The sequence below is a fragment of the Methyloglobulus sp. genome (assembly GCF_964779595.1).
Genome location: NZ_CBAROL010000014.1, coordinates 1 through 55,926 on the forward strand (window position 1 = coordinate 1; position 55,926 = coordinate 55,926).

General features: G+C 45.0%; 65 protein-coding genes (1 of these 65 only partly in view). 37 read left to right on the forward strand and 28 right to left on the reverse strand.

Translation table 11 applies throughout. The features are described from left to right. The 4 genes from AC1YY3_RS06910 to AC1YY3_RS06925 all read left to right on the forward strand — a co-directional run. Positions 1 to 660 (forward strand): tetratricopeptide repeat protein (locus AC1YY3_RS06910; protein WP_482194382.1); only part of this gene is annotated, 660 nt, incomplete at its 5' end. 20 nt (positions 661 to 680) lie between these two features. Continuing rightward, on the forward strand, positions 681 to 1,517 hold the full coding sequence (locus AC1YY3_RS06915; protein WP_482194383.1) for a tetratricopeptide repeat protein: 837 nt from the start codon (positions 681 to 683) through the stop codon (positions 1,515 to 1,517). Then, the gene (locus AC1YY3_RS06920; RefSeq protein WP_482194389.1) at positions 1,510 to 2,520 is read left to right on the forward strand and encodes a TonB-dependent receptor; all 1,011 of its coding nucleotides are present in this window, start codon (positions 1,510 to 1,512) and stop codon (positions 2,518 to 2,520) included. Before AC1YY3_RS06915 ends, AC1YY3_RS06920 begins: the two co-directional genes overlap by 8 nt. A gap of 24 nt (positions 2,521 to 2,544) precedes the next feature. Then, positions 2,545 to 2,838: a hypothetical protein gene (locus AC1YY3_RS06925; protein WP_481824786.1), complete on the forward strand. Its 294-nt coding sequence runs from the start codon at positions 2,545 to 2,547 to the stop codon at positions 2,836 to 2,838. A gap of 317 nt (positions 2,839 to 3,155) precedes the next feature. Here the strand turns inward: AC1YY3_RS06925 and AC1YY3_RS06930 are convergent, their stop codons facing one another. Genes AC1YY3_RS06930 through moaD form a run of 4 tightly spaced genes read right to left on the reverse strand, consistent with a single transcriptional unit; the run spans position 3,156 to position 4,891 of the window. Further along, positions 3,156 to 3,998 (reverse strand): DUF2797 domain-containing protein, encoded by an 843-nt coding sequence (locus AC1YY3_RS06930; RefSeq protein ID WP_481824785.1) that lies wholly within the window; start codon positions 3,996 to 3,998, stop codon positions 3,156 to 3,158. Beyond that, a complete protein-coding gene (locus AC1YY3_RS06935) occupies positions 3,983 to 4,210 on the reverse strand; it encodes a hypothetical protein (protein ID WP_481824784.1) in 228 nt (75 codons plus the stop codon). The genes AC1YY3_RS06930 and AC1YY3_RS06935 overlap by 16 nt, the downstream gene beginning before the upstream one ends. Beyond that, a complete protein-coding gene (locus AC1YY3_RS06940) occupies positions 4,207 to 4,656 on the reverse strand; it encodes a molybdenum cofactor biosynthesis protein MoaE (RefSeq protein ID WP_481824783.1) in 450 nt (149 codons plus the stop codon). The genes AC1YY3_RS06935 and AC1YY3_RS06940 overlap by 4 nt, the downstream gene beginning before the upstream one ends. A gap of 1 nt (position 4,657) precedes the next feature. After that, a complete protein-coding gene (gene moaD / locus AC1YY3_RS06945; RefSeq protein ID WP_481824782.1) occupies positions 4,658 to 4,891 on the reverse strand; it encodes a molybdopterin converting factor subunit 1 in 234 nt (77 codons plus the stop codon). A gap of 77 nt (positions 4,892 to 4,968) precedes the next feature. Here moaD and moaC point away from each other — a divergent pair, with 77 nt between their 5' ends. The 3 genes from moaC to lpxD are packed head-to-tail and all read left to right on the forward strand — an operon-like array spanning position 4,969 to position 7,237. Next, positions 4,969 to 5,445: a cyclic pyranopterin monophosphate synthase MoaC gene (gene moaC / locus AC1YY3_RS06950; protein WP_481824781.1), complete on the forward strand. Its 477-nt coding sequence runs from the start codon at positions 4,969 to 4,971 to the stop codon at positions 5,443 to 5,445. After that, the gene (locus AC1YY3_RS06955) at positions 5,445 to 6,140 is read left to right on the forward strand and encodes an ABC transporter permease (RefSeq protein ID WP_482194384.1); all 696 of its coding nucleotides are present in this window, start codon (positions 5,445 to 5,447) and stop codon (positions 6,138 to 6,140) included. Before moaC ends, AC1YY3_RS06955 begins: the two co-directional genes overlap by 1 nt. A 56-nt stretch (positions 6,141 to 6,196) precedes the next feature. Beyond that, positions 6,197 to 7,237 (forward strand): UDP-3-O-(3-hydroxymyristoyl)glucosamine N-acyltransferase, encoded by a 1,041-nt coding sequence (lpxD, locus tag AC1YY3_RS06960; RefSeq protein WP_481824779.1) that lies wholly within the window; start codon positions 6,197 to 6,199, stop codon positions 7,235 to 7,237. 113 nt (positions 7,238 to 7,350) lie between these two features. On the opposite strand, the gene AC1YY3_RS06965 is transcribed toward lpxD, so the two are convergent. Further along, a complete protein-coding gene (locus AC1YY3_RS06965) occupies positions 7,351 to 7,551 on the reverse strand; it encodes a hypothetical protein (RefSeq protein ID WP_481824778.1) in 201 nt (66 codons plus the stop codon). Between the two features lie 631 nt (positions 7,552 to 8,182). Between AC1YY3_RS06965 and AC1YY3_RS06970 the strand changes: the two genes are divergently transcribed. From AC1YY3_RS06970 to ilvC, 11 genes are all read left to right on the forward strand, one after another. Continuing rightward, the gene (locus tag AC1YY3_RS06970; RefSeq protein WP_481824777.1) at positions 8,183 to 9,949 is read left to right on the forward strand and encodes a multicopper oxidase domain-containing protein; all 1,767 of its coding nucleotides are present in this window, start codon (positions 8,183 to 8,185) and stop codon (positions 9,947 to 9,949) included. Between the two features lie 58 nt (positions 9,950 to 10,007). Continuing rightward, positions 10,008 to 10,796, forward strand: coding sequence for a bifunctional hydroxymethylpyrimidine kinase/phosphomethylpyrimidine kinase (gene thiD, locus AC1YY3_RS06975; protein WP_481824776.1), 789 nt, complete (start codon positions 10,008 to 10,010; stop codon positions 10,794 to 10,796). Next, on the forward strand, positions 10,793 to 11,428 hold the full coding sequence (gene thiE, locus AC1YY3_RS06980) for a thiamine phosphate synthase (protein WP_481824775.1): 636 nt from the start codon (positions 10,793 to 10,795) through the stop codon (positions 11,426 to 11,428). The genes thiD and thiE overlap by 4 nt, the downstream gene beginning before the upstream one ends. A 9-nt stretch (positions 11,429 to 11,437) precedes the next feature. Further along, positions 11,438 to 11,800, forward strand: coding sequence for a sulfur oxidation c-type cytochrome SoxX (gene soxX, locus AC1YY3_RS06985; protein WP_481824774.1), 363 nt, complete (start codon positions 11,438 to 11,440; stop codon positions 11,798 to 11,800). Between the two features lie 28 nt (positions 11,801 to 11,828). Beyond that, positions 11,829 to 12,287, forward strand: a complete 459-nt coding sequence (gene soxY / locus AC1YY3_RS06990) for a thiosulfate oxidation carrier protein SoxY (protein ID WP_481824773.1) — start codon at positions 11,829 to 11,831, stop codon at positions 12,285 to 12,287. Position 12,288: 1 nt separating this feature from the next. Further along, positions 12,289 to 12,600 carry a thiosulfate oxidation carrier complex protein SoxZ gene (gene soxZ / locus AC1YY3_RS06995; RefSeq protein WP_481824772.1) on the forward strand — a complete coding sequence of 104 codons (312 nt, stop codon included), beginning with the start codon at positions 12,289 to 12,291 and terminating at the stop codon, positions 12,598 to 12,600. Between the two features lie 124 nt (positions 12,601 to 12,724). Beyond that, positions 12,725 to 13,513, forward strand: coding sequence for a sulfur oxidation c-type cytochrome SoxA (soxA, locus tag AC1YY3_RS07000; RefSeq protein ID WP_481824771.1), 789 nt, complete (start codon positions 12,725 to 12,727; stop codon positions 13,511 to 13,513). After that, a complete protein-coding gene (moeA, locus tag AC1YY3_RS07005; protein WP_481824770.1) occupies positions 13,510 to 14,769 on the forward strand; it encodes a molybdopterin molybdotransferase MoeA in 1,260 nt (419 codons plus the stop codon). The genes soxA and moeA overlap by 4 nt, the downstream gene beginning before the upstream one ends. A 363-nt stretch (positions 14,770 to 15,132) precedes the next feature. Next, complete coding sequence (locus AC1YY3_RS07010) at positions 15,133 to 16,872, forward strand: acetolactate synthase 3 large subunit (protein ID WP_481824788.1); 1,740 nt, start codon at positions 15,133 to 15,135, stop codon at positions 16,870 to 16,872. After that, positions 16,872 to 17,363, forward strand: coding sequence for an acetolactate synthase small subunit (gene ilvN, locus AC1YY3_RS07015; RefSeq protein WP_481824769.1), 492 nt, complete (start codon positions 16,872 to 16,874; stop codon positions 17,361 to 17,363). Before AC1YY3_RS07010 ends, ilvN begins: the two co-directional genes overlap by 1 nt. Before the next feature lie 139 nt (positions 17,364 to 17,502). Further along, positions 17,503 to 18,519 (forward strand): ketol-acid reductoisomerase, encoded by a 1,017-nt coding sequence (gene ilvC / locus AC1YY3_RS07020; RefSeq protein WP_481824768.1) that lies wholly within the window; start codon positions 17,503 to 17,505, stop codon positions 18,517 to 18,519. 184 nt (positions 18,520 to 18,703) lie between these two features. Here ilvC and AC1YY3_RS07025 read toward each other — a convergent pair whose 3' ends face one another. Next, on the reverse strand, positions 18,704 to 19,933 hold the full coding sequence (locus AC1YY3_RS07025) for a pyrophosphate--fructose-6-phosphate 1-phosphotransferase (RefSeq protein WP_481824767.1): 1,230 nt from the start codon (positions 19,931 to 19,933) through the stop codon (positions 18,704 to 18,706). 261 nt (positions 19,934 to 20,194) lie between these two features. Between AC1YY3_RS07025 and pssA the strand changes: the two genes are divergently transcribed. From pssA to AC1YY3_RS07045, 4 genes are all read left to right on the forward strand, one after another. Further along, a complete protein-coding gene (gene pssA / locus AC1YY3_RS07030) occupies positions 20,195 to 20,938 on the forward strand; it encodes a CDP-diacylglycerol--serine O-phosphatidyltransferase (RefSeq protein WP_481824766.1) in 744 nt (247 codons plus the stop codon). A gap of 245 nt (positions 20,939 to 21,183) precedes the next feature. After that, a complete protein-coding gene (locus AC1YY3_RS07035; RefSeq protein ID WP_481824765.1) occupies positions 21,184 to 22,725 on the forward strand; it encodes a 2-isopropylmalate synthase in 1,542 nt (513 codons plus the stop codon). A 38-nt stretch (positions 22,726 to 22,763) separates the two neighbouring features. After that, complete coding sequence (locus AC1YY3_RS07040; RefSeq protein ID WP_481824764.1) at positions 22,764 to 23,018, forward strand: hypothetical protein; 255 nt, start codon at positions 22,764 to 22,766, stop codon at positions 23,016 to 23,018. Between the two features lie 21 nt (positions 23,019 to 23,039). Beyond that, on the forward strand, positions 23,040 to 23,567 hold the full coding sequence (locus tag AC1YY3_RS07045) for a hypothetical protein (RefSeq protein ID WP_481824763.1): 528 nt from the start codon (positions 23,040 to 23,042) through the stop codon (positions 23,565 to 23,567). An 88-nt stretch (positions 23,568 to 23,655) separates the two neighbouring features. Here AC1YY3_RS07045 and AC1YY3_RS07050 read toward each other — a convergent pair whose 3' ends face one another. Then, positions 23,656 to 24,189 (reverse strand): REP-associated tyrosine transposase, encoded by a 534-nt coding sequence (locus AC1YY3_RS07050; protein ID WP_481824762.1) that lies wholly within the window; start codon positions 24,187 to 24,189, stop codon positions 23,656 to 23,658. 202 nt (positions 24,190 to 24,391) lie between these two features. Between AC1YY3_RS07050 and AC1YY3_RS07055 the strand changes: the two genes are divergently transcribed. Together AC1YY3_RS07055 and rimI are read left to right on the forward strand one after the other, a co-directional pair. Continuing rightward, entirely contained in the window at positions 24,392 to 25,096 is a 705-nt protein-coding gene (locus AC1YY3_RS07055) for a uracil-DNA glycosylase (protein WP_481823295.1), read from the forward strand. 249 nt (positions 25,097 to 25,345) lie between these two features. Then, positions 25,346 to 25,885: a ribosomal protein S18-alanine N-acetyltransferase gene (gene rimI / locus AC1YY3_RS07060; RefSeq protein WP_481823296.1), complete on the forward strand. Its 540-nt coding sequence runs from the start codon at positions 25,346 to 25,348 to the stop codon at positions 25,883 to 25,885. 92 nt (positions 25,886 to 25,977) lie between these two features. On the opposite strand, the gene tsaB is transcribed toward rimI, so the two are convergent. The 3 genes from tsaB to AC1YY3_RS07075 all read right to left on the reverse strand — a co-directional run bounded on the left by tsaB (position 25,978) and on the right by AC1YY3_RS07075 (position 29,351). Beyond that, positions 25,978 to 26,661, reverse strand: coding sequence for a tRNA (adenosine(37)-N6)-threonylcarbamoyltransferase complex dimerization subunit type 1 TsaB (gene tsaB, locus AC1YY3_RS07065; RefSeq protein WP_481823297.1), 684 nt, complete (start codon positions 26,659 to 26,661; stop codon positions 25,978 to 25,980). Next, the gene (yoaA, locus tag AC1YY3_RS07070; RefSeq protein WP_481823298.1) at positions 26,658 to 28,601 is read right to left on the reverse strand and encodes a DNA repair helicase YoaA; all 1,944 of its coding nucleotides are present in this window, start codon (positions 28,599 to 28,601) and stop codon (positions 26,658 to 26,660) included. The genes tsaB and yoaA overlap by 4 nt, the downstream gene beginning before the upstream one ends. A 198-nt stretch (positions 28,602 to 28,799) precedes the next feature. Continuing rightward, positions 28,800 to 29,351, reverse strand: coding sequence for a glutathione peroxidase (locus tag AC1YY3_RS07075; RefSeq protein ID WP_481823299.1), 552 nt, complete (start codon positions 29,349 to 29,351; stop codon positions 28,800 to 28,802). A gap of 165 nt (positions 29,352 to 29,516) precedes the next feature. On the opposite strand from AC1YY3_RS07075, the gene AC1YY3_RS07080 reads away from it, so the two are divergent. From AC1YY3_RS07080 to AC1YY3_RS07090, 3 genes are all read left to right on the forward strand, one after another. Next, positions 29,517 to 30,206, forward strand: coding sequence for a DUF2490 domain-containing protein (locus AC1YY3_RS07080; RefSeq protein WP_481823300.1), 690 nt, complete (start codon positions 29,517 to 29,519; stop codon positions 30,204 to 30,206). A 163-nt stretch (positions 30,207 to 30,369) separates the two neighbouring features. Then, positions 30,370 to 30,954 (forward strand): hypothetical protein, encoded by a 585-nt coding sequence (locus AC1YY3_RS07085; protein WP_481823301.1) that lies wholly within the window; start codon positions 30,370 to 30,372, stop codon positions 30,952 to 30,954. A 1-nt stretch (position 30,955) separates the two neighbouring features. Further along, positions 30,956 to 31,861 carry an HTTM domain-containing protein gene (locus tag AC1YY3_RS07090; protein WP_481823302.1) on the forward strand — a complete coding sequence of 302 codons (906 nt, stop codon included), beginning with the start codon at positions 30,956 to 30,958 and terminating at the stop codon, positions 31,859 to 31,861. Between the two features lie 80 nt (positions 31,862 to 31,941). Here AC1YY3_RS07090 and AC1YY3_RS07095 read toward each other — a convergent pair whose 3' ends face one another. The 4 genes from AC1YY3_RS07095 to AC1YY3_RS07110 all read right to left on the reverse strand — a co-directional run bounded on the left by AC1YY3_RS07095 (position 31,942) and on the right by AC1YY3_RS07110 (position 34,518). After that, positions 31,942 to 32,325: a hypothetical protein gene (locus AC1YY3_RS07095; protein WP_481823303.1), complete on the reverse strand. Its 384-nt coding sequence runs from the start codon at positions 32,323 to 32,325 to the stop codon at positions 31,942 to 31,944. A gap of 203 nt (positions 32,326 to 32,528) precedes the next feature. After that, positions 32,529 to 33,347 (reverse strand): sterol desaturase family protein, encoded by an 819-nt coding sequence (locus tag AC1YY3_RS07100; RefSeq protein ID WP_481823304.1) that lies wholly within the window; start codon positions 33,345 to 33,347, stop codon positions 32,529 to 32,531. A 204-nt stretch (positions 33,348 to 33,551) separates the two neighbouring features. Then, positions 33,552 to 34,022, reverse strand: a complete 471-nt coding sequence (locus AC1YY3_RS07105; protein ID WP_481823305.1) for a PAS domain-containing protein — start codon at positions 34,020 to 34,022, stop codon at positions 33,552 to 33,554. 22 nt (positions 34,023 to 34,044) lie between these two features. Next, positions 34,045 to 34,518 carry an SRPBCC family protein gene (locus AC1YY3_RS07110; protein WP_481823306.1) on the reverse strand — a complete coding sequence of 158 codons (474 nt, stop codon included), beginning with the start codon at positions 34,516 to 34,518 and terminating at the stop codon, positions 34,045 to 34,047. A 351-nt stretch (positions 34,519 to 34,869) separates the two neighbouring features. Here AC1YY3_RS07110 and msrA point away from each other — a divergent pair, with 351 nt between their 5' ends. Together msrA and AC1YY3_RS07120 are read left to right on the forward strand one after the other, a co-directional pair. Continuing rightward, complete coding sequence (gene msrA / locus AC1YY3_RS07115; protein WP_481823307.1) at positions 34,870 to 35,484, forward strand: peptide-methionine (S)-S-oxide reductase MsrA; 615 nt, start codon at positions 34,870 to 34,872, stop codon at positions 35,482 to 35,484. Between the two features lie 144 nt (positions 35,485 to 35,628). Next, positions 35,629 to 35,940 (forward strand): hypothetical protein, encoded by a 312-nt coding sequence (locus AC1YY3_RS07120; RefSeq protein ID WP_481823308.1) that lies wholly within the window; start codon positions 35,629 to 35,631, stop codon positions 35,938 to 35,940. 119 nt (positions 35,941 to 36,059) lie between these two features. Here AC1YY3_RS07120 and AC1YY3_RS07125 read toward each other — a convergent pair whose 3' ends face one another. From AC1YY3_RS07125 to AC1YY3_RS07180, 12 genes are all read right to left on the reverse strand, one after another. Continuing rightward, on the reverse strand, positions 36,060 to 36,374 hold the full coding sequence (locus tag AC1YY3_RS07125; protein ID WP_481823309.1) for a hypothetical protein: 315 nt from the start codon (positions 36,372 to 36,374) through the stop codon (positions 36,060 to 36,062). Between the two features lie 80 nt (positions 36,375 to 36,454). Next, positions 36,455 to 37,567 (reverse strand): inorganic phosphate transporter, encoded by a 1,113-nt coding sequence (locus AC1YY3_RS07130; protein ID WP_481823310.1) that lies wholly within the window; start codon positions 37,565 to 37,567, stop codon positions 36,455 to 36,457. Between the two features lie 86 nt (positions 37,568 to 37,653). Beyond that, positions 37,654 to 38,202, reverse strand: a complete 549-nt coding sequence (locus AC1YY3_RS07135) for a DUF47 domain-containing protein (protein WP_482194385.1) — start codon at positions 38,200 to 38,202, stop codon at positions 37,654 to 37,656. Between the two features lie 311 nt (positions 38,203 to 38,513). Then, positions 38,514 to 39,155, reverse strand: coding sequence for a DUF599 domain-containing protein (locus AC1YY3_RS07140; RefSeq protein ID WP_481823312.1), 642 nt, complete (start codon positions 39,153 to 39,155; stop codon positions 38,514 to 38,516). Positions 39,156 to 39,158: 3 nt separating this feature from the next. Then, a complete protein-coding gene (locus AC1YY3_RS07145; RefSeq protein ID WP_481823313.1) occupies positions 39,159 to 39,611 on the reverse strand; it encodes a cupin domain-containing protein in 453 nt (150 codons plus the stop codon). A gap of 184 nt (positions 39,612 to 39,795) precedes the next feature. Continuing rightward, the gene (locus AC1YY3_RS07150; RefSeq protein ID WP_481823314.1) at positions 39,796 to 41,040 is read right to left on the reverse strand and encodes an NAD(P)/FAD-dependent oxidoreductase; all 1,245 of its coding nucleotides are present in this window, start codon (positions 41,038 to 41,040) and stop codon (positions 39,796 to 39,798) included. A gap of 109 nt (positions 41,041 to 41,149) precedes the next feature. Further along, positions 41,150 to 42,289: an MBL fold metallo-hydrolase gene (locus AC1YY3_RS07155; protein ID WP_481823315.1), complete on the reverse strand. Its 1,140-nt coding sequence runs from the start codon at positions 42,287 to 42,289 to the stop codon at positions 41,150 to 41,152. Between the two features lie 253 nt (positions 42,290 to 42,542). Then, entirely contained in the window at positions 42,543 to 42,953 is a 411-nt protein-coding gene (locus AC1YY3_RS07160; RefSeq protein ID WP_481823316.1) for a DUF6691 family protein, read from the reverse strand. Further along, on the reverse strand, positions 42,950 to 43,381 hold the full coding sequence (locus AC1YY3_RS07165; RefSeq protein WP_481823317.1) for a YeeE/YedE family protein: 432 nt from the start codon (positions 43,379 to 43,381) through the stop codon (positions 42,950 to 42,952). Before AC1YY3_RS07165 ends, AC1YY3_RS07160 begins: the two co-directional genes overlap by 4 nt. 104 nt (positions 43,382 to 43,485) lie before the next feature. Then, positions 43,486 to 44,538 carry a cytochrome-c peroxidase gene (locus tag AC1YY3_RS07170; RefSeq protein ID WP_481823318.1) on the reverse strand — a complete coding sequence of 351 codons (1,053 nt, stop codon included), beginning with the start codon at positions 44,536 to 44,538 and terminating at the stop codon, positions 43,486 to 43,488. 33 nt (positions 44,539 to 44,571) lie between these two features. Next, positions 44,572 to 45,576 (reverse strand): hypothetical protein, encoded by a 1,005-nt coding sequence (locus tag AC1YY3_RS07175; protein WP_481823319.1) that lies wholly within the window; start codon positions 45,574 to 45,576, stop codon positions 44,572 to 44,574. Between the two features lie 129 nt (positions 45,577 to 45,705). Continuing rightward, entirely contained in the window at positions 45,706 to 46,314 is a 609-nt protein-coding gene (locus AC1YY3_RS07180; protein ID WP_481823320.1) for a DUF1264 domain-containing protein, read from the reverse strand. 214 nt (positions 46,315 to 46,528) lie between these two features. Here AC1YY3_RS07180 and AC1YY3_RS07185 point away from each other — a divergent pair, with 214 nt between their 5' ends. Then, entirely contained in the window at positions 46,529 to 47,893 is a 1,365-nt protein-coding gene (locus AC1YY3_RS07185; protein ID WP_481823321.1) for a sigma-54 interaction domain-containing protein, read from the forward strand. 29 nt (positions 47,894 to 47,922) lie between these two features. On the opposite strand, the gene AC1YY3_RS07190 is transcribed toward AC1YY3_RS07185, so the two are convergent. After that, on the reverse strand, positions 47,923 to 49,332 hold the full coding sequence (locus tag AC1YY3_RS07190; RefSeq protein WP_481823322.1) for an amino acid permease: 1,410 nt from the start codon (positions 49,330 to 49,332) through the stop codon (positions 47,923 to 47,925). 250 nt (positions 49,333 to 49,582) lie between these two features. Between AC1YY3_RS07190 and AC1YY3_RS07195 the strand changes: the two genes are divergently transcribed. Continuing rightward, positions 49,583 to 49,963, forward strand: a complete 381-nt coding sequence (locus AC1YY3_RS07195; protein WP_481823323.1) for a hypothetical protein — start codon at positions 49,583 to 49,585, stop codon at positions 49,961 to 49,963. A 122-nt stretch (positions 49,964 to 50,085) separates the two neighbouring features. Next, positions 50,086 to 50,277 (forward strand): DUF1289 domain-containing protein, encoded by a 192-nt coding sequence (locus AC1YY3_RS07200; protein WP_481823324.1) that lies wholly within the window; start codon positions 50,086 to 50,088, stop codon positions 50,275 to 50,277. A 66-nt stretch (positions 50,278 to 50,343) separates the two neighbouring features. Here the strand turns inward: AC1YY3_RS07200 and AC1YY3_RS07205 are convergent, their stop codons facing one another. After that, the gene (locus AC1YY3_RS07205) at positions 50,344 to 50,982 is read right to left on the reverse strand and encodes a biliverdin-producing heme oxygenase (RefSeq protein WP_482194386.1); all 639 of its coding nucleotides are present in this window, start codon (positions 50,980 to 50,982) and stop codon (positions 50,344 to 50,346) included. 336 nt (positions 50,983 to 51,318) lie between these two features. Here AC1YY3_RS07205 and AC1YY3_RS07210 point away from each other — a divergent pair, with 336 nt between their 5' ends. From AC1YY3_RS07210 to AC1YY3_RS07230, 5 genes are all read left to right on the forward strand, one after another. Then, a complete protein-coding gene (locus AC1YY3_RS07210) occupies positions 51,319 to 52,761 on the forward strand; it encodes a PAS domain S-box protein (RefSeq protein WP_481823326.1) in 1,443 nt (480 codons plus the stop codon). 95 nt (positions 52,762 to 52,856) lie between these two features. Continuing rightward, positions 52,857 to 53,093: a hypothetical protein gene (locus AC1YY3_RS07215; RefSeq protein ID WP_481823327.1), complete on the forward strand. Its 237-nt coding sequence runs from the start codon at positions 52,857 to 52,859 to the stop codon at positions 53,091 to 53,093. Beyond that, a complete protein-coding gene (locus AC1YY3_RS07220; protein ID WP_481823328.1) occupies positions 53,062 to 54,792 on the forward strand; it encodes a serine/threonine protein kinase in 1,731 nt (576 codons plus the stop codon). Before AC1YY3_RS07215 ends, AC1YY3_RS07220 begins: the two co-directional genes overlap by 32 nt. After that, positions 54,793 to 55,395 carry a hypothetical protein gene (locus tag AC1YY3_RS07225; protein ID WP_481823329.1) on the forward strand — a complete coding sequence of 201 codons (603 nt, stop codon included), beginning with the start codon at positions 54,793 to 54,795 and terminating at the stop codon, positions 55,393 to 55,395. Further along, on the forward strand, positions 55,388 to 55,926 hold the 5' portion of the coding sequence (locus tag AC1YY3_RS07230) for a hypothetical protein (RefSeq protein WP_481823330.1). It continues 7 nt past the right edge of the window; the window shows 539 of its 546 coding nt (coding positions 1-539); its start codon is at positions 55,388 to 55,390; the stop codon falls past the right edge of the window. The genes AC1YY3_RS07225 and AC1YY3_RS07230 overlap by 8 nt, the downstream gene beginning before the upstream one ends.

Consider the following 55,926-nt stretch of genomic DNA (forward strand, 5'->3'; position numbering starts at 1 on the left):
CAGCTTGAACCCAACAACAGCAATGCATTCGCCCTGCAAGCCATCATCGCCGTCGCCAAAAACCGCCAGCAAGCCGCATTGGAACTGGCAAGCAAAGCCGTTGCTGCCAACCCACAATCAGCCATTGCCAAAATAGCCCAATCCTACGCCTATCAAGCACTGTTCAAACTCGAACCAGCCCTAACAGCCACCCAAGCTGCCACCCGCCTAGCACCCGAAAATGCCCTGGCATGGGCAAGATTATCTGAACTACAGCTATCCCAAGGCGACCACGAAGCCGCATTGAAATCCGCTCAACAAGCCCAAACACTCAACCCCAAGATCGCCCGCACCCAAACCATCCTAGGCTTTGCAGACCTTGCCCAAACCGACATAGCACAAGCAAAACGAGCCTTTGAACAAGCCTTAACCCTCGATTCATCCGACCCATTAGCAAGATTAGGCTTAGGTCTCGCCAAAATCAGGCAAGGCGACTTAGAAGCAGGCAAAAGCGAGTTGGAAACCGCCGTCAACCTCGACCCCAACAACGCCGTCATCAGAAGTTACCTCGGCAAAGCCTATTACGAACTCAGAAACAAAGACTACGCCGGCAAAGAGTTTGAAATCGCCAAAGACATGGATCCCAAGACCCCACCCCTTACTTCTACGATGCCATCCTAAAACAAACCACCAACCGCCCCGTGGAAGCCCTGCATGATATGCAAAAGGCGATTGAGTTGAATGATAACAGGGGGGTTTATCGGTCTAGGTTGTTGTTGGACGAAGATAAAGCAGTTCGGAGTGCGAGTTTAGGACGAATCTATAAAAATTTAGGCTTTGATGATGTGGCGCGTCAAAAAGCTACAACATCTTTGGCAACTGATCCCAGTAATCATTCCGCTCATCGCTTGTTGGCAGATAGTTATCTTTACCGCCCACGTCAGGAAGTGTCTCGAGCTAGTGAAGTACTGCAATCACAATTATTACAACCACTAAATTACAATCCTATTCAGCCTCAACTGGCTTATACGGACTTAAACATACCCAAAAGTGCTGGTTTTGCAGATACTGCTTTTAATGAATACAGCCGTTTGTTTGAAGGCAATCAACATCGTTTGACGACAACAGGTTTATATGGCTCAAATGATACCCGTGCCGACGAGGTAGCAGTATCGGGCATTCATGATAAGTTCGCGTATAGTTTAGGGCAAATGCATTATCAAACCGATGGTTTTCGGTCTAATGCTGATCTAAAACATAATTTGTACAATGTTTTCACCCAATATGAGGTTTCACCGCAACTGAGTCTACAGGCTGAATACCGGCATCGGGAAACGGAACAAGGCGATATTCAAATGAAGGGGAGTGTCAGTAACTTTGATAACACTTACCGAAGAAATTTACTGCAGGATACCTACCGCTTTGGAGGTAAATATTCCCCGGAACAGCATTCGGATTTTTTATTTTCTTTTATGTATGCCGATAGAAAAGAAGCTATAGCCACTCAGCCTTTACCTGTCCTTAATACTCATTGCTAATGATAACTCAAAAAATTATCAATTTGAATCTCAGTATATTTTTCATTCGAGTAGGCTCAATATGCAATTAGGTGGTGGTATTTATAAAACGGAGGTATTCAATCAGATAGGTATTAACGGAGTTAATTTGCCTGGAGGCGGTGATTCACAGCTTGATCAAAGTTTTGGTTATATTTATACCCATATTAATCCGTTAGAAAATTTAAAAACTACTGTCGGGTTAGCTTACGATGATTACAATGATAGCGCAACAACCAGTAGGCTTAATATCAGCCAATTGAGTCCAAAATTTGGATTACAGTGGCAGGTCTTTAAATTTATTAACTTACGGATGGCTGGGTTTCAATCCGTAAGAGCACCAATAATAAATAACCAGACCCTACAACCAAGTCAGATTGCTGGATTTAATCAGTTTTTTGATGACTTTAATGGAACTCGCACTACCCAATACGGATTGGGTCTAGACGTGAATCCAACTAATAATATTTTTGGTGGAGCTGAAGCATATGTGAGGGATTTGAAAACGCAATTTATAGTTGATAATCAGTCGAGCATTTTTAAGAGGAAAGAAGAGCTTTATAGATTTTATATCAATTGGTTACCTTACGATAATTGGGTTATTAGTTCGGAATTACGGTTTGAAAAATTTAAAGGCCCAGCTGTAGACAATGTAAAATCTTTAGAAACAGCATATATCCCATTAAATGTACGATTTTACGATGCTAGCGGATTTTTTTTCGACATAGGCGGACAATTTGTTCACCAAATAGCTAAAAAAACTTCAGAATCTAGCTCAGAAAATGTCAACAGTGATTTTTTCTTATTTGATGCATCTGTTGGTTACCGTCTTCCCAAGCAGTATGGCATGATAAGTCTTGAAGGCAAAAATTTGCTTGATAAAAAATTCAAATACCGAGATCGTAGCTTCATAATGAATGAAGTGCGTTCAACGGATTTGATACCTGAGCGTTTGTTGTTTGTACGCATTTCTTTGAATTTCTAAATAATGCCAATAAGGAGTAAGAAAATGCAAGTTTGTAATGATATAAATGATTTAAAATTGACTGACGATGTGGTCAAATCAATTGAGGGTTTGGTTAAAGATGAATTAGTATTTATATTGGCACTCGATTCTTCCGGAAATCTTACACCAATGAGTCCAAGTTCATTAGATTTTACGCCAAAGGAACCAACATCGTTAAGTAATAAAATAAATACTACAGCGATTACGAGTATAGAAAATGCTACTATCGTAGGATATGAAGGGAGTCGTTGTTTTAATCTTGTAATAGGCGGAAAGTGTTACCATATATGCAGATGATTATGCTGGTCGGGGACGGGTGTCCCGCGTGGCGGGGTATGTTACCCCGTTCTTACGTTTTGCCGATGGTATCGTTTTTGAACTCACTCACGTTTTGCTGATGGTTCGTTTTGAACCGCGCTTAAACCCTACGAACGGGGCAACATGCCCCGTTCGGCTGAGAAGTATACCTGAAATATGTTTTTTGCAATGTCCAGACCAATTGTCGTAGTATTCATCTCGGATTCCTCGCCTTCTGTTAAGTGGTGGTTTTACCCTCCCACTTTGGCACATCGCGATGCCGTTGGGAAGGCGAGGAGTCCATACCATTAAGCTACTCATTGCAACAATTCATCAACCTTATCAGACTCAGAAAAATCAAGCTCATATCCAGAATATTTACGCAGATTAATCACGCCAGTATTGAGCAACAAATACTGACCTTTGATACCTTCAAGGATACCCGAAACAATAGGGTTGGTATCTAAATTGAAGGATTTGACCTTATCAGGATAACGGATGACGGGGTAATGAAGTTCGACTGCTTTCTCATCGGTCAGCCATTCAATAGCCTGTGAACCAAAGCATTGAGTGATGTCGGCCAATTCGGTTTTGCAGATAGACATCAACTCATCGCGTTTCGCGGCCAAGTCGATTTGCTCGACATTATTCTTGAGCATTTGTTGCCAACTGGTTTTGTCGCTGATGTGCTTGGCGATTGCGACTTCAACCAAGCCGGAAATATAACGAGATTTCACTTTAAAAATGGGCAAAGCCTGCACCGCGCCTTGGTCTATCCAGCGGGTTGGGATCTGGTTCTCGCGGGTAATGCCGACTTTGATGCCGCTGGAATTCGCCAAATAAACATAATGGGTTTGCATACAGAAGGACTCACCCCAAGCGGGTTCGCGGCAGGTTCCGGCGGCGTAATGGCAGGTCTCCGGTTTCATGATGCACATATCGCACTGGGCGAGCGAGATAAAGCACGGGTAACAATAGCCTTGGTTAAAACTTTTTTTCGTCGCCCGCCCACAATGCACACAAAAAATCTTGCCAGTGTAAGTCAGCTTGATAGGCTTGCCGATTACGGGATTCAGCGGCATAGCCTGATCGCTTAATAGCAATTCATATTGCACTGGCTTGTCCAGTTTGACGCGCATTTTTCTTAAATGTCCTTGCATTCGGGTTCTCTATGTGGGTTGGTAGTAACTGCTTCTAGGGAATCTCTGAACAAGTTGATTCCGCTCATGGTTCGACGACCGAAGAAGTGCCAATGGTGCAAGCTCACCACGAACGGAATCAACACCTTACCGTTCGTGGTGAGCTTGTCGAAGGACTTAATCAGAGTTAACCTTAAGCCTGCTGCTTTAATCCATAGGAAGGATTGATTCACATTTTTTGGTAACCATCGGTATTCTTTTCCACCCAACGGGTTTGACCTGATTCCAACAGTTCTTTTTTCCAAAACGGCGCGGTCGATTTCAAGGCTTCCATGATAAACCGACTTGCATCGAACGCATCACCACGATGTGACGACCATACGACGACTAAAACAATGGTGTCGTCTGGGTTAATTTCTCCCACACGGTGGACGATGTAAGCATCAATGATTTGCCAGCATTGCTCGGCATCGGTAAGGATTTTCTCCAGTTGTTTTTCGGTCATGCCGGGGTAGTAATCTAAGGTCATGCTTTGAACAGCGTCACCTTCGTTATAATCCCGCATGGTACCTATGAAAATGCTGGTCGCGCCGAATTTAGCTGAGGTTGCCAATGTCGCTTGATAAGCTTGTATTTCTTGCCAGGGATTGAATGCTGCTGAACAAATTTTTACCTTCACCTTAGCCTCCAGTTACGGGCGGGAAAAAGGCTACTTCATCACCATCTTGAACTTGAATATCAAGATCGGCATATTCCATATTGATTGCTACCAGAACATTATCGGGAATGGATTTTTCTATGGTATCGAGCTGCCAAACGTCTCGCACCGTCATGGCTTGCGAAAACGTCAACTCACTTTCAGAACGACCCACTTGTTCACCCAAACTTGCAAAATAACGGACTTTAATTGACATGGAGATTCTCGTGGTCACACAATAAACACATAAACTATGATGCCTTAAACGGCTGTAAAAGGAAATTCTACTCACAAATGACCAACACACCACATTTTAATCAGGCGGGTGAAGCCCATATCGTCGATATTAGCGAGAAATCAGTTACTCAGCGTATCGCAATCACTGAAGGTTATATTGCGATGCAGCCAGAAACCTTGAAACTGATTACAGAAATGGGACACAAAAAAGGCGATGTCTTTGCCATAGCGCGTATTGCTGGCATTATGGCCTGTAAGAAAACAGCAGAACTGATCCCGCTGTGTCATCCTATTTTCATCACTCATGTCGAAATTGATCTGACTCCAGAAATTAATAACAATCGTGTACGCTGCCAAGCTACGGTCAAAACCACTGGGCAGACAGGCGTAGAAATGGAAGCGTTGATCGCCACCCAAATCGCTTTGCTGACTATTTACGATATGTGTAAGGGCATGGATCGCGGTATGGTGATTCAATCCGTCCGGCTATTGGAAAAAGAAGGCGGTAAATCCGGTCATTGGTTAAGTGAGTGATGGCTTATTTTTCGGATTCCCTTTCGGTAGCCATTCAGCTTATTTTAAAATTCGACCCGAATGTTTACGAAATAGTTTGGACTTCATTGAAAATCGCATTAATAGCCACTGCTTTTTCAGGTTTACTGGGCGTGTTATTGGGAATTTGGGTAGGGTTAAAGGATTTTATCGGCAAAACGCTGGTCAGGCACACGCTCAACACCTTAATGGCAATGCCTACCGTGATGATCGGTCTGATATTTTATGGGTTGCTAAGTCGAAAGGGGCTGTTGGGAGAGTTTGGTCTACTTTATACCGAAGATGCTGTTATCCTGGGTGAAGCTTGTCTGATTCTACCCATTATCATGAACATGACTTTACTGGCAGTCGATTCTGCCGATAAGCGAATGTTGACTACCCTAAAAATTTTGGGTGCTAAAACCCATCAACAAATCGCTTTAACCTTGAGCGAATTACGTTACGTCATCAGTGCGGGGATCATTACTGGGTTCGGACGCGCCATCGGCGAAGTCGGCGCGGCAATGATGCTAGGTGGCAATATTCAAGGCATTACCCGCACCATGACAACCGCTATTGCAATGGAAACGGGTAAAGGCTATTTTGAATTAGGTTTAGCATTAGGCATTCTGCTGTTGCTAATTGCATTGGCGGTCAATTTATTATTTCACTTGCTGAAAAACAAACCCGAAAACTAAATCGAACTACACTTGATAATGCTCGACAACGAACAAAAATTACATCAGAGACCTACATGCCAATTACATTAAAAGAACTCGCCGACCTTTGCAATGCCCGAATTGAAGGTGGTGATCCGTCGGCTAGCATCCATTCTGCGGCGGATATAACTTGCGCTCATCAAGGTCAAGTTACTCAGTTGACTAATGCCAAATATGCTAGACATATCAAAGATTCGACCGCTACAGCTTGCTTTATTGCTGAAGGTTTTCATGTTGATGGCATTCCAGAAAACACCGCTTTACTTATCTGTGCCGATCCTGAAATGTGCTTTATCAAAGCAGTTGAACTATTGCATCCGGCTAAAGTATATCAAAATCAGATTGCTGATCTTGCCGTTATCGACAGCTCTGTAAAATTAGGTGACGGGTTGTTTATCGGCTCTTACGCAATCGTAGGTGAACACACCACCATCGGCGATAACACGGCAATTTTGGCGGGTGCTTACATTGGCAACAACGTCAGCATAGGGCAAAACTGCCGGATTCATCCTTACGCCGTAATTTACGATGATACCGTTATCGGCAACAATGTGACTATCCATTCTGGGGCAATAATCGGTGCCGATGGCTTCGGCTATAAGTTCAGAAATAATGCCCACTACAAAGTGCCTCAAGTGGGCAATGTGGTGATTGAAGATAATGTTGAAGTAGGTGCCAATACCTGTATCGACCGAGGTGCTTTGGGTAGTACTGTTATTGGGATGGGCAGCAAAATAGATAATCTGGTGCAAATCGGCCATAACAATAAAGTCGGCAAGCACGTCATCATGTGCGGTCTAACTGGCGTTTCAGGTTCTTGTACTATTGAAGATTATGCGATTTTGGCAGGCAGTTCTGGCATCGCCGACCATGTCACTATAGGGCAAGGTGCAGTGGTGATGGCAAGATCAGGTGTGGCAGGGGACGTACCTGCGGGATCTCAATACTTTGGGAGTCCTGCAAAAGACAAGAAAACTGCCTACAAAGAACAAATTGCCATCAGCAAATTACCGGATTTGATTAAACGGGTAAAAGCGTTAGAAGAAGAAATCCGACAGCTTCAAAATAAAAGCTAGGTTACGTGAAGAGGATTAGAGAGATGTAGCTTGGAGAGAAAAATCAGGTGGTCTAAATTTAAATATGTTGCCCTATAGGTTAACCCTAAAGGGCAACATTAAAACACAAAGCTTTACTTAGCGGTATCGTTCGCGCCTTTCAATGTATGTTTTTGTGCTAATTTAGCATCAACTTCAGCGTTACTAGCGGCAACAGCACCACTTGACAAATGCTTAGTTTCATCTTTCTTCAGCATTACAACCAACAGAATGATACAAGCGATTGCGAAACCAACCCATACCCAGGTGTTATCTTTTTCTTGTGCTTCAGCCATTTTAAAATCCTCTATAGTTATTAATATTTTTTTATCCCCCCCTCTTACGAGGGAGCAACTCAACAAATTCTGTGAGTAGGTTGTCGAAGTATTTTCAACGGTGTAATTTTTAACACGAGACAAGGGGTTGTGTCAAAGCTATATACAAAAAAACCGATCAGAAATGAATTTTTTTTCTAATCGCTCCTCGTGGCATTCACTTACTTGTTTCCTGAATAACTAACTTTATGAAATGTACAGCCTGTGTAAATTAGATTCACGAGTAGTTCCGCTACCTAATATGCACCGTAAAATCTTCGCATTGCCACTCTCTGAAGATTAAACAACTATTTGTTATTAAAGTAACAATCTGTTTTTTCAGAAAAACATTAAAGTTCACTCAAAAGGTTGAGTCAGCAAATAAACCCTGGCTTTTTTGTGCACACAGTGACCTGTTCAAAAACCTGTTTCGCGGTCAACTATTGTTGTATTCGTTCAAAATCATCGCAATCCCAAGTAAGCGAGTTCTTACATTTAGCAAGTCTACACTTTCATATTATTGATATTCGGATAAAATAGCCTAGAAATAATTTGTCGCTGTCCCTTTCGGGCATTACCAGGCTTAAATAGAATGATTTTCCGAGGCAAACCTATGCAACAAAAGCTTCCCCACACCTTATGGGGTATTGTTCTCCTGCTACTTGTCCACTCAGTAAGCGTTGCGGCTACCGATTTGCCCCCGTCGGCCAAGGTTGACACAGGGCCTGTTGAGGCCGTCTGTTCCAACTTTATTTCTCCAGAAGCCCGTAAAGCCCAGGTTATTGATGGGGTACAAATTCAAGAATCACTGTTGTGCGACCCTGATGCGCCAGAAGATATTGCCGCTTTTGTCAAAGGCACCAACAATATTTCTATGGAAACATTGATGGCAACCCAGTTGGCATCGGATGCCATCACCATGTCTGACGACGTAGACAAAGATGGTGACCCCGACAAAATCGTCATCAAACTGGAAGTTGTCGAAATCAATGGGCATTCCCCTGACGTTAAAGAACCGATCACAACTTTCGATATTGCACCCGGCATACAACCTACCTTTTGGGTATTTACCCCAAAGACGCGCGATATGTCCACCCGTAGCCTGTACGAACCCGTCGCCAATCCCTTGTTACGTGCGCCATCGCCCGTTATTCGTGTTGAACAAGATGATGTCGTTTGGATAGTCTTGGAAAACACCCACTATTTACCTCACTCTATCCACCTGCACGGCATCGACCATCCGTTTATGGATCACAGCGGCATGGGTAACGATGGCGTTGGACAAACCAGCAACATGGACACCATGCCTGGTGAAACCAAGACTTACGTGATTAAACCCCGTCAGGCTGGCACGATGTATTACCACTGCCACGTCCAACCGCATGTCCATATTCCTATGGGCTTGCAAGGCATTTTTGTCGTGGAAGAAAATCGCCCGAACAATTGGGTACAAACTTTTAACGTCGGTGCAGGACAAGTACGCCACCCTTCGGTAGCGGTCTTAGAAAAATACGCCAGGGAATATGACTTACATTATCAATCGGTAGACAAAGAATTGCATGAAGTGGTCGCACGATCAGCCAATGATCCGCGCTTAATTGCCAAACACATGAACACCGAATATGACATCACCGATGCAACGGATGATTACTTCATGCTCAATGGTCGATCTTTTCCTTATACCTTACGTGAATCGCTGATCCACATGGTAAAAGATGAAAAAGTCAAACTGCGGGTTTTAAATGGGCATACCGAATCGTTAGCTATGCACATTCACGGGCATAAACCCACAATCACCCATTATGATGGTGTCGATAATGGCCCAAGCTCTTATATCACTCGTGATGTTCACGGTATGGTGCCGGCACAACGCATGGACTTGGAACTTAGCGGCGTTGACGATGGCTTGCATAGCTTTGGTCAAGGCATCTGGATGTTTCATGACCACGTCGAAAAAGCGTTCACAACCAATGGTATCGGAGAAGGTGGTGACATCAGCTTAGTGGTTTACAAAGGCTTTCTTGATGATAAAGGCATTCCGGCTTCGCACGGCATGAGCCTTACACCGTATTTCACCAAAAATTTCTGGAAGAGCAAATATCCCATCTGGCAAGATTACGATGCTTTCCGTAGTTTGGGACTCCCCGACTTGAATGCCGAATTTGAGCCTTCCAAAGTAGCTGTACAAAAACCAGCAGTCGTACCTTCGGCAGGTAGTGCAATGGTTACTCAACCAGATACCCCGACGGTTAAGTTTTTTTACGGCTTATTACTCGGTTTAGGCTGTTACTTGCTGATTATGAAACGGCAATCGATTTTAGCGATAGCCAAATTGTTGTTCGAAAAAGTGGTCTCCTTAATGCCTAAAAAAAGCAGTTAAGGTGAAGGCTGCCTGCTTTTTTGGTATTCGATGAAGTGATGTCCGCAAAATAACCAGGATGATTCAAAACCGCCCTGCCGTCCTGTCTTTTTCAGGTCACGACCCCAGCGGCGGTGCAGGTGTCCAGGCAGACATCGAAACAATTGTTAGCCATCGGTGTCATGCTGTCAGTGTCATAACGACGTTAACAGAGCAAGATACTGAGAATGTAAAAAAGCTTATTCCTCAAAATCCCGATAATATTATCAGCCAAGCAACGACTCTGATGGCGGACATCCCCGTCAAAGTTATCAAGATTGGTTTGCTCGGTCATCCAGAAACCGTTTTGGCAGTACACACAATACTCAAGCAAAACCCACATATTCCAGTCGTTTTCGACCCAGTACTTGCTGCTGGCGGCGGCACAGACTTATCGAATGAAGACCTAATCAAAGCAATCAAGGACTTATTATTACCTTATACAACCGTATTAACGCCCAATAGCGAAGAAGCCCGTAGGCTAACTGGGTTAGATGATCTTACCGAATGCGGGTTGAAACTACTGGGAAAAGGTTGTAAGTATGTATTAATTACCGGCTCCCATGAATCCACACCGGAAGTCAGCAACCGACTATTCCATGCGGGACAAGCAATAGAAACCTACTCCTGGAATCGCCTACCTTACAGTTATCACGGCTCCGGCTGCACACTCGCCGCCAGCATAGCGGCTTTACTGGCGCAAGGTTTGGATGCCGTACAAGCCATTTCCGAAGCTCAAGAATTCACCTGGAATTCTTTAAACGCCGCCTACCAAACGGGCAAAGGTCAGTACAATCCAAACCGTTTTTATTGGGTAGATGATGTATGAAGCCGTTTCCAGCCCGTGGTCTTTACGCCATAACCCAAACCCAGAGAGACTCAAACAAACCAAACTCAACCGATGCCCTTTTTGAAGTCGTGGCTGCTGTCATTCAGGGAGGGGCTTGTGTCATCCAGTATCGGGATAAAAACCCAGTAGATGCAGCTTATATTGCCCGTGAGCTAGTAAAAATTTGCCATCAACACGACGTGCCGCTTATCATTAATGATGATATAGGACTTGCGCTCATCTCAAATGCCGATGGAGTACATCTTGGCAAAGACGATGGCGAAATCATTGAAGCCAGGAAACACTTAGGGAATGCAGCTATCGTTGGCGTGTCCTGCTACAACTCTGTAGACCGAGCAATGACGGCACAAGCACTGGGAGCTACTTACGTCGCTTTTGGTCGATTCTTTCCTTCATCATCTAAACCCTTAGCTGCACCCGCAGACCGGGATACCTTACGCCAAGCAAAAACCGCAATTCATCTTCCCATTGTTGCCATAGGTGGCATCTTGCCGGAAAATGGCGGTCAATTGCTGGCGGCAGGTGCTGATTTATTGGCCGTTATCGGAGGTGTGTTTGACCACGAACCGAAATCAGCGGCGTTGTCTTATCAATGCTTGTTTAAAGACTAAGCAATATCGATGAAAATCATCATCAGCTTTACCTTTTTACTGCTACTATCCTGTGCCACATCTACACAGACACAGACACAGATACAGACAACAAAATCAATCTTCAACCCAGGCAAACAAATCGCTTTTAGCCGCGAAAAAGGTAATTGTCTGGCTTGTCATGAAATCGAAAACGGTGAGTTTCCTGGCAATATTGGTCCTACACTGAAAAACTTACCCACCCGATTCAAGAATAAACAACAACTGCGCGAACAAATCTGGGATGCTACCCAGTTCAACCCAGAAACCAGTATGCCACCGTTTGGGAAGCACAAAATTATCAGCGAAGACGAAATTGACCAAGTCGTTGACTATCTGTGGGGTTTAAAATAACCTTTCGAGAAACAGGGGAAGAATTGCTATGAAAGTTAATCGTAGAAAATTTCTAAAAACATCACTGGTGTACAGTGCGGCAGGGTTAACATTATTGGAAACGTCGTTAGCAAACGCAGAATGGCTAGCAGCAGACTTTGTCCCCAGCTCATTTGATGCAACTATGAAGCAATTGCTTAAAGGCAAACCTATTATTGAAACCGATAAAATCGACTTAAATATTCCTGAAATTGCGGAAAATGGTGCATTAGTGCCTGTTACTGTGACCAGCAGCCTTAAAGATATTAAAAACATTGCCATCGTTGTCGAACAAAACCCCGTACCGTTAGCAATCCAGGCTATGTTAATGCCTGAACTTGAATCTTTACTGTCAGCGCGGTTAAAAATCGCCAGTTCTTCCTTTGTGTTCGCCATCGCTGAAGGTGAAAAAGTCTGCTATAGCATCAAGAAAAAGGTCAAAGTCACCATCGGCGGCTGCGGGGGTTAACATGTCGAGTATAAAAATACGCACCAAACGGCTGGATGGCAACACCCAAATCCGCACCTTGATTTCACATCCAATGGAGCATGGCAGGAACAAGGACAAGACGACTAACAAATTGATTCCTGCCCATTACATTCAAGTACTGACCGTCACCCATAATGGTAAAACCATCGCCACTTGCAATATTGGCGCAGGCATTTCTAAAGACCCTTACTTTGCATTTTTGCTAAAAGGCGGCAAATCGGGAGATGTGATCGTCATCAACTGGATTGATAATTTGGGGAACAAAGATTCTGAACAGCATACGATTATTTAATACGGCCTTATCAGATTTTGTGATGATTGTTTTTCAAGTGCTTTCCAATCGCCTAAAACATAGTCGGTTAATTATAAAAATTGCTTTGTTTGACAAACTGTTATTAATCATTATTAGTTATTTAATGGCATTACCTTTATATGCAACGCCTGAGCAAGACCAAATAGCGTTCAGAAAGCACTATCAGCAACGCTTCCCCGAACTAAAACTTATGGACTACGCCAACGGGGTTTACGCAATAGATGATATTGCCCGACAATCCTGGTTAGCTATCGAAGAATTTCCTCCTTACGAAGCAGCCATCGAACAAGGAAAAAGCCTTTTCAACAAACCGTTCGCAAACGGCAAACATTATGCTGACTGTTTTCCAGAGAGCTTAATCAAAGCCAACAAATACCCAAAATGGAGCAAAGCCCAAGGTGAAGTTGTCACCTTAGTCAAAACGATTAACGACTGCCGATCCAGCCAACATGAATCAACATTGTCTTACGAAAAAAGCGATATGGTTAGCCTTTTGGCCTATCTGGCATTTACCTCACGCGGCAAACCCATCGACATTGTTATCCCCAAAAACGACCCACGCGCCTTAGCTGCTTATGAACAAGGCAAAGCCTTTTACTATCAACGCCACGGGCAGTTGAATTTTTCCTGCGCCACCTGTCATGTGCAAAATGCAGGTAAAAAATTACGTTCTGAAATCCTCAGCGCATCATTAGGGCATACCAATAACTGGCCGACATATCGTCTTAAGTGGGGTGAAATGGGCAGCTTACACCGTCGTTTTGCCGAATGCTTGACGCAGATAAAAGCCGAACCTTTACCAGAACAAAGCATTGAATTTCGCAATCTGGAATATTTTTTGAGTTATATGGGCAATGGCATCCCCATATCTGGGCCAAGCACACGTAAATGATTAATACAAAACCCAGCTGTACCGATATTGACGAGACCGGGCTGATCTCCGTAAATGAAGCGCTATCCCTGATTCTAGCCGATGCCCAAAAAGCCAGCGGTTACGAAAGAATTGCCATAGAAAACGCTAACAAACGCACCCTAGCAGAAGCCATCACCGCGCCCTTTAATGTGCCGACACACACCAACTCAGCAGTTGACGGTTATGCTATTTGTTGTGCCGACTTATCGCAAGATGGCACAACCAAACTTGAAGTTGTAGGGGAAGCGTACGCGGGCGAGCCGTTTACAAACATCCTAAAATCAGGTCAGTGCATACGCATAATGACCGGCGCAATAATCCCCGATAATGTCGATGCCGTCGTAATGCAAGAACATGCAGAAACACATGATGCCGCTATTGTTATTGACGATCGCCACAAATTCGGTCAAAACATCCGCAAAGCTGGGGAAGATATTCAACTTGGCGAAACAATCTTACAGCTCGGCAGGTTTTTGACTCCCGCCGATATTGGCTTGATGGCTTCGTTGGGGATTGCTGAAGTCAACGTAAACCGAAAGCTCAAAGTGGCGATTGTTTCAACTGGCAATGAGATCCACAGCATAGGTCAAGCACTAACATCTGGAGCAATCTATGACAGCAACCGCTATCTCTTGCTGACCCTGTTGGATCGACCCGATATTGAAATCATCAACTTGGGTATCCATAAAGATAATCTGGAAGAATTAACAAAAACCTTCCAAGAAGCCAGTCAGTACGCCGATGTCATCATTTCTACAGGTGGCGTGTCGGTAGGGGGAGCAGATTACACCAAAGCCGCGTTACAATCGACTGGTGAAATCCGGTTCTGGAAAATTGCCATAAAACCCGGACGGCCTTTGGCGTTTGGTAAAATCAATAACTGCATTTTCTTCGGCTTACCTGGTAATCCGGTTGCTGTAATGGTGACTTTTTACCAGTTCGTGTTGCCCACTCTGGAGAAAATGCTAGGTATCAAAAACAAGCCAATTGCACCTATTTTTTTAGCGCAAACTACCGAAGACTTACGCAAAAAACCAGGACGCACTGAAATACAGCGCGGCATCATTCAACAAAATGCTGATGGAATGTGGACTGTTAAGACGACGGGGAAACAAGGTTCCGGCATCCTCCGCTCGATGAGCCTTGCGAATGCCTTTATCATTCTCGACCACGACCAGACTGTCATCAAAACAGGCGAATGGGTCAAAGTCCAACCATTTTCGGGTTTGATGTAAGCAGGTGAGTATGAAATGATATGTTTGCAACCCGTAATATGCGCTAGGCGTATGTGCTGAACGAAGGTAAGCGCATCGTTTGCATGGTTTCGATTTATGTGCCTTATTCACGAACACATCCCACACTTTGTGTTTTTCACTTGTTGATAACGAAGACAATTAAACCAAGTAAATCTCAAAAATAAACGGGTCATCATACCAATTACGTGCAGAAACTTGTACAATATCGAGTTACATACCCGCTAATGAATCAGGAAAAAACGGATTTATCCTGATTTCACCTAAGTCGAGTAATTCCGACACATTTAGCTGGTCAAATTATCTTCTCGAAGCTGAGAAGTCGTTATTGATATTGAGGTGAGCGTGGAGTTAAGCGGTGCAGAAATACTGATCCGAAGTCTTAAAGACGAAGGTGTAGAGTATATTTTCGGTTACCCCGGCGGGGCGGTGTTGCATATATACGATGCGCTGTTCAGGCAGGATGATGTCAAGCACATCCTGGTGCGCCACGAGCAAGGCGCTACCCATGCGGCGGACGGCTACGCCCGCGCGACTGGCTTACCCGGCGTGGTGCTGGTCACCTCCGGTCCCGGCGCAACCAATGCGGTCACGGGCATCGCCACCGCTTACATGGATTCCATCCCGATGGTGGTCATTTCTGGACAAGTACCATCGCCCGTTATCGGTAGTGATGCGTTCCAGGAAGTCGATATGATTGGCATTAGCCGTCCGTGCGTGAAGCATAACTTCCTGGTTAAAGATGTTAACCTGATTGCGGAAACCATCAAGAAAGCGTTTTATGTTGCCACGACGGGTCGTCCTGGCCCCGTGGTCGTCGATATTCCCAAGGATATTACCGACCCGCGCATTAAAGTGCCGTACAAATATCCTAAGAAGGTCAGTATTCGCTCCTATAACCCTGCGGTTGCGGGACATAAAGGCCAGATCAAGAAAGCGGTAGACTTGCTGCTGACTGCCGAGCGTCCGATGATTTATTCCGGCGGCGGTGTGGTCATCGGCGAAGCCAGCAAGGAACTGACGGAATTCAGCCAGTTGTTGGGTTATCCCGTCACCAATACCCTGATGGGCTTGGGCGCATACCCTGCAACCGACAAGCAGTTTATCGGCATGTTGGGTATGCACGGTACGTACGAAGCCAATATGGGTATGCACGAGAGCGATGTGATTATCGCTATCGGTGCACGGTTTGACGACAGGGTTACTGGCAAGCTGGACATGTTTTGCCCTTATGCCAAAATTATTCATATTGATGTTGATCCGGCTTCCATTTCCAAAACCGTTAAGGTCGACATTCCCATCGTCGGCGAAGTCAAGCCAGTGCTGGAGCAGATGATTGATCTCATCAAAGAAAGCAAAAAAACGCCCAATAAAAAAGCGTTGGAAACTTGGTGGAAACAGATCAAGGACTGGCAAGCCATTGATTGCCTTGAATATGATCGTAAAAGCCCACTGATTAAACCGCAATTCGTCATCGAGCAATTGTATGAAGTGACCAAAGGCGATGCTTATGTTACCTCAGACGTAGGCCAGCATCAGATGTGGGCGGCGCAGTATTATAAGTTCGACAAGCCGCGCCGTTGGATCAACTCCGGTGGTTTAGGCACGATGGGTTTTGGTATGCCAGCCGCTATTGGCGTTAAGTTGGCGCATCCCGATGCCGATGTGGCTTGTGTCACGGGTGAAGCCAGTATCCAGATGTGCATCCAGGAATTGTCCACGGCGTTACAATATAAAACGCCAATCAAGATTGTTAACTTGAATAACCGTTTTATGGGCATGGTGCGCCAGTGGCAGGAATTTTCTTATGAAAGCCGCTATTCGCATTCTTACCTGGATACGTTGCCCGACTTTGTTAAACTCGCCGAGGCTTATGGTCATGTCGGGATGCGTATCGACAAGCCAGAACAAGTTAGGCCAGCATTAGAAGAAGCGTTTGCCATGAAAGATAGGACAGTGTTCCTGGACATCATTACGGACCAGACCGAAAACGTATACCCTATGATAGAAAATGGCAAAGGCCATCACGATATGAAATTGCGGATTGCTGCAACAGGGACGACTACGGATAGGGAATTGGCATAATGAGACATATCATTTCAATATTAATGGAGAACGAATCCGGCGCGTTGTCACGCGTGGCAGGATTGTTTTCAGCGCGTGGTTACAATATCGAATCGTTGACAGTCGCACCCACCGAAGATGCCAGCCTGTCACGAATGACCTTGGTGACCAGGGGCAGTGATGATGTCATTGAGCAAATTACCAAACAACTCAATAAGTTGATTGATGTGGTTAAACTAATTGATTTGGCTGAATCTGCCCATATCGAACGTGAACTGATGATGATTAAGGTCAAAACCACTGAGAAAACACGAGCTGAAGTGAAAAGCATGGCGGATGTTTTTCGTGGCAGGATATTAGATTTTACGCCTGAAACTTACGTTATTGAAGTGACCGGGCCATCCGAAAAACTGGATGCTTTTATCGCCGCCCTTGATGCCGACAGTATTATTGAAGTCGTCCGTTCCGGCGCGACGGGTATAAGCAGGGGCGAGAAGGGATTGCACTTATAGGCTATGAAATTTTCCCCTCTTTTGCAAAGAGGGGTTTAGGGGAGATTTTTTAAAACAAATCCCCCCTCAGTCCCCCTTTTTCATAGGGGGAGATTTATATTAAGGAATTTAATTAATTTTTAAATACACAGGAAAATACATGCAAGTTTATTACGACAAAGATGCCGACCTTTCGGTTATCCGCTCCAAGAAAGTCGCTATTATTGGCTATGGCTCACAAGGCCATGCCCATGCCCTTAACCTGAAAGAATCCGGTGTTGAAGTCGTCGTCGGGTTGCGTAAAGGTTCGCCATCGATTGCCAAGGCTGAGGCGCATGGCTTAACCGTCAAAGACGTGCCGGAAGCAGTTGCTGGCGCAGATATTGTCATGATCCTTACACCGGACGAATTCCAATCCCAGTTGTATAAAAACGAGATCTTGCCGAACATCAAACAAGGTGCGGCCTTGGCATTTGCACATGGCTTCTCTATCCTGTTCAACCAAGTTGTGCCACGCGCTGATTTGGATGTCATCATGATCGCTCCCAAAGCACCAGGTCACACTGTGCGTTCTGAATTCGTGCGCGGTGGCGGCGTTCCTGACCTTATCGCCATCCATAAAGACGTTTCCGGCACAGCCAAAGCGACTTGTTTGTCTTACGCTTCGGCTATCGGCGGCGGACGTTCAGGCATTATCGAAACCACATTCCGTGATGAAGCAGAAACCGACTTGTTCGGCGAACAAGCGGTCTTATGCGGCGGTGCAGTCGAACTCATCAAAGCCGGATTTGAAACCCTGGTGGAAGCTGGATACCCACCTGAAATGGCGTATTTTGAATGCTTACATGAATTGAAACTGATTGTCGATCTCATGTATGAAGGCGGTATCGCCAATATGAACTACTCCATCTCCAATAACGCAGAATACGGCGAATACGTCACCGGCCCCAAGGTCATCAACGCAGAAAGTCGTTTGGCGATGAAGGAAGCGTTGGCAAATATCCAAAATGGTAACTACGCAAAACGCTTCATCATGGAAGGCATGAGCAACTACCCCGAAATGACCGCCCAACGTCGATTGAATGCCGAGCATCCTATTGAAGTCATCGGCGCGGAACTACGGAGTATGATGCCGTGGATTAAAGCTAATCAGATAGTTGATAAGGCCAAGAACTAAGTAAGAAATTATTTTTATTGGAAATAAAAAGCCCGTTTATGACGGGCTTTTTTATGCCTTGAAGTTTTTAGTTCGTTTAAATTCAGTCAGGTAGTACGAATCGGCATCCTACCTGGCTTATCAGATATGGATTCGTCGTTAGGCAGTTCGTAAACGAAGCCACAGTTGCCCCACGCGCATTTGCTTAATGCCCGACTGCTACCCTTGAACCCTTGGTTTGCCCAATTTCAGCCAAAGTTTGGTTAAACCAAGGTGCATTAATATCAAACGGTTTACCGCCTTTAATACGCGGAAACTCAATTGCTCGCAATACACTGCCACGATCTTCATCATGACCGATAACGCCTGATTCGCGGCGGAAAGCGCACTCGACGGCAAGGTCGGCACAAGACTTGATGAGGCGGATGTCCTCAACATTGGAAGCGGCAGCCCGTGCGAAATAACCGGATTTTTGGATCAAGGTCTTTTCCGCGCCTAGCATTTCGGCAAATTGCTCACCAAACCATTTGCCGGGATTGACGGCATCCAGTTTGACGTGTCCAAACGCATCGCGGGGGACTTCTTGGCCTTTGGCTTGCATTTCCGCGACGATAGATTCAACACCTGCACCTTCGGAAACAAAAATGTTCACGCAATCAACCTTATCCATGACGGCACGTAAGCGTTTGGCCTCTGCTGCCAGGTCTATCGCCATTTCCGGTATAAATACGCCGTGGACTTCATAAGTGGCACGATTCAGCCCCAATTCTGGTAGCCATTCGGCGCGGTCTAGTAGTTTACGGTATTCTTGTGCGGTCGCTGCCGTCAGCCAGCCACAGCTACGTCCCATGACTTCATGGACGATCAACATGCGCGGATTGGCGTTGTTTTCCGCCACCACATTCATGAAATAACGTGCGCCTTGCTCCGCAGCCGTCCAAGCGCCTAGCGATTGCTTGATGGGGAAGACATCGTTATCGACAGTTTTGGGTAGGCCAATGACGGTCAAACCGTAGTTGTTGTTAGCAAGGAACGCGGCGAGATCGGCGGCAGCGGTGTTGGTGTCGTCACCGCCGATGGTGTGCAGGATGTCCACGCCATCTTTAACTAATTGGTCAGCGGCAACTTTTTGTGGGTCTTGGCCTTCTTTCACAAGTCCACGTTTAACACAGTCTTTTACGTTAGTGAGTTTGACGCGGCTGTTGCCGATAATTGAGCCGCCGAATTTATGTAACAAGCCTGCTTTTTCGCGCACGTCTGGCGTGACTTTATAGTAATCGCCCAGTAATAAGCCCTTATAGCCACTGCGGTAGCAGATGATCTCAATCGACGGGTCGATTTCGCTGTAACGCTCGATAAGGCTACCAATAGCTGAGTTAAGGCACGGGGCTAAACCACCCGCTGTAAGTATTGCGACTTTTTTTGGTTTATTCATGAGTGTTCTTCGTGTGTTTTAAGTTAAATTTTAAGTCTTGGCAGCGAATGTTCTTTATCAGATGTGGTTTTCGCCACGCTTTGGTGCGCGAATTTTACCATAGTTGAAATTGAATCTTTTCATTTGTTCGGTTATTTTTACTGCGAAATGCCGTGATTAATAAGCTTGTAACAAGCGGTTATTAAACTTGGGTGTGAAACACCCGCACGTTGTATAATTTGACCCTAATTTTTTCAGATTAAAAACAAGCATAGATAAACAATGAACAAACCCGAAAAACGCTCAATTCGTCGTCGCGGCATCTATTTATTACCCAATTTATTGACCACAGGCGCATTGTTTTCTGGCTATTACGCGATTACTTCAGCTATCGGCGGTCGTTATGAAACGGCAGTAATCGCTATTTTTGTTGCCATGATTTTGGATGGCTTGGATGGTCGTGTCGCTCGATTGACCAATACCCAGAGTGAATTCGGCGTACAGTACGACAGCTTATCGGATATGGTTTCATTCGGCGCAGCACCTGCCTTGGTGATGTATCTTTGGGCTTTTGCCAGTTTTGGCAAAGCTGGGCTTTTTGCTGCTTTTGTCCATTTGGCGGGTGGGGCATTGCGACTTGCACGGTTTAACGCCCAGGTAGGCACTGCTGATAAACGCTATTTTCAAGGTTTACCTAGCCCTGCGGCAGCGGCGGTCCTTGCAGGATTTATCTGGATGTCAATCGAACATGGCTATGATATTAATGTGGTTAAATATGCCGCCATTGCATTAACGATTTGCACAGGTTTGTTGATGGTGAGTAATTTCCGCTATTCCAGCTTTAAGGAAATAGACTTCCGTGGGAAAGTGCCGTTTTTTGTGGCGATTTCGGTGATGCTTGCCATCGCTTTTGTCATGGCACAGCCGGAAACCATGCTGTTTTTGATATTTTTAGGTTATGCCGTTTCGGGGCCTGTTGTTACCTTAGTCATGCGTAAGCGCCGATTACAAGGACGCAAATTGTAGATTCTGCTTGAGAGTTAAGGCGCGTTAAGTTATAGTTTTGCTATGTATCCCCAAAACAACAAACACAGTGTTACAGAAAGCGACTTTGCTGGTGCAAAGTCCCGTGTTTGCTTGTGCCTGCGCTTATTCCTGCTCCTAAGAATCCTGCCCTAGCGGGCATCCAATTCGTTTTTCACACAATACAACCCTATTTTTATGCTCGGCACTGTTGAGATTGCCGAATAGTATCCATTGCTGGAGAACCCATGAAAGACCATTTGATTATTTTTGACACCACCTTGCGCGATGGTGAGCAAAGCCCAGGCGCGTCGATGACGCGCGACGAAAAAGTACGTATTGCCAAAGCGTTGGAACGCTTGAAAGTCGATGTGATTGAAGCCGGATTCCCTGCCGCAAGCCCTGGTGATTTTGAAGCCGTACAGTCTGTAGCTAATGTCATTAAAGACAGCGTTGTGTGTGGCTTGGCACGGGCATTAGACAAGGACATCGACCAAGCAGGTGCGGCATTAAAAGGTGCGGCAAGGTCGCGTATCCATACCTTTATCGCCACTTCGCCCATCCACATGCAAATGAAATTGCACATGACCCCTGACCAGGTCGTTGAACACGCGGTAAAAGCCGTCAAACGCGCCCGACAATTTACCGACGATGTCGAGTTTTCACCGGAAGATGCGGGGCGTTCGGAAGAAGATTTTTTGTGCCGGATTTTAGAAGCCGTAATCGATGCTGGCGCGACCACGTTGAATATTCCCGATACCGTCGGTTACAGCGTACCGCAGCAATTCGGCGCGACCATTGCCAACCTGATCCAACGCATTCCCAATTCGGACAAGGCTATTTTTTCTGTGCATTGCCACAATGATTTAGGCCTGGCGGTGGCGAATTCCTTGGCGGCCGTGATGAATGGCGCAAGGCAAGTGGAATGCACTATCAATGGCTTGGGTGAACGTGCAGGTAATGCGTCGCTTGAAGAAATTGTCATGTCTGTGCGTACCCGACACGACGTGTTTACTTGTCAGACGCGCATAGATACACGCGAAATTTTGACCTGTTCCAAGTTGGTGTCCTCTATTACTGGTTTTCCAGTGCAGCCCAACAAAGCTATTGTGGGAGCAAATGCTTTCGCCCACGAGGCCGGAATCCACCAGGACGGTGTCTTAAAAAGCCGCGAGACTTACGAAATCATGCGCGCTGAGGATGTGGGTTGGTCTGCCAACCGGATGGTATTGGGCAAGCATTCCGGTAGGAATGCCTTCAAAAGCCGGATGACTGAATTGGGCGTGGAATTCCCATCGGAAAATGATCTGAACGAAGCCTTCTCGCGGTTCAAGCAACTGGCCGACAAAAAGCACGAGATTTTCGATGAAGACTTGCAGGCCTTGATTTCGGAAGTCGGTTTTGAGGCGGAAGATGAGCATATCAAATTGGTTGCCTTGAAAGTCTGCTCAGAAACGGGCGAAGTCCCTAATGCTAAAGTCACCTTACGTATTGATAATAAGGAAGTGACTGGGAACGCAGAAGGTGGTGGTGCAGTTGATGCCAGTTTGAAAGCGATTGAAAAGTTGGTTGTCACCAATGCAGTTTTGGCGCTGTATTCAGTCAATAACATCACCAATGGCACCGATTCCCAAGGTGAAGTTACCGTTCGTCTTGAAAAAGCCGGACGCATCGTCAATGGTTTGGGTGCAGATACCGATATTGTGATCGCTTCTGCGAAGGCCTATATTAATGCAGTAAACAAATTGCTCAGTCCTGAGCGCAGACATCCTCAGAAAGGGGATGTTTGAAAAACATATATGAATCTAGCATTTAATCGAGTTTTCTTGTGACACAGCTAACATTATCATTGCAACAAAATGCTGTGAGCTTTCTTGCAGAAGCCCTTGCAAAAGCTGTACTTGCTGAAAAAGAGGTGAGTGAATGGAAATTTGCGCTGTTCAATCTAGTGCAGTCAATTGAACTTTCGCTCAAGGAAAGGCTACGCAAAGAACATCCACTTCTAATTTACGCTGATATTGATAAACCAAAGCTAAGCGTATCTCTTGAACGTGCTTTAGCTCGGCTTGCCCGAGTTGAATAAGTTGGCCTCACTTCAGAGGACATGAAAAACATCAGAGTTGCAGCAACTATCCGTAATAGTATTGCTCATCATGATGTCAATATTAGCGTCGAACAAGTCAAGGTAGTCTTCGCCGGTCTCCTTGGGTTTATTGTTGAGTTTAGTCGCCGTCAATTACAAATAGAGATTAGTTCGATTATATCTGATTCACTTTGGGCAGAAGCAATCGCTATTGATCGCTATGCGTCGGAGTTATGTCGTCGTGCCGAAAAGCAAATTGCGGACGAAGGTATCACTCCGCAGAGCTTAATAACTTGCATCAAATGCTGGCACGATACCTATGTAGACAAGCCAGGGTTTGAGCGGTGTTTCCTGTGTGGCTTTGATGAACCGACTACAGTCTGTCAAGAATGCGGCATCGGCATGTTTAAGAGCGAAAGCCATCTTGCTTATTACGGAAAATGGCGAGTTGGTAGAGATAATAATAAATATGAGGAATGGTATCCTGATCTTTGTGATCGTTGCTATGATGATTTCCTTGAAAAAGGAATCAAACCATTACGCGAATAACTCGTAAGATGTACCATATATATGATGTGCCGAGGCGCGTCAATTGAGAGCCGTAGGTACGATTAGCGTAGCGTAATCGTACGCATGTTCAATCGCCGCCTTCAACATCCATGTTATTAACATCGCCACACCAATTTTCGGGATAAATGCCTTTTTCCACGTAACGATGGAACGACGAGTAAGGCCAATCGGTTACGCGCCGGACATAACCGTGGTTCAACGGGTTTACATGCACGTAGTCAATATGTCGTTGATAATCTAAATCGTCGCGGATGTAATGTTCCCAATAATGCCGTTGCCAAATGTCCCGTTCGCCCGCCGCGATTCGCACCTTGGAACGGTATTCGGTGTTTGGTAATGCTCTGGAAGATCCGCTTTTTATCAGCCGCCAGCGGGTGCTGAAATCGGCATCGTTTGGCGGCAATGTCCATACGCAATGGATGTGGTCGGGCAATACGACCCAGGCATCAATGGTAAATGGATATTTTACTTTAACCCGCTTGACTGTTTGCCGCAGCAATTCGATTTCACGAATAAGAAGATCGTTTTTCTGCCTTTGCAGCAAGTTTACGGTAAAAAACCATGTGCCGCCCGGCACAAATGCGCGTTTGTAATTGGGCATAAGCCGTTAATTTGGCGTAAAAAAGTCTTTTTGTATATGGCTAATATCAGCGATTACATAATCGGAAGAGAATCTAACCACATGCGTACGATTACGCTGTGCTAATCGTACCTACGTCTGTATGTTAAGATATAACCATGTAGCGGAATACCCAATTATAAAAAATTAATTCCACCATTCCTTCTTGCTTAATTTCTCACGTATGGATAACCCCACTCGACTCCAATATCTCGAAGCAATGGGCATTGATGTCTGGATACCCAGATCATCTGCGCCCATTGTTTCCAAACTGATTGCGGCATCAGAGTTGGCAACTGAACACGTTATCCGCGAACCAGAATTGCACAATATTTCCCCAACAGGTTGGGCTGATGTGGAAAACGAAGTCGCTGGCTGCACCAAATGTGATCTCTGTAAAACCCGCACCCAAACCGTGTTTGGCACAGGCAATAAAACTGCCGATTGGATGATAATCGGCGAAGCGCCGGGGCAGCATGAAGACGAACAAGGCAAACCGTTCGTCGGTAAAGCAGGCTTACTGTTGACCGAAATGCTAAGGGCGGTTGGGTTGGAGCGGGATGACGTGTTCATCACCAACATCCTAAAATGCAGGCCGCTGGGCAACCGTGATCCCAAGCCGGAAGAGGCTGAAAGTTGCAGTGCTTATTTACAGCAACAACGGATTTTGGTGAAACCGAAGATAATTCTTGCGGTTGGGCGTATTTCTGCCCAAACCTTATTGAACACGGATGCGCCCTTGGCTAAACTAAGAGGCAAAGTGCATGAGTTGGATGGTACGCCGCTCGTGGTCGTGTATCATCCCGCCTACTTGCTGCGTTCATTGCTGGAAAAACGCAAGGCGTGGCAGGATTTACTATTAGCCGTACGAACGGTTAACGATAGTTAAGGTGGATGCCTTAAGTTAATTTGCATTAGTCCCTTCTCCCTGAGGGAGAAGGCTAGGATGAGGGGGAATTTAAACACTTGATTTTAATCTCCTCCCCAACCCTCTCGGCAACTGCTCCTACGTTGCCCTACTAACCTACATAATCCACATGGATGTGGTGAATGCAGATATTGCAAGAGCAAATATCTGTCCATGTAGGAATCCAGTAGGAGAAGGAGTTTTATTAAATGATAATAAGAAAGGTTAATCATGCGTGGATGGATGGATAAAATAAAAAGTGTTTTGGTTTACGATGCCGACAAGGAATTCTATGCCAAAATTTTCCCTGGGTCGCTGTCCAGAACAGACTTGCTAAGGCTACGTACCATGACCTACGCTGACTTGCCCACGGTTTTAGAGATTGAACGGAAAAACTACCCGTTCCCTTGGGATGAAGATATTTTCATCGACTGCTTTAAAGTCGGTTATGGCTGTTGGGTTTGTGAAGAGAATGGCAAAATTCTGGGCTATAGCATTATGACAATGGGTGTAGGCGAGGCGCATATCTTAAATATTTCGGTCGTTTCCGACGAGCAAGGTCAAGGCGTAGGTCGCAGGATGATGGATATTCTAATTGAGATAGCCAAAGGCGAAGCAGAAACTATGTTCCTGGAAGTCCGCCCCTCCAATCCCGGTGCGATTGCGCTTTATCAGAAGTTAGGATTCAATGAGATTGGCGTGAGGAAAGGCTACTATCCTGCTGAAAAGGGCAGGGAAGATGCGATTATGTTTGCGTTGGAGTTGTTGTAAACAGTGAGGTAGGTGTTTTTACTATTACAGCCATTAAAACAAAGGGTAAGTCGCTATATTTTCCGCCGCCTTTCGTTAAAAAAAGCTAATTATTAGCGCTCTGACTCTTTCTTAGCTACTTTATCCCTTAAATAAACGGGCATAGCCTGTTCAACGGAGACCGCTAAACCTTGTTTGAAGCCTTCATAACCTAAGCGAGCAACTGCCCTGGCTCTGGGCAGTTTATCGGATTCATATCGGATCACACGGTGGGATAGGTGGGTTGTTAATTCTTGCTGATATATCTTCCAGCCCGAACCTATACCAACCCCAGATAAATTGGGGAATTCAATGGCGTTTGCAGGCAATACAGTTTCTTTTCCTATTAAATCAGCAAAACCTGACACATTGCGCTGATAAACCCCCCAGTAAATCTCATCCATCCTTGCATCCAACGCCACAAACGCCAGATTTTCGGGATTATGGTCAAAAAAATCCTGCGCGACTGCCGCCAGATTAGATACGGGGAAGACAGGCAAATCGAGTGCGAAAGCAATACCTTGGATAACGCCAGTTGCTATCCGTACGCCGGTAAATGAACCGGGACCGCAGCCGAATGCCAGACCATCAAGGTCGGCAGGTTGTAGGTTCGCTTCAGCCAACAAGGTATCTATCATCGGCAGGATAAGCTTGCTGTGTCCGTTCGTGGTCAGGGTGAATTGCTCGGTGATTGCACCGTCTATCATTAAAGCGGCGGAACAGGCTTCGGCAGCGGTTTCGATGGCAAGTAATCTCATTGGACGAGTTCTGCGGGTTTATCTTTGGTTTCTTCTACCTGAAAAAAGGCGCGGACATCCGCAATGTCACGGGTACGCTTCATAGCTGGTACGCTGTCTAAAAACTGTTGACCATAAGAGCGTTTTAATAAGCGCGGATCGCACACCATCAACACACCACGGTCGGTTTCATCGCGGATCAAGCGGCCTATGCCTTGCCGCAACGCAATTACCGCTGTAGGCAATTGGTACTCAAAAAACGGGTTGCCGCCGTGTTCGGTGATGGCTTCCAATCGCGCTTTGAGGATGGGATCGCCTGGGGATGCAAACGGTAATTTGTCGATGATGACGCAAGATAAGGCTTCGCCACGGACATCCACGCCTTCCCAAAAGCTGGCGGTACCGAGCAAAACGGCATTACCTTTGCGTTTAAACTGCTCCAATAATTGCGCTTTGGGCTTGCTACCTTGAATAAGCAAGGGAAAAGCGATGCGGTTTTCCAGCAATTCCGCCGCTTGTTTGAGCGCACGGTGACTGGTAAACAGGAAAAATGCCCGACCTTTGCTGGCTTCCAATACCGGAATAACGTATTCGACAATTGCCGGAATAAAATTAGGATCATCCGGCTTGGGCAAGCCTTTAGGATGATAAAACAGGGAATGATTGGCATAATCAAACGGGCTGCCCCATTGTTTGCCATCGGTATCGTTTAAACCCAGATTTTTGGCAAAATGGTCGAATTTATCCGCTACACTCAAGGTCGCCGAGGTAAAAATCCACGTCGCCTTATGTTGTTCCATGAACGCCTTGAATTCTTTGGCAATGTCTAGCGGAGTCCGGCTTAAAGTAAAAGTTTTTCGGTGCGTCTCGTACCAGCGTATCCACTGGCCTGATTTATCATCAACAATATCCTGTAATTGTTGGGAAACGTTCTCAGCCCGTTGGTAACATAAATCCAGCTCCTTGGTTTTGACCGATGCCAGTTTAAGCTGTCCGCATAAGCGTTGTAACTGTTCCTTTACAGCATTCAGGCCAGACATTACTTTATGATTATTTTTGATCTCCTTCCAGTCACCACGTTTAAGCTCAAGCCCAAACGCTAACCGTAAATCTTTAACTTCATGTTCGAGATCCTCACAGGCAGTCCTGAGTTCCGGCAAGTCAGTTGCATCCTTGAAATACTCGATTAACGTATCTTTAGCCAAATCAATCAACTGCTTGCCGCCGATGTGGATACCGAGAAAGTTGGATGCAGTTTCTGCCAATTGATGCGCCTCATCGACAATCACCACCTCCGCGTGGGGCAATAATTCACCAAAACCACTCTCGCGGATAGACCAATCCGCACATAACAAATGGTGGTTGACCACCAATAAATCGCACTCCTGGGCTTTTTTTCGGGCTTTCATTAGAAAGCATTCACTGTAATCCGGGCAATCCTGGCCTAGGCAATTATCCACCGTGGAAGTCGCCAAATACCAAGCCGGATCGCCCTCAGTGAGTTCGGCCATTTCTGCAATGTCACCAATTTTAGTGCGCTTAGACCACGACTTAATCTTTGTTAATGCTGCGGCTTCTTCCTTGTTGAAACCAAAACTTGAATCCAGCGAATTTTGTAGCCGATACTTACATAAATAATTGCTCCTACCCTTAAGCAATGCCGCGGCAAAAGGGGTTTTCAAGGCTTTGCGGATAATCGGCAAATCCTTATTGAATAACTGATCCTGCAAGTTTTTGGTGCCCGTCGAAATGACCACTTTTTTGCCTGATAAAATAGCAGGTAATAAATATGCAAAGGTCTTGCCTGTACCCGTCCCTGCTTCTGCAATTAAATTTTGGTTTTCATCAATCGCATTGGCAATGGCTTCTGCCATTTCAGTTTGCGCTGCCCGTGGTTGGTAGCCTTCTAAAATATCGGCCAATGCGGCATCGCTGCTAAAAAAAGACTTTAATTCGGTCACTGAAGAGTCTGCTCGGATAAGAGGGGACGTAGGTAAATCAGAAGTGCTTATTCTAACCGGATTTTAAGATAACAGGGGCTAGCGATCTTCAAACCAAGTTAATAACACAAAACTATCGGCAACGTAATTACAGCTTAGTAGTGATTTCGTCCTCGCCCATTAGGGAAATGCAGGGCAAAGATCAGCATGAAAGTAAGATTATTGGGTTAAAAGTTGTTCAATCGCCTGTTTCATAGCAGGGGAATTCGGAGTGACTTGGCTGTCGAAATATTGCACAACCTTACCTTCGGCATTCACCAAATATTTGTTGAAATTCCACGCGGGTTCCCTTGTTTGTGCAGCCAAGGCTTTAAATAATGGGTGTGCAGATTCTCCAGTCACTTTGATGGGCGCAAACATATCAAAGGTAACGCCATAATTAATAAAGCAAACATTGGAAATTTCTTGCTCGTCCTTAGCTTCTTGATTGAAATCATTGCTGGCAAAACCCAGCACCACCAATCCCTTGTCTTTATACTGCTTGTACAGCTTTTCAATTCCACTGAATTGCGGGGTAAAACCACAATGGCTGGCGGTATTGACAATCAGCAACGGCTTTCCCGCATAAGTTTCACAGATATTAAGGGTTTTGGAGGAATGTAATTTCTGGATATTCTGATTTAAAAATTCGGGACATTGACCCGCCCTTAGAGGTGCGGACATAGTTAACATTGAAACTAGCACCAGTGAAAAAATTAACGGATAGGACATGGTCGTTCCTTTTAAAAGAGTACGTGTTAGCTTAGTTTACCCGTCATTTCAGTAAAGACAATTCGCGCAGGTTAATCTGTTAATTGAGTGATTTTGCTCAAAACCAACTTTATCGCGTTAAATTTGATAAAATCGCGCACTTTAAAAATCATTATTGGAACAATAATGAGAAAAATCCTGATATTAACTATTTTTCTGATGTTTTCATCTGGCATTCGCGCCAGTGATGATTGGGGTACATGGATTAGTAACACCTATCAAACCGATTTTGGCGGCAGCAAATACTTGGCGTTTCTGGAATTGGCACCGCGTTTTAAACATGATAGCGGCGATTTCCAGCAATTTATCATCAGGCCGTTAGTCGGCTATAAATTGACCAAGGAACTGTCATTATGGCTGGGCTATACCTGGCAAGGTGAATACACCAAAGGCCATGATGATGAATTTGATAACGCTACCAACGACATCGTAGAGCAATTGCAATGGGTGCATGACCTTACCCCAGAGCTGAATTTCCAATACCGTTTTCGTGTTGAGCAACGGTTTTTTGCCGATGCCGATGTGGCACACCGTTTACGTCAACGGTTTCGTTTCCAGTATTCCATTCCAGATACGAAAGCCTATCTGATTGCGTTCGATGAGTTGTTTATCTATTTTAACGACTTAAATTACAGTCCGCGCGAAGGTTCTGTGCAACAAGGCATTAATCAAAATCGATCTTATGTAGGTGTTGGCTATAAAATAACGTCGCATATTAATGTCGATACCGGTTATCAACTGCAATACGTCAATAATTATGGCAAACAAGATTTGTTCAACCATGTCTGGTTGACGAATATCAATGTTAAGTTTTAGAGCACGTACTTCTGAGACTGTGAAAGCAAAATAAAATCACTGTAAACTAGCCTTATAATTTCCATGTTGTTGATATTAATGACATAATAGGAATGCAAACCTAGGTTTGCATTCTCAATAGTATTCTTCCCTCTGTTCAGGCTCACTCCATTTCAAGTAGCATTTGAAAAAACAACTAATCCCCGTTTTCTGCTTATTGCATATGGTCGCCATTTTCTGGTGGACGTTACCACACAGTTTTGGCGAAATGGTGCTGGTAAGCAATGAGCAAAACACTATTGAAACTAAGTTGCTTAAATGGTTAATGTTGGATGATAACCCTCGCGTTACTGCACTGTTGAATGGCTATATTGATTTCACAGGTAGCCAGCAATACTGGGATTTTTTTGCTCCGCAAAGCCCCAAGTTTCATCAATACTTGTCTGTTTGCAATGGCATTATTACTTATCCTGAGCAGGAAAGAATAAGCTGCAAAGGTAAGCCTTTGTTCAGCAATCTTGACGAAAATATTACTGGTTTCAAACGCTTTGGTAGTGATCGCAGCCGCTTGTACCGTTTGACTGAAAATTTGGTCAATCTGGATGATCCGCATTTGCTGGCGCGATTTGCCCGGTATTATCAAACGCATCAAACGACTAACAGCCCATCAACCCAACTTGTGCTGCATCAATTTGAGTTACATCCCGAACTAAATGACTTACCCAAAGCAGGCTATCGCATGGATAAGCTGTTGTTTGACAATCGCTAACATGCGCAGCGCGTGGGACAAGTTTTGGTTTAAGTCGATAGACGCGAGGCAATATGCTGCGTTACGTATTGCATTTGGGGGCTTGTCTCTTGTTTATTTCATCCAGTTGTTGCCGTATGTGGAAGCGCAGTTTAGTGGCACGGGTTGGCTGGGTGATGTTCAACAAATAGCCATACAAAACGGTGGTAGTTGGTCGTTGTTTTTTATACCAGTAGCAGAACAGGCTACAAGCTTGGCTTATGCCGTTGTCATTTTGGGAATGGCATCGGCTTTCCTGATGATGGTCGGCTGGCACAGCCGCATTGCTGTTGGTATCACTTGGTTGGTCTGGGTTTCCTTGTGGAATCGCAATCCGCTGCTGCTCGACGGCGACGATGCCGTGCTGAAAATGATGTGCTTTTACCTGATGTTGTCGCCGAGTGGAAATTGTTGGTCAGTGGATGCTAATTTATGCAGTAAGCCGCAAACTGTTGCCATCTGGCCGTTACGGTTAGTGCAATTTCAGATTGCATTGATCTATTTCGTATCAGGTTGGGTTAAATTCCAAAGCCCTGAATGGCTGGATGGCACGATTATGCAATACGTGTTGATCCATCTGCAGTATTCACGCTGGGATGGCTGGGCAATCATAGACAAACCGATGATGACGGGATTATTGACAGGGCTTGCTGGGTTTATAAGGTGGTGGGAGCTGCTGTTTCCGCTCTTGTTGCTGAACACAAACACGCGCAAATTAAGCATCCTGATTGGCATTTTGTTTCATGTTGGCTTGCTGCTGAGCATGAACCTACGCTGGTTTGCAGTCATCATGCTGGCTTTGTATTTGGCGTTGATAGCCAATAGGAGTTTTCTTCGTTTTGAGGAGGAGCTGCTGAAATATTTCCGTTTATTGAGTAAGGCGCAATAGTTTTTAGGCATATTGCGCCTGCTGTGTGTCGCAATACGTACGCTATTACGACCTACAAACCAAAGTTCGCAATAACTAAATCACTCAGCAACTTTAACTAACCAACCGCCAGAACCCTTGCAATTGCTTTGTGCATCGGCATTAATGGCTATTCTTGCAAAACCACCTTTTGCAGTTGCAGGCAGTTTGCCGCTGACGGCAAAGGTGCTGTCGCTTTTTTTATCAACTTTTACGGTAGCGGCTTCGCCTTTTACCGTGACCTTGATGGTCGTCGGATACGTGTTCTTGGATGCAGTGAAAGAAAAGTCTGAACCTGCTGCAACTTGGGCATTTTCTGCTGGAGTAAACTCGGTAAATTTGGGTTTGTCACAGGCTTTTGAACTGCTACTGCCACCGCCGTAAGCCCAGCAAGTGCTGGTGAAAATCATTAAAGCAAAAACCCATAAGCAATTCGTTTGTTTCATTATTATGCCTCATCGTGTTGTTATAGTGGTTTTGTGTACGCTACACACATTAACGGTTTTCGACCAATTGTCAAACTAATCACCTACCCAGTGCCGTTAAGTTAAGCCATATTCTGGAGTGCAGCTTGCTTTGCACTCCATTGTTGCTACTATTGAGACCTAATTTAACGGCATTGATGACCTACTTGGATCTGCATAGGGTATCAATTTCGCCCTCTTGGAATAATCTGTAATAGCCTTCTGATGTGTCGTTCGGTAATAAAAGCCAGAAAGAAAAGTTGCAGGAAATTTTCCGCGACGATAATGTCCAATCCGATTTTTTCAGGCACAACTTCCTTGCGGGTATCAAACAATTTATCCCAAAATGCCAACACGATGCCGTAATTACTGTCGTGTTCACTACGCAAGGTTGAATGATGGGTGCGGTGGAGTGAAGGCGTGATGATGACTTCAGAGAACTTTTTTTCATTGTCGAACGTCAAATTGGAATGATGAAAGAATATAAAAAACAATTGGATAGTTTCAATTGCCAACACCAAATAGGCATCAACCCCAATCAGCACAACAAATAGGCATTTGTAGGGGATTTCCAGGAACAGGTCGAATACGTGAAAACGGAATCCCGTAGAGGTGTTAAAGCTTTTGTCGCTGTGATGTACCTTGTGGAATCGCCACAAAAATTCGTACTTGTGGCTGGCAACGTGCCAAGCGTAGATCGCCAAATCATAAAGCAGAAAGGCGAATAGCCATTTGACCGGATTATTATCTTCCATAGCACTTAATAGCCCATGCGACGAGAATTGCTGTGCCACAAAAAACAGCGACGTAGCTCTTAACGCAGTCAAGATGATGTTATTAAATACGAAGGTTGCCGTGTTGGTTATGAAAGAAGCCTTGTCGATTTTATTGGTGAAGCGTCGATAAGGCTTGAGCTTTTCCATAACCACCAAAGCAATAAAACCCAATATTGCAATACCAAACAATATCTGGCTAGGAAGCATACTGGCGGGGTCGTTTTGCATGGTTGCTATCTCTTTATAAATTAAGTCGAAGGGTGATAAGAATCAATTTGTTCAAAGATTCCTAGTAGTGGGTTAAATCTGTCTCTTTTGATGGTCTTGTTGGTTTCATACTTGTAATTCATGAGTATTTTGGACTGACAAACCTAGGTTTGTCAGTCCGCCTATCAATCAAGTCACGATTTATTCCATTACCAGATCCCTTAACTATAAAAAGTCAGCTCCAGGAGAAAGGGAATCATTCAATAACTTGGTCAGTTTGCTGATCTCATTTTTAGCGTTTTCCTGATAAGTCACGTCATACTGTACGCCCAAGTAATAAATGACCCGGCCTTTGCGATCAAACAGCGGGGTAATTTTTAAATGGTTATGAAACAATTCGCCGTTTTTTTTGTAATTTCTTAGGGTAACTTCAATGGGTTTATGGTTTTTGATGGCATCCGCAAGCTGGAATCTCGCTTCTTGCTCACGGTCTGGTCCTTGCAGGAAGCGGCAGTTGTAGCCGATGATGTCTTCCTGCGAATAGCCAGTTAACCTTTCAAACGCCTTGTTGGCATACACAATCGGCATCCCGTCCAGGTCAGGATCCGCAAGTGTTACGCCATTGACGCATTCATCCAAAATGGACGAAAGAATTTGTGGGATTAAGCCATTATCTTTTTCAACAACAAAACTCATGTCAAACTCCTAATTAGATCGATTACTGACAGCCGTCAGCCAGTAAATTTTTGATGTTTTCCACTGTATTTTCAGCACCTTCTTCAATGGACATGCGTATCAGCTTCTCAAATGGCCGCATGAAAAGCTCCAGTTCCAGCAGTTCAAAGGAGAACTCCAACTCGGTTAAATCCTGGTCATCGTGTGCCGAAAAATGATAGGTGTTACGAAATTGAGCATCCACACCAACGAAAGTCATTTTTTTCATCACCTCAAATTCGGATACTTCAAAAGTAGATTCTACTTTCTGGCCTTGTTCGATACGGGTTTGCTGCGCCCTTGCACCGACAAATATATCCTTCCCAGTCAAGGGCTTAAATTCCGAAACCTCAACTGCCCACTTGGGGTAATTATCAAAAAAGTGCTTGCCTACAAAGCAAAACACAAAGGTGATGGGCTGATTTATTTCGATACTGGCCTTGCCTATAACTGGCCTGGAAATGTCGAAATGGTACATAACACGCTCTCCTATCAAGCATAAGCAGCCCACCCTGGCCTATTAAAGTCATAAAATGTCAGATTCAATTTTATCCACTTTGGCAAGAATTGCAAATTTTTAAATATCACAAAAAAAGTGTTGGAGGTCGATAATTCCTTAAGTTTTTTCTTGGTAGAACAACACTTGCTTAGATTATTGGTTGGGCAGAAAATTACTTGAATTATTCCTGTTTAAGGATATAAGTAAGCAGTTATACAAAGATTGCCAAAACAAATAAAGTGGTTGGCTAACAAGGAATCGTAACCACACTTTAGGATGTCGAGACGATTAAAACCCACATAAACGTGATAATAATAGGGTGGTGATCAAGTGATAAAAAAGATTTTTCAGGGTTACCTAAACGTTGTTTTAGTTGCTTTGTTGGTGTTCAGTGGCAGTGTAATAGCTGAGGACGGAATTATTGCAAAGCCAGCGGTAGCCATATTTGCGGGCGGCTGTTTTTGGTGTATGGAACACCCTTTCGATGAATTGGACGGCGTTATCAGCACGACTTCGGGTTACACAGGCGGACATACCGAAAACCCAATGTATAAGGAAGTTTCAAACGGTAAAACGGGTCATTCAGAAGCAATGCAAGTGATCTATGATCCGGCTAAAGTCAGTTATGAAAAACTGCTCGATGTGTTTTGGCACAATATAGATCCCTTTGATGATGATGGGCAGTTTTGCGACAAAGGCGATCAGTACAAAGCCGCTATTTTTTACCAGGGCGAGACCCAAAAACAGTTTGCCGAAACCTCTAAAATAGAAATCACCAAAAAGTTAGCTAACCAACACATAGTCACCACGATTAAGCCTGCCAGCAAGTTTTTTCCAGCAGAGGACTACCATCAAGATTATTACCTTAATAATCCAAAATCTTATAAGTTTTATCGCTTTACCTGCGGACGTGACCGTCGCCTAAGCCAAATTTGGGATGAGTGAAAGGTTTTAATTTGAGGTCTAAGATTACACTTCATTACCTGCTTTTTTGTAGGCTGTGCCGAAAAAAACAGCTTGTAAGCTGTACGGTGTTTTGTAACATTGGTAGTATTACCCATTAACCATCACACCAAGGAGCATATAACGATGCAAAAATCTTTCCATTCCCAACTCAAAATTCCCCTAATTTGTTGGCCATTATTCGTACTTGGTTGTGCTTCTGAACCAGTCCCTGTGCCAAAATCAGAGCCGATTATTTCCGGTGAAACCATGCTCCGCGAAAGTCAAGGCATTGCCAGCTTGGGTGATCGCTGGAAAAGCGGCAAGCAAATGGTTGATAGTGGTACGAATATGGTGAGTGAAGGTGAGGCCAAGATTGCCGAGGGAAATCGTTTAATTGCAGAAGGCAATAAAATCATTCGTGAAAGCGAAGATAATTATAAGAACATTAAAAAATAACCACACATCATCATTTTGATGCTTTGTTAGGTGGGTTGATTAATTAATCAGCCCTCCTATCAATACGGATAACTCAATATTAGCCGTGTTGTCTCCACCGAAAGGGTTAAGTCTAAATGCTATTTTCTATTGAAAAACAGTACGATAACAATAAGCCCAACCACGACAGCAGGTATGATGAAGAAGCTGCCTTGGGGTTCTTCCCAGTTTTCTGTGCCTTTACGTAAGGCTGGGTCATTAGACTCATCATAGCGTCCGCCTTGTTTAGTTGAGATCGTATCCGATCTGGTCAACGTGCTGTTATTTGCATAGCTAGGACGGTTAAATAAATCAGAGGATTTAAAGCTAGGGCTAGTATTTGCAACGACTTGGTAACTTGGCACAACACTCAACAGGATAATAACGCTTAACGATGACAGCACTTGTTTTATCATTGTGTTCTCCGGTCTGGCAGTTACATTGCGTATGTAGCCAGAAAAATAAAGTAATCTCTATTAAGGTAGCTTTCTTATTGCTAATGCAACAAAAACAATAGCTTAACCATTCCCCAGGCTATACCACCTGCGGCTGGAATTGTTAAAACCCAAGCCCAAATGATCCGTTCAATAACGGTTAATTTAAGTGCATAAGGATTTTTGGCAAAACCAACGCCCATAATCGCCGTTGAAATGCTGTGCGTGGTGGAAACCGGCATACCGAAATGAGCAGCAATCAAGAGGATGGTAGCTGAACTGGTTTCCGCCGCGAAACCGTTAATCGGGTGCAGTTTCACCATTTTATGACCTAGCGTTTTGATAATGCGCCACCCGCCTACCGACGTGCCTAGCGATATGACTAACGCGCAGGTAAAGATGATCCAGGTGTCGATGTCTTTTTCGCCGCCGTCTGGTCGTAAGAATTCAGCCCAAGCGGGTAAGTGATCGAGTGTTCCGGCACTATTGGCAGAAAAAATCGCCAAGGCGATGATACCCATAGTTTTTTGGGCATCGTTGCTGCCGTGTGCAAAACCCATATATCCCGCAGATAAAAGTTGGGCTTTCCCGAACACCACATTGACCCACTTCGGTCGTGCCATACGCGCCATGATGCCGCCAGCGGAATTCATCCCGCTGATGATTGCCATCAAGCTACCCATTATGATGACCCCTAAGGAAAAGCCAGCAACCGGCGAGCTGACCATGGGAATGACGACTTTCCAAAGTAAGCCTTTGTTTTCTGTCCAGATTGCGGCAGTTTTTGACCAGATCAACACATCGAAATTATTGTTTCCCGCCGCCAGCGCAGCACCGCATAAGCCACCGATTAAGGCATGGCTGGAGGACGAAGGTAGCCCTAATGCCCAAGTGATAAGATTCCAGATAATCGCAGCGGTCAACGCGCAGATCAAGACTTCGGAAGTGACAGTCACCACATTAGTGTCAACTAACCCTGATGCAATGGTTTTGGCAACAGCCGTTCCATATAAAGCACCGACCAGATTAGTGGTAGCGGCGAGCATGACCGCTTGTGTGGGTGTTAATACTTTGGTGGCAACCACCGTGGCAATCGAATTTGCGGTGTCATGAAACCCGTTAATAAACTCGAATACCAGTGCCGCCAGGATGACAAGCAAGAGCATAGTCAGCATGACAATCCTTTTATGAGTTTTTTAACACGATATGATAAATAACATTACCGGCATCACGGCAACGATCAATGGCTTTTTCGAGAAATTCAAATAAGTCTTTTTTGACCAAATAACGGATCGGATTCATTAGTATATATTTCTTGATATAACTCAAGTATTTGACGGTCGGCTTCGCCTTCAATGGTTTGCAGCTGGTCGTTTAATTTTTTGATTTTGTCCAAGTCCATTCCGTTGCGTAACTGTCCAACCATTTGTTCCACAACCTCGCAGGCTTGTTCCAGCATGACAGCGCGGCTAGTGAAATCCACATCACCAACACGAGCCATAGCTAAGGTATAGCGCTCTGCGAATTTTTCTACGACTTTAGGGATTTTGTAAAGCGCACTGCTAAGGGCTTCGATATCTTCACGTTCCAACACGGTAACAAAGGTATTGACCAGTTCTTCACTGATTTGCGCGAATAAATCTTTTTCCCGCCGCCGCGCCTGTTTAAACTTTCCCAATGACTGCTGTGAAGCTGGCGTACTCAAAAGTTCAATTAATGCGGTAGCCGATGAACGCGCTGACTCGGCACTGGCTTCAAGCAAGCCGTAGAATTTATCACCTTTGCCGAAGATGGTTTGCAATGAGAACATGTGCCTTCCTTATTTAGTTGCCGTAAGGCTTGTTATTATTTTCTACGATAATTATCGCATAACATCGAGGGCAATTAGCAAAAGTTCTGAGTTGGGGTTTTGAAAGGTGAATTCAATGAGCCGTCTAAATGGGTTATGGTTGATTGTTTTGGAGTACGTATCAGACGATCTAAATATCTGATTAAGCTTAACCTTATCAAATAAGGGAATTTCTAAAAATATCCTCTCCAATAGTGGAGAAGGAGATTTTTGAATGTTTAGAAGTTCCCGTAAGTAGGATTAATAACCCGTGCCAATGTGTTAATTAGCTTTCAACTGGGTGTCCTATCCAGCATGGCAAGTCCTGCTATTAGCCCGATTGTCGCCAACACTAAAAAAGTAGAACCGAAAAACCACAAGATGATCGGCAAACTAAAGAAGAAGGTTCGTGTTCCAAACATATAATAGCTACCAGCTTTGTTTAAGTAAGTACAGGTTTGACGGTATAACCGACTGTCTTTCGTGGGATCACTGGGAAGGTTAATCATATAACCAACGTGATTGAAGTACCGTATTGCCATCGCAAAAAAGTGAAAGGCAATAGCAAACACCAAGAGCAATAAGCCCAACTTTACTTGCCAGATCACGCCGAGTGTTGCAGCGTCCATACCAAAAGGTTGCCAAGTGAGTGTCCATTGCCCTATTTTTTCGCTGATGTTTAAAGTACCGATGATTAACAGCACGGCGGTCGAAGCCATGAAGTTGGCGGCTATCACCGAGTTGCGTAAAGTTTGAATGGCAAGAATGTCCATCTTGCCGCTGCCCATCACCATGCCCACCCATTGTTCCCGGATCTTGGCATTGTGCGTGTGTATGCTAGCATCCGGTGTGCGGTGAGTGCGCCAGCCGAGATAAAGGTAATATGCCAGCAATAAAAAAAAACTGGCTGAAAGGGCTATGAGATCGTGTGGCATTATTTACTTTGGTGTATCTAAAATCATTTTTTGCGCTTGAAATAAGCCCATAAAATCCTCAAAACTCAACGTGGCGATCAGGTTTTGGTCGTCGTCCAACACCTCGTACAACACACCATCACTTCCGCGAATGCTAAAAAACACCACGACATCCTGGTCGCCGCCGCCTTCCCGATGTGGATCATCACTGGCAGGGCTGCGCGTATAGCTGCCGACTGGCCGGACTTCCTTGAGCCTGCCGTTGGTTTCATACAGGCGATGCTCGCCCTGGATGACGAAGGTATTGTTATGCACCTTATGCCTGTGCAACACAATCTGCTGGTTGGCGGCAAATTTGAACAGCACATCAATGATTTTGTTGCCTTCATCTATATCTAGTATGGAGTAAAGCAGATGCTCGAAATCGCCCAGTTTGTTCCAACGGATGTTGCAGTCATCAAATTGATAGGTTTGCACGGTTTTACTCCTCAGTGTGAGATTGAAAAAACGCCCCCTCATCCCAGCCTTAGCGGCGCATGTTCCATACCTGCTACCGCACTTCCGCCATCCCTGGCGGTCGTCCCTCAAGGGAGAAGGGGCTTGTCGCTTAACTGTGGGCAGTGATGCTCCAGCGTAGGAACTATTTAAAAGCGACTAATGCTTATTCCTTCATAAACTTCTTGGCATAAGATTCCAAATGCGGAATATCAATCCGCAAGCCTTTAACCATGATGTGCCAGTACAAAAATGGAAAACCGCAGGTTTTGCCCAGCCACCAGATAAAACGGTTTTCGCGTGGGTCGAGGAAAGGGAAGGACGGCGTTACTTTGCCATCATAAGCAAATTCCGCCAGCATGACGGTATTGAGCGAGGTGGTCAGTGGGCAGGAGCCATAACCGTCATATTTTTCAATAACTGCCTTAGCATTCATCACGTTAAGGATGTTATCGACCACAATCGGCACTTGCTTACGGACAGCGGCGGCGGTTTTGGCATTGGGTGTTGAGGTGGCATCGCCCAAGCCGAAAATATTGGGGTACTTGTTATGTTGCAAGGTTTTTGGATGCACATCCACCCATCCGGCGGCGTTCGCCAACGGGCTTTGCTTGATGAAATCCGGTGCGCTTTGCGGGGGGGTGACATGGATCATGTCGAAATTTTTCGTAACGGTTGATTTTTTATCGCCTTCTGTGACTTCAAATGTTGCTGTTTTTGCTGTACCATCAATCGCGACTAAATTACTGCTGAAGTTGGTCTTAATCCCATAGTCGGCGACCACTTTATTTAGTGCCTTGGCAAAAAACGGTACGCCAAACATGCCAGGGGTTGCGGTAAAAAATTCGATGCTGAATTTATCCAGGATACCTTTTTTGCGGAAACGGTCGGCAGCAAGGTACATGATTTTTTGCGGCGCACCAGCACATTTGATCGGCATGGGTGGCTGGGTGAACAATGCGATGCCTGATTGCAGGTTTTGTATACATTCCCAAGTGTATTCGACAGTATCAGGAGAATAATTACTGCACACATTATTTTTGCCCAGCGTTTCTTTCAAGCCGCTGATTTTGTCCCAATCCAGTTGCAAACCTGGGCAGACGACCAGGTAGTCGTACGTGACCTTATCGCCGGAACGCAGGGTTACGCTGTTTGCATCCGGTTGGAAAGAGTCAGCATACTCCTTGATCCAGGTAACGCTGGGATGGATGAGGTCTTTTTCTGCTTTTGTCGCCTGTTTTAAGGTATATGCACCGCCGCCGACGATGGTGAAGCCGGGCTGGTAATAGTGTTTTTCAGAAGGCTCGATCAAGCCAATGGCTATCGTTGGGTTTTGCCGACGCATGTTGTTGGCGACAGAAACGCCAGCAGCACCGCCGCCGACGATTAATAGGGTATGGTGTTGAGACATGATTCCTCCAGTGTTTTTTATAGTAGTTTTAATTTATTTTGACCAACCAATTACAAGCCCTTTTTCACCTAAAATTGCTTGCCAGTCAACTGTTTTTATGACGATAGCATCAATGCACTTTCTGCCAAGCCTCATAACCGCCCGCAATAGAAAGCACATTCGTGTAACCCAAGGCTTTCATGCTTAGGGCAGCCAACGATGCACGGCCTCCCGTACGGCAGTAGATCAGCACAGGTTTGCTTTTATCCGCCAATTCTGGGACATTGCCGATCTTGAATTCCAGCACACCGCGCGTCAATAGCACGGCTTTATCAAGATGTCCGGCGGCATACTCGCTTTCTTCGCGGGTGTCGATGACGGTAATATTGCCTTCGGCGATCAGTTGCTTGGCTTTTTCTACATTGACTTCGGTGATCTGCTGTTTGGCAGCGGAAACCATGTCTTGAACGGTAATGCCGCCAGTTTTCGGCATATCACCACCACAGTTGACAATGGGAACGTCTCCTGTTTTTGCGCTTTCCCGTACGCTTTCCCTGTGGGCAACAGCATCCTGCCGTTGCTTTTCTTCCAGGCCGCAAAAGCGGTTGGCTGGTACGGCTTCATCAATCAGCTTGGGTTTAGGCAAGTTAAGGTTATTCATGATCTCAATGAATTGCTCACGGCTTTTGCCTGCCAGTCGTGGATTAGTGGTGCGTTCCTGCATGATATTGCTAACCCAGCGTTGTTGGTAATCATGACCTGGATACACCAAGGTATGATCCGGCAAAGTGAACAGGCGTTGGGTAATGCTGTCGTACTGCACACCAGCATCGCCGCCTTGGAAATCAGTGCGTCCACAACCTCCAATCAATAAGGCATCGCCCGTAAACACGCGGTCGCGCCACAAAAAGGAAATGCTGCCCTTGGTATGTCCTGGCGTGGCGATAACCTTGATCTGTTCGTTGTTGGCAAAAGTAAACACGTCGCCGTCTTTCATCTGGAAATCCGCCGTTTCTGCCCCGCATAATGCGCCTACGCCCGTTTGTGAGCCTAGCTTCTGCCGCAACAAGCCGCTGGCGGTGATGTGGTCGGCATGGACATGGGTTTCCAAGGTATATTTCAGTTTTAACCCCAGTTCTGCCAATAAAGCCAGATAATCGTCGATATGCGTGTTTACTGGATCAATCAATACGGCATCTTTGTTGATAGGGTCGGCAATCAGGTAGGTGTAAGTCCAGGTTTCCTGGTCGAATAATTGTTTGAATATCATGATGTTTCTCCTCGTTGTTGGGCTATTCACACTATTGACACGTGATAGCGCTAATCAGATGGAAATATAAAAGCAAAACGTATGCCAAAATAAACGTGTGTTATTAACACATTGTTATGATTAGGTTATGTGGCAATTTAACCGATTTGTCGGCTGCGTTAAGTGTTTCAATGAAACATATTGGTGTTTCACTAAATCGTTATGAAACAAATGAAACATGATTAAAGGTTTGATTACACTTTTGAAAACAACCTTATTTGTTAAACAGGCGATGTGCGATAAAGCCCAGATAGATAGAAAAAATCATAACAACTGCCTCAAAATTTCCTAAGCCCAATCCGGCAACGGAAGGCCCAGGGCAGTATCCGCTAATCCCCCAGCCTATCCCAAAAATTGCCGCGCCGATAAGCAGCGGTTTATCAATGGCAGGCTTGCTCGATAGGTAAAATCCTTTATCAAATAGCGGTCTTGGACGTTTGAGTATCTTTCTGAAGAAAAGTGTCGTGACGGCAAGCGCACCGACCATAACGAAAATCAAACTGGGATCCCAGTTGCCTGCAAGGTCCAGAAAATTAAGTACCTTATCGGGATTGGTCATTTGGGATAACGCCAAACCAGCACCAAACAGTATGCCACTGATTAACGCGACCATGATTAGTTTCATGCCGATACCTCCAATACATGGCGAATAATGTAAACCGTCAAAAACCCGCTTGCCATGAAGGTTAAAGTGGCGGCAATCGAACGCACGGAAAATCGGGCTATGCCGCATACCGCGTGTCCACTCGTGCAGCCATTGCCCATGCGGGTGCCGAAACCGACTAGGAAACCTCCAAACGCCAGCAGCCAAACCGGAAAGTTTTCGCGTGGCTGATAAAAACCGGGCTTTATCTGATTGAACAAGAATGCGCCGATCACGATGCCCGCCAGGAAAGCGGTACGCCAAAATAATTCTTTTCGGTCAGCGTTCATCATGCCGCCCATGATGCCGCTGACCCCAGCAATCCGCCCGTTGAACAATAACAACAGGGTGGCGGCAAGCCCTATCAGGATGCCGCCTGAAAATGCCGAAAAGGGGGTGAAATTTTCCATGGTGTACCTATTGTTAATCGTTAAAAATAAGCCTTTGGGCATTCCTTACTATTGCGCTTATGAGGTGAATCCACGTTTCATTATACGGGTATGGAGACAATATATTATGGACTGGTCAATGCCCGCATAAATTCAAGCAAATCCGCTTTTTCCTGTTGCGTCAGGTGCAAGGGGAAAATTTTGGTGTCGATAAAACGATTTTTGTCTCCGCCTTTATCGTAATGCTCAACGACTTCCTCCAGAGTTTTCATGCTGCCATCGTGCATATAAGGTGCAGTTAAGGCGATGTTTCTTAACGTAGGGGTCTTGAATTTGCCGATGTCGGAAAGATTTTTGGTGACATTAAAGCGTCCCAATTCAGAACGCTGAAGTGCTGTTAAAGGAAAACCGTCAGGATTTTTGCCTTGGTCAACATAAGCGATCAAATCATCCAAGATGGGCGTTAACTGCTTAAAGCTAACACCTATGTTGTAAAAGCGGTTGTCGGTAAATAAGGCGTTATTCCAGGATATTTCATGGCAGGTTACGCAATTGCCTTTGCGCTTGAATATCCCTAGACCTCGTTCAGCACTCTCCGACAACATTACGTGATTACGACCAAAAAGATGACGGTCGAAGGGCGAACCCCCGGAAATCAAAGTGCGTTCATAACTGGCAATGGCCTTGACCACGTGATCAATCGTTATTTCACTTGCTTTAATGGCAAACACTTTCTTGAATTGCTGGGGGTAATTTGTGTCTTTTTGTACAACATCAACAATGGCTTGATGGTTCTCCAGGCCGTGTTCAATGGGGTTGACAAAAGGGCCTAGGGCTTGGTCTTCCAGGCTCTTGGCTCGTCCATCTAAAAACAGGGTTTCATAAAAGGCCGCATTGACGACGGTAGGGGCATTGCGTGTACCCGTTTGCCCATTTAGCCCTTTAGCTACGGGCAAGCCATCAATGAAGGTTTTATCGGGGTGGTGGCAACTGGCGCAACTTACGGTGCCATCTGAACTGAAGCGGTTGTCGTTAAACAATAGCCTGCCTAACGCTATTTTTTCGGATGTTTGTGGATTATCGGCGGGTATGGGCAAAGGCGGCAAGCCGAGATAAGGATCCGCTAACGCGCAAACCGAAAATACCAGTCCTAATAATAGCTTTAATAAAAATCGCATACAGCCTCCAAAATGCGGAAACCCCTATTCAGTTTAGAAAGAATACGCAAACCCTAACCACACGTTGTTGTTTTTGACACTTTGTTGTTCCGTTGTTAACTTCCTGCTGCCATGTTGCCAACCCAATTTAACGGTTGCCGATTCATCTAATTCATACAAAAGTTCTATCTCGCCCTGATAGACGCTTTCCGAAGCGCGATAATGTTCATCATTGACAAGTCCGCTAGTGAACCCATTTGTTTCATAATCAAAGATAAACACGCTGCTTAACCGTTCCAGCAAACGTATCTTAAGCTCCGCCGAGGCATAGTGGTTGATATAGGAAACATCGTCAGGAAAGTTGATTACCTTTTCGTGTTCAGATAAGCCACGCTCATAGTGATAGCCGAGCAACAATTCTATATCTGGACTAATTGCCCACTCAAGATGCGATCCCAATGTCCAAAACGCGGTGTCACGATGCTGGAATGGCGCATTGTAGTTACGTAAACCATAGCGACCCAGCAAGCGGATGGTCAGATTGTTGGCTATCGGCTGGTCCACATGAATCGACCAGTAATGGTTGGTGAGCTGTTCATCATGTTCTGATTCTTCACCGTTCGCTTGCCTAAAAATATTTTGCCCTAAAAAAAGATCGGGCACAAAGTTGTAATGCAGGCTTATTTTGGTGTCCGTCGCGAATGTTTGGGACAATTGAAATTCGTATAAACCGTGGGTAAATGCCGATTGGCCAGAAAAAACATAGCCACCGGCATCCAATGACAACAGTATTTCACCGAAAGCATCATTACCAGCCCATTCCAGTTCTGCGCTAGGTTCATACACGAAATCCCCGCCTTGGCTGGGTCGGTCAACAGTGGGTTGGGTCGGGTCGTCTTTAAGGGAAAGCCGTCGTGTGACCGAGAACAACGCCACATCGTCGGTGTAAAACGCATTATTGTCGGTTTTCAATGACCATCCTGCGTTCGCATTGTTGCCCACAACCAATATGAACAATATTAAGCCTATATTTTTCAACGAAAAACTTTGAATTTTCATAGCAATGGCTTAGGTTTAATCTCGTAAATTAGGATGACAGTTTTGACAGTTAAAAAGAGCCAGCGGAGACCAAGAAGCCTTGATCCGCTGGCTGAGGCTGTGTGGCTTTAGTACACAGCGAGGATGGAATTAATGTTTTACGTCCGGCATGTCTTGGACAATCAGCACATACGGTTCGCCTAACGGTAGTTTATCTTCGGGCTTTTGGAAATACACGACCTTGCCGTAAGTTTCGTGTACGACCGGCAATAACTTGGCCGTTTCTTCCTTGGTCAAATCAGGGAAGGTGGCGCAAGCCCTGCCCACTTCGGTTTTATGGTAATGCCAGTAATGCTTTTCCTTTTCAGGCAACGAGTTGTACTGGGCCGTGCTGATGATGTACTCAAAACCAATCGGTTTGTCCTGGTCTTTCATGCCGCCTGGGAACATCAGGCAGACTAATGTACCGTCATCGTAAGCCTTGCAGTGATGATGGACAATGGCCTGCAATTTAGGGTCATCCGCACTAAAGACATCGGGTTTTAGATGCCGGATAGCCTGGATGTGCAAGTCGTTAAAACCCAAGGTATTCGGGTGTTCAGTTTGCCTGGGGTTCATGGTGGTATTGTATTTAGGCTGACCTGAAACAGGCATCGCAGCATGGTTATGCGCCGACTCTACTGTAGAGGTTGCCGCCGTTGTCGCGCAACCGCTGGCTAATGCCAGTAAAGCGCTGACGAATAATAATCTTAATTTCATTTGGATCCTCCCAAAAAGTGTGTAATTGTTGTTATGACGAGCCAGAATTATTGACTGTCATTAATTACTAAGCTAAAATCGTGCCAACATAATATAATGCGCGTTACCTATCTGTTTTTTATAGAGTATTTATATAGTTTCAATAATAGTTGTACAAATTGTATGTTTCATATATTGTTCCAATGAAACTTAAATATGGCTCAGTGAGACGATTATGAAACAAACAAGACAGGCGGAGACATTTTGTAGGCACCATACCGAATGGTTGGGGCAGTTCGATAACGCGACGCTGTTATCGACAATGCTTAATCTTTGTAAATCATCAGCCCTATACATTGTCGATAAAAATCAACAAGTGCTTTACTGGAGCTTAGGGTTGGAAATACTATCAGGCTTACGACAGGAGGACGTGGTTGGTAAAACGTGTCTGCAAGAATGCGCCATTGTTGATGCCAGTGGCGATGAAGGACGGCTTATAAGGCTATCCCAAGCGAATGGTGGCACTATCGAACTAAGAAAAATAGCCCAGGTTTTAAATGATAAGTCCGGGATATTTGCTGGCGGCATAGGCTTGCTCGCCGCACCCTCAGAATCAGCATCAACTGTTTTTTTGCCCAAAGCACCGAGTACATTAAAGCAAAACTTCCACGGCCTCTTAAGCCGTTCACCGGCTATGCAGGATGTTTTCCAGATTATCCAAAATGCCGCAGAAACAGAAGCCACCGTGCTGGTTAGGGGGGAAAGCGGTTCCGGCAAGGAACTGGTTGCCAAAGCCATCCACACATTGAGTTCGCGCCGTACGGCACCTTTTTTGGCGATCAATTGCGCGGCATTATCCAGCAACCTGCTGGAAAGCGAATTATTCGGCCATGTGCGCGGGGCTTTCACGGGCGCGATAAAAGACCACGACGGCTTATTTCAACGCGCCAACGGCGGGACATTGTTTTTGGATGAAGTGGCAGAACTGCCATTGGAATTACAGGCCAAATTGCTCAGGGTATTACAGGAAAGGAACTATATCCCGGTAGGCGGAAACCGTAGCATTGACGTGGATGTCAGGATTGTTGCGGCAACTCACCGCTCATTAAGGGAAGAAGTGAAAAACGGGCATTTCCGCGAAGATTTGATGTACAGGTTGCGGGTCGTCCCCATTTTCCTGCCACCGCTCAGGGAACGCAGGGAAGATATTAGCCTGCTGATTTGGCATTTCATTGACCAGCACAATGACCAACGGGTTCGTATAATCGAAAAAATCGACCCTGATGCGATGCGTGTGCTGCTTGACTACCGATGGTCTGGTAATATCAGGGAACTCCACAATGTCGTGGAATACGCCTTTGCTGTGGGGAGGGGCGCGACTTTGCGCTTATCGGAACTACCCCCCGAATTCAGGGAACCAAAATCACAAGGGTTCACGTATTCACCCCATAAGGTAGCTGCCAAATTAAATCCCGAAGATGAGGAATCCGCTATCAAACAAGCCCTGGAGCAAAGCCGTGGCAAAGCGGGCGAAGCCGCGAATCTTTTGGGCATGAGCCGGGCGACTTTTTGGCGCAAGCGGAAACATTATGGAATTTGATTTGCTCATAGTTACCTAAAGATGTAATGCTATTGATTTTCGTTTAATTCACTGTTGTGCAAAGAATAAGTGAAATAAACGATTAAGCCGATAACCAGCCAAATCACAAAGCGTAGCCAGGTGAGGGCGGGTAAAAATAGCATGAGACCACCGCAAGACAACATGCCCAATACGGGAAATAATGGGCTAAATGGTGAACGAAACGGTCTGGGCAACTCCGGTTGGGTGATGCGTAAAATGATTACGCCCAGGCAGACGAAGGCAAAAGCTGCCAATGTACCAATGTTGACTAACTCGGCGAGATCACCCAGCGGCATTAATCCTGCTATCAGCGACATAATAATGCCGCACAGCACAATAATACGCACAGGTGTTTGGGTGGTTGGGTTGACCTTGCTGAAAAACGCTGACAGCAAACCATCACGCGACATGGCGAAGACAATACGCGTTAAGCCATAGTACAGTACCAGCATTACAGTGGTTAATCCTGAAATCACGCCTGTAGAAATCAGGGCAGAAGCCCAATTAAAACCAATTAAGCTGAGGGCATGAGCGACGGGCGATTCAACGTTGAGCTGGGAATAATGCACAACGCCGGTCAGCAAACCGGCAACCAGGATATAAACCACCGTGCAAAACACCAATGAGGTGATAATACCAAAGGGCAAATCGCGTTGCGGATTTTTGGCTTCCTCAGCCGCCGTCGAAACCGCATCAAAGCCGACGTAAGCAAAAAATACCATGGAAGCCCCAGCCAACACGCCTGTCGTCTTGCCGTCGGGCAGGGTCTGAAACCAGCCGAATGGCATAAACGGCTGCCAGTTTTCTGGGTGTACGTTAAATACCGCAACACCTATAAAAATGCTGATAGTAATCAATTTAACGCACACCATCGCATTATTGGCTTTGGCGCTTTGTTTTACACCGATGATAAGCAAGCCCATCAATATCAAGATGATAAGGCTTGCTGGTAGATTGATGATGCCGCCCAGCTTGGGGGCTTTGGTCAAGGCTTCTGGCAAAGGTATGGCTATTGCTGATAAGGCTTTGTTCAGATAGCTAGCCCAGCCATTTGCGACCGCAGCGACCGCTATGCCGTATTCCAGTAGTAAATCCCAACCGATAATGAAGGCGAACAGCTCGCCAAATGCCGCGTAAGTGTAGCCATAAGCACTGCCGCAACCGCCGATGGCTGCGGATAGTTCGGCATAAGATAAGGCTGCAAAGATACACGCAAACCCCGCAATGATGAACGATAACACGACGGCAGGCCCAGCTTGGGTAGCGGCGGCAATGCCCGTCAACACGAAAATACCTGTGCCGATGATGGCACCTACGCCGAGGAAAGTCAGATCCCAGGCGGACAAGCAGCGATTAAGACTTTGCTCGGATTCATCGTAAGACTGAACTCGTTTGGTGCGAAATATTGGTAGTGCCATAGCGGTTGGTTTCATCCTATCGACTAATTGCTTGGAAAGAACGTAGATTAACTGTTATGGAGATTATAGCCTTAGGTTTTGTTGGATGGCGAAAAACAGTCCATATTTAAGTCAGCCCACTTTGGGCGACAGTATTAGGCGTGGACTTAAGCTCCAGCTAGCCTTAGAATTGACCTCAAAGGACTAGTCTGGCTTAATGAGCAACGGTTACCTGCTCGACAAAAACATCAACCCACGAGGCTTTAACATAATGAATGCAATTAAAATACTGTTCCAATTAGTAATAATCAGTTTCGCATCAGCAAGCACGCTCGCTTACGCAGAAAACAACGAACAAGTAAAAGCGGCAATCGAGCAAACCGTCGCTAAATTAGAACAAGCCGTAGCCGCCGTGGATAAAGGCGAAGATGCCAAAGCCATTGTCGAAATGGTGCTAGAAGCCAAGCAATTACAAAAACCTATCTCCACATCTGATCCGAAAGTTTCAATAAAGAAAGCCCAAGGCAGCAACAAATTGGGGCAAGCACGTACCGCCCTTAACGATGGTGACCTGAAAAGTGGCGGGGAATTGGTAAAAGGCGCATTAGCTGACTATAAAGAAGTTAAAGAAAAATATAACGCGACGCATTGATGCGGTAAATCGAAAGTGTTTGAAAGTTGATTAAATTGATTTTTATAGTATGTTTAACAGGACATAGTGTTGAATGGCTCACCACTTTCCGAATTAATCATTGTAAAACTTGAGAATAGTTAATGCCTGCAATCGAAGAAGAAGTGCCATCACCCTGCAACGATAACTGCGTTATGAACGATGATGATATTTGCATAGGTTGTTATCGATCTTTCATTGAAGTGGTGAAATGGCCGAAAGCAGATAAGGATACGCGGCTACAGTATTTGAAAAATATAGAAGAACGCCGAAAAAATTACGAAGCCCAAGGGTGAGGGTAGTTAGCCTAACAGCCGTTATAGTTAAAGATAAGGGCTTAACCGATGACAAAACGTCAGCTGTTACGCCCTGTTAAACCATTGATATAAAGCCATAAAAGTATCATTTGCTGCGGCTATTACCTCAGGTATTTGGTTACTATCATCCGCAAATTGGCTGCCCATGAAAGCTTGGAAGCTTTTCCATTCAAAGCCAACATTCTCCCCATAGCACGTGTAATAATTCAATTTATCGACAATGGCATCACCAAAATGCTCCTTGAGCTGTTTGGAAATTATCCGACCACCTAAAACCGATCCTTCCAGCACATAAAACGCACCCATTTGCCGAGCAAATGAAGAGAGTTGTGGTAATTCGGCACAGCGACGAATCTTCGCTATTTCTGCTTCAGTTTCGCCGAATGTGGCTATGTCTCTTGCTAACAAGCCAGTTTTTACTTTATGACCTAATACCAATTGGTGAGCTTCAGCAAGGTCATCAAACAGCATCGGTTCAAGCGCAGCATGAAAGCCATAAAACAAGCACAGCAATTGCTTATATTCCGGCATTGCGTAATCTGGCGAGAACAGCCTAATAAAACTGTTAGTGCGTTCTAATTGCCTATGGGCAGTAGCGGTTTCTGCCTTAAGCAGGGACATAATCAGCGGCGGTTGTTCTCCCCTAGCTGTTTCATGGGTACGAACGCTTTGATTTAGGTTCATGTTGTAATTATTGGTTGAATTTTTAGAGATTCTCTTATAAGGCTTTTTGGCAATGTGAGGGTGTGGAAGCCACATAAAATAATGAAAACACATGCAGTAATGGTTTAAGGTTAGACGATTATCCAATCTTTGCAAAAATATAAAAATAGCAGGCAGTACGATAAAATTTTTGTTTGGTTGGTAAAATAGAAGTTATAAGTCTACCCTTCACGGGTACTGTAGCCCTATCTTGTGAATCGTAGTGATTGCCTTTTAACATAAAAGAGTTGTTTCTGTGAAAAACCAGTGTGATATTCAAAAAACACCTATTTTGCGAGATTTACGGACGGTATTCTCATGAACCCAAAGACATACGAATTTAACCCCCTGCTAGAAGAAGAGTTACGGACGAGAGCCGAGGCGCAATTCGCACTCGCTGAAGCCTCAAATAAGCCGGTCTGGGTTCACGTTGCAACGGAACTCTTGAACGAACTACATGTACAGCAAAAAGAACTGCAAATGCAATACCAGGAATTACTGCGGACGCAGGCAGCTCTTGAAGTCTCGCATAGCTATTATGTCGAACTGTACGATTTTGCCCCAGTGGGCTATCTCACGCTCAACGCAAAAGGCATGATTGCTAAAATTAATCTAACCGCTGCCAAATTGCTCGGAATGGATCGTAAGCTGCTTATCAATCGACGTTTTGAGCAGTTTGTTGCTGATGATTATAAAGCGCATTGGCAGCAATATTGTCTTCACGCAATGCAAGAAGAGGGAAATAAATATTGTGAACTGGCACTCCACAATAAAGGCAGCACCGCCCTATACGTCCGTCTTGATTGCATGTGTATTAACTCGGTTGATGCGGGTATCCAAATGCGCGTTATGCTCTCTGACATTACCCAAAACAAGCAAGCAGAGGAAAAACAGCGTATTGCGGCGGTAGCGTTTGAAACCCAGGATGGCATTATAGTGACCGATGCAAACAAGCTCATCTTGCAAGTGAACCAAGCATTTAGCCGCATTACGGGTTATAGCGCCGAAGCTGCAATAGGTAAGCCCCCAGCTTTGCTCAATTCTGATCTGCACGACGAAGACTTTTATCGGGCGTTGTGGGCATCGGTTGCAAACAATGGTTATTGGCAAGGTGAAATCTGGACGAAGCAAAAGAATGGCGAAGTATTCCCAATTTGGCTGACCATCACCGCCGTTACCGATGCAGAAGACTTGATTACGCATTTTGTAGGCGCATTTACCGACATCACCGCTCAGAAGCAAGCTGAGAGAATCTTGCTTGATGCTCGTGAACGCTTGGAAAATCAAGTTGTTACAAACAAAGAAGAGCTTCAAAAGGTTAAGACAGAAACGGTGGAGGTTAATTCTGCGCTTAATATTCTCCTTAAACACCGAGAAACGGATAAATCTGAAGCCCAAATTGCGCTCTCACAAGGCGTTGCAGAAACCATCTTACCGTTCCTGAAGTTATTGAAAGCGGCGGATACTGGTCGGATTCAATCCACTCGGCTTGTCGATATTATTGAAAACAATCTCAATCAGCTAACGAAATCATTTGGGTCGGCTGAAAATAATCTCCCTTCCGTGTACCTGCAATTAACCCGCGTCGAGATTCAGGTGGCATCATTAGTTAGACAGGGACTATCCACAAAAGCAATTGCTACGACCTTAAATCTATCTTCAGAAACCATAAACAACCACAGAAAGCATATCCGCAAGAAATTAAAATTGGATGGTAAAGCCAATAACCTGCACAGCTATTTGCTGTCGTTGACTGAATAAGCAACACAAGGCAGTCCAACGTTTTTTTGAGTTCACCCTCCTAAGTAAGCGGTAAAAAATCATGCCGCCGCTAAAACCCAGTCTCGTCATTCTGCTTGCCTAATTTAATATATAGCCCGATAGAATTCATGATGGCAGGCATGTTGCAAGGTGTATTTTCCACGATTAGTGGGCATGACTTAAGTTGCTTACAAGTGAGTTATGAAAGCACTGGCACTGAGACCAGTGAATTTCTGATTAGCGCCAAGGCTCGAATTGATTCCTTCGAACAATCCGGTTTCGCGCAAGAGTTAACTCCCGATGAAGCATTGGCAAGACTGCGCTTTACCTGATAACAATCTTTTCCCGAAAGAATATACCGTACTTGAGCTTTTAAGAGAAAGCTCGACCAGCAGTGTTCTGATAGGTATCGATGAAAAAACAGGCTACAAGGTAATCATCAAGTGTTTTAAACAACATGCGAAAGGTGCTTATTTGCGGGAAATAGGTGCCGCTTATGACATGAAACACCATCATTTGGTGCGTTGCTTAAACACCTTTCATCGGACTGACGGTGAGTCCTGCTTGGTTTATGAGTATCTTTCCGGCGGTAGTTTGTCTGATTACCTTGCAAGCCGTGGGAATCTGAGTATTGACTTGGTTTTTCGTTGCTTGCACGATATTTCAGCGGCGCTGATTTACCTACATGCGCTTAATCGTATCCATTGCGATATTAAGCCGGAAAATATTTTTTTGCGACCTACGTCGGATGGTCAATTTGAGTATGTTTTGGGCGATTTGGGCGCCGCCTGTTTTCTGCGTGAAGCTCAAGAAGGGCATCATGTTACCGGAACGCCAGCCTATATAGCACCTGAACGAATTCGTAGCCAGTTTTTTTTTAACAGCGACTTATACAGCCTAGGTATTGTTGCTTTCGAGCTATGTACCGGTTACCGACCCTTTACAGGTAATGTTGAGGAAATTACCCAAGCAAATTTAGCCCAAATACCTTCTCTTGAAGCCATCAAATATCAACCTTTACGGGATTTGATAGATCATTTATTGACAAAATCCCCCCAAAAAAGAATTGAAACCGCCAGTTTGGCTTATGCCTATTTAAGCAAGTTGCAAAAACAATTTGTCGATGCACGTTCTGAGCAACAGTTCACTCCGTTACAACGGCTAGAGGCTAAAGTACGGCAATTAAATTTGCCCCTGGAAGACAATGTGTTGGGGCTTAACTGTTTTCACGTGGCGGGACGGGTGTACGTAGCTCTGACCTATGCAGCGTATACGGATATAATCGATCTACAATTTCCAAATCATGTGCTGAAAACCCTGACGAATACACATTCCATTCAGGTCACTGGCGCGGCGACACTCGTGTATGCAACGCCTACCCGTATTCAACAGCTTGATTTGAATACGATGGCTACGACGACATTGCTAGATAAAGTCAATGGACCTAAGAATTTTCATTATCATAACAATAGGTTAGTGTTTACGGATGATTTTAATGTTTGTTATCACAACTTAAAAAATGGCACTAATTTTAGTTTTCGCTCGCCATCCTATCTTTTTGATCCAGAAATATGCCTGTTTGAAACGGAATCATTTTGTATGAGTGAAGGCTTGGCTAACGATAAGCTGGTCAAGCGCGATGGTGCGGGTGCAGTAACGTTTAATTGGGTATTGGATGGTCCTTTGTTAGCGATGACGCGATCTAATGACATTGTCCTTGGTGTTACCTTGAATGTTAAAGACCACAATAAATATTCGATCTGGCGTTTGAACGAGACCGAGGAAGCAAAAAAAACCATATTATCCGATCAAATCAAACAAATCAGTTGTATTGGTAATGCGGTATATTGGCTAACGCAAGAGACCAAGTTATATTGTTGTGGTGTAGACTTACAACAAAAATTGCTCGGAAATTTTACCCAAACAAGCACACATTTCGCGGTATCGTTTGACGGTTTATATACCGTGATGCTGGATTTAGTAACCCGAAATCAAGCGGTAATCACACAATTCAATAACGGGGAGTCATAAATGTCCACAACAAGACCCATTCATTGCCTATTTTATTCACATGTCTGGACAATTTATCAGCTAGAAGCGTTAGGGTTGATAAAAACCGAGGATGAAATGCTTCTGGAGCTGGGATTGGGATCGCGGTTCGCCGATGTCTTTGGCAGGCACGAGAAACGTAGAGGCTTAGTCAGATTGCTAAGACCGGGAATGAATCTGCACATGCTGGCCTATCAACCCCAGAGCTTAAATGTTCCTATCATTCTAGCCGCCAATCCACCCACAACAATGGATTCGCTGATTGCAGCATTGTCGTTAGTTGCTACCGTGGATAGTCCTATTGAGAAGGTGACGGCATTAGTTCACATCAACGACGGCGCATTATTTGCCGATGCTTACCCCTTAATGACTGATTTTTCTATCGTTTGGGATGTCGTCGATTTTCCAAATGCCGCATTGCAGACATTGACTGAAGCTTTAGTTAAACAGCAATGTTTAAGTCAGAATACCTGGAAAGGTTTTCACCTGTGCAATCATCCTGACAGACAATTACCTGAAAGTAAGACGCGTGAGTCAATGCTACGTAATGTACTAAATGATTTTCCCGTTCTGAATCTTGCCTAACATTGTGCGCTATACCTACAAGGAAAGCATCTACATATCGAGCTTGCCGTCTCTTCAAGAGCTAGAGCGTCAGCACAGCATTGCACATGTACAATATTGGATCAATGTATCAGGCATAGATATTCACCAAATCTATCCTGAGCCAAACCTATTGGCATATACCATTTCGCAGTTTGATTTTGCCGATGTTTTTACCGATGGGGAGAAACTGACTGACTTTTCCAAGCTCGAACAATTTGACATTAAACAGTATAAGAATGTTTCAGAGCTGAAACACCGCAACGCATTATTGGCGGCTGTCAAAATGCTAATCACGCAACTTGAAAACGAGAGTTCAACCAGTATTTTCTGCCATCGTGGATTGGCGCGATCCCCGCTGGTTGCGGCTTCTGCCTTAAATTATGTCCATAACGAAACTTTGGCTCAGTCCATAGCAAGAGTGCATCTTATCCACCCGCCCGCCTACTTCACCGACATCAGTATATCGGCATTGCTATGGTGTAAAGAGCAATTGCGAAAACCCGCCTACAC

Bases quoted from the DNA above. Each gene is read 5' to 3' on its own strand.
- thiE (WP_481824775.1), top strand. From the start codon at position 10,793: ATGAAGCCGTTTCCAGCCCGTGGTCTTTACGCCATAACCCAAACCCAG.
- soxY (WP_481824773.1), top strand. From the start codon at position 11,829: ATGAAAGTTAATCGTAGAAAATTTCTAAAAACATCACTGGTGTACAGT.
- soxZ (WP_481824772.1), top strand. From the start codon at position 12,289: ATGTCGAGTATAAAAATACGCACCAAACGGCTGGATGGCAACACCCAA.
- pssA (WP_481824766.1), top strand. From the start codon at position 20,195: ATGAACAAACCCGAAAAACGCTCAATTCGTCGTCGCGGCATCTATTTA.
- AC1YY3_RS07050 (WP_481824762.1), bottom strand. From the start codon at position 24,189: ATGCCCAATTACAAACGCGCATTTGTGCCGGGCGGCACATGGTTTTTT.
- AC1YY3_RS07140 (WP_481823312.1), bottom strand. From the start codon at position 39,155: ATGCCACACGATCTCATAGCCCTTTCAGCCAGTTTTTTTTTATTGCTG.
- AC1YY3_RS07095 (WP_481823303.1), bottom strand. From the start codon at position 32,325: ATGAAACAAACGAATTGCTTATGGGTTTTTGCTTTAATGATTTTCACC.
- AC1YY3_RS07080 (WP_481823300.1), top strand. From the start codon at position 29,517: ATGAGAAAAATCCTGATATTAACTATTTTTCTGATGTTTTCATCTGGC.
- AC1YY3_RS06965 (WP_481824778.1), bottom strand. From the start codon at position 7,551: ATGGCTGAAGCACAAGAAAAAGATAACACCTGGGTATGGGTTGGTTTC.
- AC1YY3_RS07035 (WP_481824765.1), top strand. From the start codon at position 21,184: ATGAAAGACCATTTGATTATTTTTGACACCACCTTGCGCGATGGTGAG.
- AC1YY3_RS07110 (WP_481823306.1), bottom strand. From the start codon at position 34,518: ATGTACCATTTCGACATTTCCAGGCCAGTTATAGGCAAGGCCAGTATC.
- AC1YY3_RS07045 (WP_481824763.1), top strand. From the start codon at position 23,040: ATGAAAAACATCAGAGTTGCAGCAACTATCCGTAATAGTATTGCTCAT.
- moaC (WP_481824781.1), top strand. From the start codon at position 4,969: ATGACCAACACACCACATTTTAATCAGGCGGGTGAAGCCCATATCGTC.
- lpxD (WP_481824779.1), top strand. From the start codon at position 6,197: ATGCCAATTACATTAAAAGAACTCGCCGACCTTTGCAATGCCCGAATT.
- soxA (WP_481824771.1), top strand. From the start codon at position 12,725: ATGGCATTACCTTTATATGCAACGCCTGAGCAAGACCAAATAGCGTTC.
- ilvN (WP_481824769.1), top strand. From the start codon at position 16,872: ATGAGACATATCATTTCAATATTAATGGAGAACGAATCCGGCGCGTTG.
- AC1YY3_RS07180 (WP_481823320.1), bottom strand. From the start codon at position 46,314: ATGAAATTAAGATTATTATTCGTCAGCGCTTTACTGGCATTAGCCAGC.
- AC1YY3_RS07160 (WP_481823316.1), bottom strand. From the start codon at position 42,953: ATGAAACTAATCATGGTCGCGTTAATCAGTGGCATACTGTTTGGTGCT.
- AC1YY3_RS07150 (WP_481823314.1), bottom strand. From the start codon at position 41,040: ATGTCTCAACACCATACCCTATTAATCGTCGGCGGCGGTGCTGCTGGC.
- AC1YY3_RS07210 (WP_481823326.1), top strand. From the start codon at position 51,319: ATGAACCCAAAGACATACGAATTTAACCCCCTGCTAGAAGAAGAGTTA.
- tsaB (WP_481823297.1), bottom strand. From the start codon at position 26,661: ATGAGATTACTTGCCATCGAAACCGCTGCCGAAGCCTGTTCCGCCGCT.
- AC1YY3_RS07205 (WP_482194386.1), bottom strand. From the start codon at position 50,982: ATGAACCTAAATCAAAGCGTTCGTACCCATGAAACAGCTAGGGGAGAA.
- AC1YY3_RS07185 (WP_481823321.1), top strand. From the start codon at position 46,529: ATGAAACAAACAAGACAGGCGGAGACATTTTGTAGGCACCATACCGAA.
- AC1YY3_RS06930 (WP_481824785.1), bottom strand. From the start codon at position 3,998: ATGCAAGGACATTTAAGAAAAATGCGCGTCAAACTGGACAAGCCAGTG.
- thiD (WP_481824776.1), top strand. From the start codon at position 10,008: ATGATTCAAAACCGCCCTGCCGTCCTGTCTTTTTCAGGTCACGACCCC.
- AC1YY3_RS07170 (WP_481823318.1), bottom strand. From the start codon at position 44,538: ATGCGATTTTTATTAAAGCTATTATTAGGACTGGTATTTTCGGTTTGC.
- AC1YY3_RS07130 (WP_481823310.1), bottom strand. From the start codon at position 37,567: ATGCTGACTATGCTCTTGCTTGTCATCCTGGCGGCACTGGTATTCGAG.
- AC1YY3_RS07055 (WP_481823295.1), top strand. From the start codon at position 24,392: ATGGATAACCCCACTCGACTCCAATATCTCGAAGCAATGGGCATTGAT.
- AC1YY3_RS07100 (WP_481823304.1), bottom strand. From the start codon at position 33,347: ATGCAAAACGACCCCGCCAGTATGCTTCCTAGCCAGATATTGTTTGGT.
- moaD (WP_481824782.1), bottom strand. From the start codon at position 4,891: ATGTCAATTAAAGTCCGTTATTTTGCAAGTTTGGGTGAACAAGTGGGT.
- AC1YY3_RS06925 (WP_481824786.1), top strand. From the start codon at position 2,545: ATGCAAGTTTGTAATGATATAAATGATTTAAAATTGACTGACGATGTG.
- AC1YY3_RS07155 (WP_481823315.1), bottom strand. From the start codon at position 42,289: ATGATATTCAAACAATTATTCGACCAGGAAACCTGGACTTACACCTAC.
- soxX (WP_481824774.1), top strand. From the start codon at position 11,438: ATGAAAATCATCATCAGCTTTACCTTTTTACTGCTACTATCCTGTGCC.
- AC1YY3_RS07105 (WP_481823305.1), bottom strand. From the start codon at position 34,022: ATGAGTTTTGTTGTTGAAAAAGATAATGGCTTAATCCCACAAATTCTT.
- AC1YY3_RS07190 (WP_481823322.1), bottom strand. From the start codon at position 49,332: ATGGCACTACCAATATTTCGCACCAAACGAGTTCAGTCTTACGATGAA.
- AC1YY3_RS06970 (WP_481824777.1), top strand. From the start codon at position 8,183: ATGCAACAAAAGCTTCCCCACACCTTATGGGGTATTGTTCTCCTGCTA.
- AC1YY3_RS07125 (WP_481823309.1), bottom strand. From the start codon at position 36,374: ATGATAAAACAAGTGCTGTCATCGTTAAGCGTTATTATCCTGTTGAGT.
- AC1YY3_RS07225 (WP_481823329.1), top strand. From the start codon at position 54,793: ATGTCCACAACAAGACCCATTCATTGCCTATTTTATTCACATGTCTGG.
- AC1YY3_RS07025 (WP_481824767.1), bottom strand. From the start codon at position 19,933: ATGAATAAACCAAAAAAAGTCGCAATACTTACAGCGGGTGGTTTAGCC.
- AC1YY3_RS07195 (WP_481823323.1), top strand. From the start codon at position 49,583: ATGAATGCAATTAAAATACTGTTCCAATTAGTAATAATCAGTTTCGCA.
- AC1YY3_RS07220 (WP_481823328.1), top strand. From the start codon at position 53,062: ATGAAGCATTGGCAAGACTGCGCTTTACCTGATAACAATCTTTTCCCG.
- AC1YY3_RS07090 (WP_481823302.1), top strand. From the start codon at position 30,956: ATGCGCAGCGCGTGGGACAAGTTTTGGTTTAAGTCGATAGACGCGAGG.
- AC1YY3_RS07135 (WP_482194385.1), bottom strand. From the start codon at position 38,202: ATGTTCTCATTGCAAACCATCTTCGGCAAAGGTGATAAATTCTACGGC.
- ilvC (WP_481824768.1), top strand. From the start codon at position 17,503: ATGCAAGTTTATTACGACAAAGATGCCGACCTTTCGGTTATCCGCTCC.
- AC1YY3_RS07120 (WP_481823308.1), top strand. From the start codon at position 35,629: ATGCAAAAATCTTTCCATTCCCAACTCAAAATTCCCCTAATTTGTTGG.
- AC1YY3_RS07175 (WP_481823319.1), bottom strand. From the start codon at position 45,576: ATGAAAATTCAAAGTTTTTCGTTGAAAAATATAGGCTTAATATTGTTC.
- AC1YY3_RS07075 (WP_481823299.1), bottom strand. From the start codon at position 29,351: ATGTCCTATCCGTTAATTTTTTCACTGGTGCTAGTTTCAATGTTAACT.
- AC1YY3_RS07200 (WP_481823324.1), top strand. From the start codon at position 50,086: ATGCCTGCAATCGAAGAAGAAGTGCCATCACCCTGCAACGATAACTGC.
- moeA (WP_481824770.1), top strand. From the start codon at position 13,510: ATGATTAATACAAAACCCAGCTGTACCGATATTGACGAGACCGGGCTG.
- AC1YY3_RS06955 (WP_482194384.1), top strand. From the start codon at position 5,445: ATGGCTTATTTTTCGGATTCCCTTTCGGTAGCCATTCAGCTTATTTTA.
- AC1YY3_RS07165 (WP_481823317.1), bottom strand. From the start codon at position 43,381: ATGGAAAATTTCACCCCCTTTTCGGCATTTTCAGGCGGCATCCTGATA.
- rimI (WP_481823296.1), top strand. From the start codon at position 25,346: ATGCGTGGATGGATGGATAAAATAAAAAGTGTTTTGGTTTACGATGCC.